We start from the raw sequence: 54627 nt of genomic DNA, 5'->3' as shown, positions 1-54627 counted from the left end.
AGCCTTTGTCAGCAAAGACAATGCATGCTCAAATTGAACATGTTGTGAGGCTCGATTGGCTAGGCTGCCGGGTGAAGGGCCAGGGCGTGGCATCGCAGTCACAAACCCGTACAATGCGGGCATTGTGGCGCTTCCCTCATTTCATCCAGCAATCGCCCAATGTTAAAAAGTAGATTCAACGACACTCGTTCATTTTTCAGCTGCTCGGATTGGGCAGTATTTGCAGTCATTCAACAGATGGACGCGCTAAAGGCGCAGGAAAAGACCCGTTTTGAAGAAATCCGCCGCAACACCTAAAGCAGCAGTCGTGCCGGCCTGGCGCCAGCACCTGCATTATCGCCTCAAGGAAGGTGCGCTGATCGCTATCGGCGCGCTGTGCCTGTTCCTGATGATGGCCTTGCTCACGTATGGCAAGGACGATCCCGGCTGGAGCCATAACAGCAAGATCGAAGACGTGCAGAACTTCGGCGGCCCCGCCGGTTCCTACAGCGCCGATATCCTGTTTATGGTGCTGGGTTACTTCGCGTATATCTTCCCGTTGCTGCTGGCGATAAAGACCTGGCAGATCTTCCGCCAGCGTCACGAGCCATGGCAGTGGAGCGGTTGGCTGTTTTCGTGGCGCCTGATCGGCCTGGTGTTCCTGGTGCTGTCCGGCGCTGCCCTGGCCCATATCCATTTTCACGCGCCGACCGGACTGCCGGCGGGTGCGGGCGGTGCGCTGGGCGAAAGCCTCGGCGACCTGGCGCGCAAGAGCCTGAATATCCAGGGCAGCACCCTGATGTTTATTGCGCTGTTCCTGTTCGGTCTCACCGTGTTCACCGATCTGTCGTGGTTCAAGGTGATGGACGTGACTGGCAAGATCACCCTCGACCTGCTGGAGCTATTCCAGGGCGCGGCCAACCGCTGGTGGTCGGCCCGTGTGGACCGCAAACGCATGGTGGCGCAACTGCGTGAGGTGGACACCCGCGTCAACGAGGTGGTGGCCCCGAGCACGCCGGACCGACGCGAACAGGCCAAGGTCAAGGAACGCCTGATCGAACGCGAGCAAGCCCTGAGCAAGCACATGTCGGACCGCGAGAAGCAGGTGCCGCCAGTGATTGCCCCGGCGCCGCCCAAGGCCCCCGAGCCCAGCGCTCGCGTGCAAAAAGAGAAACAGGCGCCGTTGTTCGTCGACAGCGCCGTCGAAGGTACCTTGCCGCCGATCTCGATTCTCGACCCGGCCGAAAAGAAACAACTTAATTATTCCCCTGAATCCCTGGCGGCCGTCGGCCACCTGCTGGAAATCAAGCTCAAGGAATTCGGCGTCGAAGTGGCGGTGGACTCGATCCACCCCGGCCCGGTGATTACCCGTTACGAGATCCAGCCGGCTGCGGGCGTCAAGGTCAGCCGTATTTCCAACCTGGCGAAAGACTTGGCGCGTTCCCTGGCCGTGACCAGCGTGCGCGTGGTGGAAGTGATCCCCGGCAAAACCACCGTGGGTATCGAAATCCCCAACGAAGACCGCCAGATCGTGCGCTTCTCCGAAGTCCTGTCGACGCCGGAATACGATAGCTTCAAATCGCCGGTCACCCTGGCCCTGGGTCACGACATCGGCGGCAAGCCGGTAATCACTGACCTGGCGAAAATGCCTCATCTGCTGGTCGCGGGTACCACCGGTTCCGGTAAGTCGGTGGGTGTGAACGCGATGATCCTGTCGATCCTGTTCAAGTCCGGCCCGGATGACGCCAAGCTGATCATGATTGACCCGAAGATGTTGGAATTGTCGATCTACGAGGGCATCCCGCACCTGTTGTGCCCCGTGGTCACTGACATGAAGGACGCCGCCAACGCGCTGCGGTGGAGCGTTGCCGAGATGGAGCGCCGCTACAAGCTGATGGCGAAGATGGGCGTACGTAACCTGTCGGGCTTCAACGCCAAGGTCAAGGAGGCCCAGGACGCCGGCACACCGCTGGCCGACCCGCTGTACAAGCGCGAAAGCATTCACGACGAAGCGCCGCTGCTGACCAAGCTGCCGACCATCGTGGTGGTGGTCGACGAATTTGCCGACATGATGATGATCGTCGGCAAGAAGGTCGAAGAACTCATCGCACGTATCGCCCAGAAAGCTCGGGCGGCCGGTATCCACTTGATCCTCGCCACCCAGCGTCCGTCGGTGGACGTGATCACCGGTCTGATCAAGGCCAACATCCCGACGCGCATGGCGTTCCAAGTGTCGAGCAAGATCGACTCGCGGACCATCATCGATCAGGGCGGTGCCGAGCAACTGCTGGGTCACGGTGACATGCTCTACATGCCGCCAGGCACCAGCCTGCCAATCCGGGTGCACGGCGCGTTTGTTTCCGACGATGAAGTACACCGCGTGGTGGAAGCTTGGAAACTGCGCGGCGCGCCGGAATACAACGACGACATCCTCGCGGGCGTCGAAGAAGCCGGCAGTGGCTTTGACGGCGGCAGCAGTGGTGACGATGATGCCGAGACCGACGCGCTGTACGACGAAGCCGTCGCCTTCGTGCTGGAAAGCCGTCGCGCGTCGATTTCCGCCGTGCAACGCAAGCTCAAGATTGGCTACAACCGCGCCGCCCGCATGATCGAATCCATGGAAAATGCCGGCGTCGTGACCGCAATGAACACCAACGGCTCGCGCGAAGTCATTGCCCCTGGGCAGATGCGCGACTGACCCCGTGCCGCGTGGCAGCACGCGGCACGCTAACGACTCAATGAGGACTCCCATGCGTCTTATCCGCATGCTGTTGTTGCCGGCACTGGCCCTGACCGCTGTTTCGGCTCACGCTGACCCGGCTTCCGTCGCCAGCCTGAAGAACCTGTTGGATAAATCCCAAACGCTGACTGCGCGCTTTTCCCAGATGACCCTGGATGCCGGCGGCACCCAGTTGCAGGAAACCGCAGGCGAAATGGCTGTAAAGCGCCCTGGCCTGTTCTACTGGCATACGGAAGGCAAGGCTGAGCAGACCATCGTTTCCGATGGCCAGAAGGTCACCCTGTGGGACCCGGACCTGGAACAGGCGACCATCAAGAAGCTCGACCCGCGCCTGAACCAGACCCCGGCGCTTTTGCTGTCGGGCGATGTGTCGAAAATCAACGACAGCTTCGACATCACGTCCAAGCAAACCAGCAACGTCATTGAGTTCACCCTCAAGCCGAAATCCAAGGACACCCTGTTTGACACACTGTCCCTGTCGTTTGGTAACGGCGTGATCAATAATATGCGACTGGTCGACAGCGTCGGCCAACGCACCGATATCCTGTTCTCCGGGGTCAAGGCCAACCAGCCTGTGCCGGCGTCCAAGTTCAAGTTCGACATCCCCAAGGGTGCCGACGTGATCCAGGAATAAATCCCCCAGAGGTTTCAAACGCTGCCCATGGATCTGTTTCGAAGTGACCCGATTGCTCAACCACTGGCCGCACGCTTGCGTTCGACCAATCTGGATGAGTACATCGGTCAGGAACACCTGCTCGCGCGCGGCAAGCCCCTGCGTGAAGCCTTGGAGCAGGGCGCGCTGCATTCGATGATCTTCTGGGGGCCGCCGGGCGTGGGTAAAACCACCCTGGCGCGGCTGCTGGCAAAGGTCTCGGATGCACACTTCGAAACGGTCTCGGCGGTGCTCGCCGGGGTCAAGGAGATCCGCCAGGCGGTGGAAGTCGCCAAGCAGCAGGCCGGGCAATACGGCAAGCGCACCATCCTGTTTGTCGATGAAGTGCATCGCTTCAACAAATCGCAGCAGGATGCGTTCCTGCCCTATGTTGAAGACGGCACGCTGATCTTTATCGGTGCCACCACCGAGAACCCTTCTTTTGAATTGAACAACGCCTTGCTTTCGCGGGCGCGCGTCTATGTGCTGAAAAGCCTGGACGAAGCGGCGATGCGAAAGCTGTTGCAGCGTGCGTTAAGCGAAGACAAGGGCCTGGGCAAGCGCCAGTTGAGTCTCAGCGATGAAGGCTTCAAGATTCTGATGAGCGCCGCAGACGGTGACGGGCGCCGCTTTCTCAACTTGCTGGAAAACGCCTCGGACCTCGCCGAAGACGGCAATGAAATTGGCGTCGAGCTCCTGCAAAGCCTGCTCGGCGATACGCGTCGGCGCTTCGACAAGGGCGGCGAAGCCTTCTACGACCAGATCTCGGCGCTGCACAAATCCGTACGCGGTTCCAACCCGGACGGCGCGCTGTACTGGTTCGCGCGCATGATCGACGGCGGCTGCGACCCGCTTTACCTTGCCCGCCGCGTGGTGCGTATGGCCAGCGAAGACATCGGCAACGCTGACCCTCGTGCGCTGAGCCTGTGCCTGGCGGCGTGGGAAGTTCAGGAGCGCCTGGGCAGCCCGGAAGGCGAGTTGGCAGTGGCCCAGGCCATTACCTATTTGGCCTGCGCACCTAAAAGCAACGCGGTGTATATGGGCTTCAAGTCCGCCCTGCGCGCAGCTGCCGAACACGGCTCCCTGGAGGTGCCGCTGCACCTGCGCAACGCGCCGACCAAGCTGATGAAACAACTGGGCTACGGCGATGAATACCGTTATGCCCACGATGAACCGGACGCCTATGCTGCCGGTGAAGATTACTTCCCCGACGACCTTGAGCCACAGCCGTTCTACCAGCCGGTGCCCCGTGGCCTGGAGCTGAAGATCGGTGAAAAGCTCAATCACCTCGCCCAACTCGATCAACTCAGCCCAAAACAGCGGAGAAAGTAGTGCTCAAGACGATTCTTGCCGTGTCCGCAGCCGGCATCGCTGGTACATTATTGCGTTTCGCCACTAGCACCTGGGTCAGCGCCAACTGGCCGAAGCATTTTTATGCGGCGACCCTGGCGGTCAACCTGGTGGGCTGCCTTATCATCGGGCTGTTGTACGGCTGGCTCTTGCTGCGCCCGGAAGTACCGATTGAAATTCGGGCTGGCTTGATTGTCGGCTTTGTAGGCGGTCTGACGACCTTTTCATCCTTTTCACTGGATACGCTGCGCCTGCTGGAAAGCGGGCAGGCCCTGGTCGCCTTCGGGTACCTGGGCATCAGCGTGTTCGGCGGGCTGCTCGCCACCTGGGCTGGCCTGTCCTTGACCAAACTTTGATAAACGAGAGACCGACATGCTCGATTCCAAACTGTTACGTAGCAACCTTCAGGACGTAGCGGACCGCCTGGCATCCCGTGGCTTTGCCTTGGATGTCGCGCGCATCGAAGCGCTGGAAGAACAGCGCAAGACCGTCCAGACCCGCACCGAAGCACTGCAGGCTGAGCGTAATGCGCGTTCCAAATCCATCGGTCAGGCCAAGCAGCGCGGCGAAGACATCGCGCCGCTGATGGCGGATGTCGAGCGCATGGGCACCGAGCTCTCTGACGGCAAAATCGAGCTGGAAGGCATTCAGACCGAGCTGGATTCCATCCTGCTGGGCATCCCCAACTTACCGCATGAGTCTGTGCCTATGGGCGAAGACGAAGACGGCAACGTCGAAGTGCGCCGGTGGGGCACGCCAAAAGCCTTTGATTTCGAGATCAAGGACCACGTTGCCCTGGGCGAATTGACCGGCGGCCTGGATTTTGAGACTGCCGCCAAGATGTCTGGCGCACGCTTTGCCTTGCTGCGCGGCCCGATCGCACGCATGCACCGTGCCCTGGCGCAGTTCATGATCAACCTGCACACCGCCGAGCACGGTTACGAAGAAGCCTACACCCCTTATCTGGTGCAGGCGCCGGCGCTGATGGGCACCAGCCAGCTGCCGAAGTTCGAGGAAGAGCTGTTCAAGATCAGCCGCGACGGTGACGCCGATCTGTACCTGATCCCGACCGCCGAAGTGTCGCTGACCAACATCGTGGCGGGCGAGATCCTCGACGCCAAGCAACTGCCGTTGAAGTTCGTGGCTCACAGCCCGTGCTTCCGCAGCGAAGCCGGTGCATCGGGTCGTGACACTCGCGGCATGATCCGCCAGCACCAGTTCGACAAGGTCGAGATGGTGCAGGTCGTCGAGCCGTCGACGTCCATGGAAGCCCTGGAAGGCCTGACCGCCAACGCCGAACGCGTCCTGCAACTGCTGGAGCTGCCGTACCGCGTGCTGGCGCTGTGCACGGGTGACATGGGTTTCAGCGCCGTGAAGACTTACGACCTCGAAGTATGGGTGCCGAGCCAGGACAAATACCGCGAGATTTCGTCGTGCTCCAACTGCGGTGATTTCCAGGCGCGTCGTATGCAAGCGCGTTTCCGTAACCCGGAAACCGGCAAGCCGGAGCTGGTCCACACCCTCAACGGTTCCGGCCTGGCCGTAGGCCGTACGCTGGTGGCGGTGCTGGAAAACTACCAACAGGCTGACGGCTCGATCCGTGTGCCTGAAGTGCTCAAGCCTTACATGGCTGGCGTTGAGGTCATCCGCTAAATGGAATTTCTGCCGCTGTTTCATAACCTGCGCGGCAGTCGTGTGTTGGTCGTCGGTGGTGGGGAGATTGCCTTGCGCAAATCCCGGCTGCTGGCCGACGCCGGTGCGGTGCTGCGGGTGGTTGCTCCCCAGATCGAAGACCAGTTGCGTGAGCTGGTGCAGGGCAGTGGCGGGGAACTGATGTTGCGCGGTTATCAGGAGGCCGACCTCGACGGTTGCACCCTGATCATCGCGGCAACGGACGACGAGCCGCTGAACGCGCAAGTGTCCAGCGATGCCAAGCGTCGTTGTGTGCCGGTCAATGTGGTGGATGCGCCGGCCTTGTGCAGCGTGATCTTCCCGGCGATTGTCGACCGTTCGCCCCTGGTGATCGCGGTGTCCAGCGGCGGCGATGCGCCAGTGCTGGCGCGCCTGATCCGCGCCAAGCTGGAAACCTGGATTCCGTCCACCTACGGTCAGTTGGCCGGGTTGGCGGCGCGGTTTCGTGCCCAGGTCAAAGGCTTGTACCCGGATGTGCAGCAACGTCGCGCGTTCTGGGAGGAAGTATTCCAGGGCCCGATTGCCGATCGGCAACTGGCCGGGCAGGGCGCTGAAGCTGAGCGGCTATTGATTGAAAAGGTCAACGGTGCACCGCCAAATGCCCCGGGTGAGGTTTACCTGGTCGGCGCAGGCCCTGGCGATCCGGACCTGCTGACCTTTCGTGCCTTGCGCCTGATGCAGCAAGCCGATGTGGTGCTGTACGACCGCTTGGTAGCGCCGGCGATTCTCGAGTTGTGCCGCCGTGATGCCGAGCGCGTGTACGTCGGCAAGCGTCGCGCCGACCATGCTGTGCCGCAAGATCAGATCAACCAGCAACTGGTTGACTTGGCCAAGCAAGGCAAACGCGTGCTGCGCCTCAAGGGTGGCGATCCATTCATCTTTGGGCGAGGTGGTGAAGAGATTGAGGAACTGGCAGCCCACGGCATCCCGTTCCAAGTGGTGCCGGGAATCACGGCGGCCAGCGGTTGCGCAGCGTATGCGGGCATTCCGCTGACCCACCGCGACTACGCGCAGTCAGTGCGATTTATCACCGGGCATTTAAAGAACGGTACGTCGGAACTGCCTTGGGATGACTTGGTGGGCCCCTCGCAGACCTTGGTGTTCTACATGGGCTTGATTGGTTTGCCGATCATCTGCGAACAGCTGATCAAGCATGGGCGGGCAGCTGATACCCCGGCGGCATTGATCCAGCAGGGCACCACGTCCAACCAGCGTGTGTTTACTGGCACGCTGGCCGACTTGCCGCGCATGGTGGCGGAGCATGAAGTGCATGCGCCGACATTGGTGATCGTTGGTGAAGTCGTGGTGTTGCGCGAGAAGCTCAAGTGGTTCGAAGGCGCTCAGTCGCAAGTCTGAACACCTGATGTAGTGAGCGGGGCAAGCTCGCTCACTACGAACCCACTACCGATTGGCCGGTCAATTTGTACCGATCATGTCCGGCATCAAACGCTTGCAACGGCCCCTTCGGTACAATCCCCGTCGGATTGATTGTCCGGTGGCTGGCGTAGTAATGCCCCTTGATGTGTTCAAAATCCACCGTCTCGGCCACACCTGGCCACTGATATATCTCCCTCAGCCAATTCGACAGATTTGGGCAGTCCGCAATCCGCCGCAAATTGCATTTGAAGTGGCTGTAATACACCGCATCGAAGCGAATCAGCGTGGTGAACAGGCGCACATCGGCTTCGGTCAGGTACTCCCCGGCCAGGTAGCGATGATCGCCCAGATGCTGTTCCAGGTGATCCAGTTCGGCAAACACATCATCAAACGCACTTTCATACGCCTGCTGCGAAGTGGCAAAGCCTGCGCGGTACACACCATTGTTCACGGCGGGATAAATGCGCTCGTTCAGCGCGTCGATGGTAGGGCGCAGCGCTTCTGGGTAAAAGTCCAGGGTGTTGCCGGTCATCCCGTTGAACGCACTGTTGAACATGCGGATGATTTCCGCCGATTCATTGCTCACGATGCGCTTCAGTTTTTTGTCCCACAGCACCGGCACAGTGACGCGCCCGGTGTAGTCGGCGGTATCGGCAGTGTAGCGCTGGTGCATGAAGGCGAAATCGTCGAGCGTGTCGCCGGTCGAGCCGTGGGCCTTGTCGAAGGTCCAGCCGTTTTCCAGCATCAGCCAACTGACCACGGACACGTCGATCAAGCTTTCAAGGCCCTTGAGCTTGCGCAGGATCAGGGTGCGATGGGCCCACGGGCAGGCGAGGGACACGTAGAGGTGGTAGCGACCGGCCTCGGCCTTGAAGCCGCCTTCGCCGCTCGGGCCTGGCGAACCGTCGGCGGTCACCCAGTTGCGGCGTTGCGCCTGTTCCCGTTGGAATGCGCCGTCTGCGCTACTTTCGTACCACTGGTCTTTCCAGCGTCCTTCAATCAGCAAACCCATGACTGGCTCCTCTGCTATTAAGCGTTGGAGGCCAGTCTAAAGGGCTGAGTTCGATTTAAAAGCGCAAAGACTGAAGGTGAATGATCGATTAAATCGATTTGTCCCGCGCGTCCCAGTATTGCTGGGCCAACACGAACGCCTGTTCCTGTGACTGATCCAAGCCGCGCAAGGCCAGGGCCATGGTGGCGATCAGGGCCAGTTGTGGGTAGCTGTCTTCGACATCCCCGCGCCACACGGCCTTCAAGCGCTCGGGTTCCAACGTGGCAGGTTTGACGTGGCGCTGGGCGGAGAGGGCGGGCCATTCTTCGTCCCAGCTTTCGCCACCGGTGGTGCCGTACAAGTGGCTGGCCGAGTCGGGGTTGATCTCGATTTCGCCGCCATCGCCCTTCACGACAATCACATTGTCGCCGAGCAGGCCGCTGGCATCGCGGTGCACGCCTTGGTAACCGGGGTGGAAAATGCTTTGCAGGCCCAGGCGTGCACTCATCGGGTTAAGCAAGCGCGCCAGAGAGTGAATCGGCGAGCGCAGGCCCAGGGTGTTGCGCAGGTCGATCATGCGCTGCAACTGCGGCGCCCAATCGCCCAGTGGGATAAACGCCAGGTTGCCTCGTTGATAGGCGACCTCGACCTGCTGCCAGTTACGGCACAGCGGGATCTGCAAGGCTTCCAGCAATTGCTCGGTGTACAGCCGCCCCGCCGTATGCGCGCCACCGCCGTGCATCAGGATGCGCACGCCATTTTGTGCCAGGCACTTGGCGGCAAGCAGGTACCACGGCAGGTGACGCTTCTTGCCGGCGTAGGTGGGCCAGTCGACATCCACGTTCAACGCCGGGGCGTTGAGGCGTTCGCGCACGGCTTCGGTGAAGCCGGCGAGTTCTTCCGGGCTCTCTTCCTTGTGGCGCAACAGCATCAAGAAGGCGCCGAGCTGGGTGTCTTCGACTTTTTCGTCGAGCAGCATGCCCATGGCTTCGCGGGCTTCCTCGCGGGTGAGGTTGCGCGCGCCGCGCTTGCCTTTGCCCAGGATGCGCACGAACTGCGCAAACGGGTGCTCTGCAGGGGTTTCAAAAGTCAGCGGGGCAAAGTCGGTCATAAGCAATTCGTCGGCCTGGGCAGGCCCGCCAGCTTGGCGGCGAGTTTGGCGGGAGTGCCGTTGAACAGTTTGTTCAGGTGCAGGCTGTTGCCCTTTTCCGGGCCCAGCTTCAAGGCGGTGTACTTGATCAGCGGGCGGGTGGCGGGCGACAGTTGGAATTCGGCGTAGAACTGGCGCAGCAGTTGGAGGATCTCCCAATGGTCCGGGGTCAGCTCCAGCGTCTCAGTGGCGGCCAGGGCGATTGCCACCTCATCGGACCACTCGTTCAGGTCAACCAGGTAACCGTCCTTGTCCAGTTCCAGGGTGCGTGCGCCGACGGTCAGGGTGTTCATAGCCAGGTGTTGACCTTGTCGTAGTCGATCGACAGCTGCACGAAACCTGGGTAGTCCACGCTGTCGGCCCAGTCCGGCAGAGGCAAATGGCGCGCCTGCATGTCTTCGGCCAGCACAAAGACCTTCACGGCCTTGGTGTGCAGCGCCGGGTTGTGCAGCGCGTAGGCGCCATCGCCGCAGAGCAGGATGGCGTCCTTGGCGCCACAGATGCGCAGGCAGCTGTCGAGGCGGCTATCGGTAAACGGGGAGTGGGAAACCACATGGAGAGTCGACATCAGAGGGTCATCACCTGGTCGTAACGGTCAATCAACTGGGAGATCGCTTCGCTGTCCAGCGGCTGGGCGCTGGCGGGCGGCGCGAGGCCGCGCTCGGCCAGGCTGTGGCGGCAGGCAAATACGTCATCGATGCCAAAAAGGCCCAGTGCCTGCAAGTTGGCGCTGAGGTCTTTTTGCTGCACGGCCTTGGCGTCCTGGTGCGGCGCCAGTTGGAACACGCCGTCATCGAGGAACAGCAGGCCAATCGGTAGATCGAAGGCGCCACCGGCCAGGACGATATCCAAGGCTTCCCGGGCACTCGGCCCGGACCATGGCGCCTGGCGGCTGATCACCAACAAGGATTTGGACATGTCACGGCCCTCCAAAGCAGATCAGGCGGTCAGCGGCCTGGGCGGCGTCATGCAACTGGCCCAGCCCCGACAGCGCCCACGGCGCGTCCAGGTTCACCGCGCTGCGTTGATAGCGCGTGGCTTCCTCCTGGTTGAGCACGCCACGCCGCAGGGCGGCGGCGATGCACACCACGCCGTCGAGCTGGTGCTGGCTGACAAACTCACGCCATTGGCGGGCGATGTCTTGCTCATCCTGGGGCGCAACGATGTTATTGGACGCGCTGTACACGCCGTCCTGATAGAAAAACAGCCGCACAATCTCATGCCCGCCGGCCAACGCCGCTTGGGCGAATAGCAGGGCACGGCGCGAAGAGGGCGCATGGGCGGCGGAAAACAGTGCAATTGCGAACTTCATGGAACACTCTGCAAGCAAACGTGGGGCAATGATAAAGCCGCTGCCACGAAAAAGCCCGCCGTGATCAAAACGGTCACTGTTGGTGACTGTTCCGGCGATTGCCGGTCAGCGCAAGGCTGCCTAGTCTGTGTGCATTCAAAACAAAAATGGAGTGCCCATGTCAGGTCCCTTGGCGTCCCTCAAAGTGTTGGATTTTTCCACCTTGCTGCCTGGCCCGTTTGCATCGTTGCTGCTGGCGGACATGGGCGCCGAGGTGCTGCGTATCGAATCGCCCACGCGCCTGGACCTGCTGCGGGTATTGCCGCCCCATGATCAGGGTGTTTCGGCGAGCCATGCCTACCTCAATCGCAATAAACGCAGCCTCGCGCTTGATCTCAAGCAGCCTGAAGCGCTGGAAGTCGTGCGGGCGTTGGTCAAGGCGTACGACATCGTGCTCGAACAGTTCCGGCCAGGGGTGATGGAACGCCTGGGCTTGGGGTATGAGGCGTTGAAGGCGATCAACCCAAAACTGATTTACGTGTCGATCACCGGTTACGGCCAGACCGGGCCCTATAAGGACCGCGCCGGGCACGATATCAATTACCTGGCACTGGCCGGCGTGGCCAGCTACACCGGCCGTGCCGACAGCGGGCCGCTGCCGTTGGGCGTGCAACTGGCGGACGTGGGCGGTGGTTCGCTGCATGCGGTGGTGGGTTTGTTGGCGGCTGTTATCGCCCGACAGCAGAGCGGGGTCGGCCAATACCTGGATGTGAGCATGACCGATTGCTCGTTCAGCCTGAATGCCATGGCCGGTGCGGGTTACCTAGCGTGTGGGATGGAGCCGGAGTGGGAGAGCCATGTGCTCAACGGCGGTAGTTTCTACGACTATTACCGCTCGCGGGATGGGCGCTGGATGTCGGTGGGCAGTTTGGAGCCAGGGTTCATGCAGCAACTCTGTGAAACGCTGGGACGGCCGGAGTTGGCGGCACAAGGCTTTTTGCCCAAGCCGGAGCAGCAAAAAGACCTTAAGCAGGCGCTGAAAGTCGAGTTTGAAAAGCGTAGCTTCGAAGAGTTGTGTGAGTTGTTTGCCGGGGTCGACGCTTGTGTCGAACCGGTGCTGAGCCTGAGCGAGGCAGTGGAGCATCCGCAGTTAAAAGCGCGCGAACTGATCACTCAGGTGCCTCGGGGTGACGGTTCGACCCAGGCGCAACTGGCCTGCCCGTTGAAGTTTTCCGAGGGGGTGCCAGTGCCTCGGCATATCGGGGTTGCAGTGGGGGCGCACAGTGATGAGGTCTTGGCGGAGTTGGGGTTCAGTGCTCAGCGAATAGAGGAATTGCGCAGTGCCAAAGTCGTTGTGTAGCGCCTGAACCGGCGTCTTCGAGCAAGCCCGCACACATTCGACTGTATTCCAAGGTCAGAACACGGTCGAATGTGGGAGCTGGCTTGCCTGCGAAGAGGCCCTCACTCCACCCGGGTTTGCCCGGTAAACACCAACGTCTGCCGACACCGCCGACACAAATACCGCCGCCCCTGCGCCACCATGCCATGTCGCTGCGACGAAAACGGAAAGTCGCTATCGGCACACGGGCATCGGTAAATATAGCGAGTCACCTGACGACGCTTCACCTCATACGTGTGGCAACGGTCAGGCGGCAGTTCGTAAACCCCGCGCATGATCAATTGCCATTCCTCGCCATGGGGCTGAATGCGCTCGCCGAACAGTTGGTGGGCGATCAGGTGCGCCACTTCATGGGCCACGGTCTGTTTCAGGAAATGCTGGCTGTTTTCACGGTACAACTGTGGGTTGAAGCGCAGCAGGTTCTCGTGCAAATGCGCGACACCGGCCTTCTGGCCCCGCAGCTTGAGGCTGACCTGGGGGCGTTTGAAGCTTCGTTTGAAAAAGGATTCAGCTTGTTGGAAACAATCTTCGACGCGGGTATTGAGTTGCTCGGGCATGCTGTACATATCTCCAGAGGCCCCCAGTATGCCGCAAAGCTGAGTGTTTCCGAATCTGTCAGGCGCCGAATGGTCATGCATAACGCACAAAGCCACCTTGCGGTGGCCTTGCCTACGGTTTAAACGGATCAGTTGGTATAAATCGGACCTACGCCGAGGCCCCAGACAATCACGGTAAACGCCATGATCGCCACCAGTACCACCAGGCCTACGGCCAGCACCGAGCTGGAAAACAGGAAACCCTCATCCGGGTCGATGTTCATGAAGGTCGGCAACCCCACGTACAGCAGGTACACCGTGTAGCAAATCGCCGCCGTGCCCACGACCATGCCCAGCCACATATGCGGGTAGAGCGCCGCCAGCCCGCCGATGAACAGCGGCGTGGCGGTGTAGGTGGCAAACGCCACGCAGCGCGCCATGCTGGGGTTGGCGTCGTAGGTACGGGCCATCCAGTGGATGAACGCGCCCATCACCGCCACACCGCCAAGCATGGCGGCGTAGGACATGAGGGTCATCCACAGCGCGCTGTCCTGGGTCAGCATCACCGGCGAGCGGTTGCCGATGACCCAGCCAACCTGGGTGGTACCGATAAAGGCTGATACGGCGGGGATCGCCGCGAGAATCAGTGTGTGAGTGAGGTACATGTGGCTGATGCTTTCTTCTTTATCGCCACGAATTTCCCGCCATTCCTGGTCGGGATGGGTAAAAAGCCCCACGACGTGATGGATCATGCGAGTCACTCCTGTCGTTATTGCCATCGCCCCCCATCGGAGCGCCCACGGGCCAAATGGCCTCAAAGGTCCTGGATAGCTGTGCGACCTCTAGTCGCAGTATAGGAAGGGATGCCCGGAATAACTGTAGGGCCTTTAGAGCAAATTGCGCTGTAAACATTGGGCTTAATCGCGGCTAGGTCTGTCGGTGCCACAGGGTCAACTGTGGCCGATGGCTTGCATGTGATCGCAACCTGTCAGAACTCGATAAGTTGACGGGCCCACCGCTATCGCAGGCAAGCCAGTTCCCACATTGGATCGGCGTCGCCCATTGAAGTATTTTTGCGTAAAATGCAGCGTTTTTCGTCACACACCTCCAGCGGATCCAAGCGCCATGGGCACACTTACGGTCAACCAGAACAAACTGCAAAAACGCCTGCGTCGCCTGGCCGGTGAAGCGGTCGCCGATTTCAACATGATCGAGGACGGCGACAAGGTCATGGTCTGCCTCTCCGGCGGCAAAGACAGCTACACCCTGCTTGATGTGCTGCTGCACCTGCAAAAGGTCGCGCCGATCACGTTTGAGATCGTTGCCGTCAACATGGATCAGAAACAACCGGGCTTCCCCGAGCATGTGCTGCCGGCCTACCTCAAAGCGTTGGGCGTCGATTACCACATCGTCGAAAAAGACACCTATTCGGTGGTCAAGGAACTGATCCCGGAAGGCAAGACCACCTGCTCGCTGTGTTCGCGCCTGCGCCGCGGCACGCTTTATACCTTCGCCGATGAGATCGGCGCGACCAAGATGGCCCTGGGTCATCATCGCGATGACATCGTCGAAACCTTTTTCCTCAATATGTTCTTCAATGGCTCGCTCAAAGCCATGCCGCCCAAGCTGCGCGCCGATGACGGGCGCAACGTGGTAATCCGCCCGCTGGCGTATTGCAACGAGAAGGACATCCAGGCCTACTCCGACCTCAAGCAATTTCCGATCATCCCGTGCAACCTGTGCGGCTCCCAGGAAAACCTGCAGCGCCAAGTGGTCAAGGAGATGCTGCTGGACTGGGAGCGCAAGACGCCCGGTCGCACCGAAAGTATCTTCCGCAGCCTGCAGAACGTGCAGCCGTCGCAGTTGGCCGACCGCAACCTGTTTGACTTCACCAGCCTGAAAATTGATGAGAGCGCCGCTTCGCGCTTCGTTAATGTTGTGAACCTCTGAGCCTATTCAATGCTCTGACACACGGCGCTCGCGAGCGCCGTTTTCAATTCGAATCCCAGGAGAGGGCATGCGCGATTACAAGTGGCTGCACGAATATTGTCTGAACCGCTTCGGTTCGGCGGCCGAGCTGGAAGCCCACCTGCCTGTACCCAAGACCCCGGCGCAGTTACGCAAGATCAGTGATGACCGCTACCTGTCGACATTGGCGTTGCGGGTATTTCGCGCGGGTTTGAAGCACAGTGTGGTGGACGCCAAGTGGCCAGCGTTCGAGCAAGTGTTCTTTGGCTTCGATCCGGAAAAAGTTGTGCTGATGGGCGCCGAACACCTGGAGCGGTTGATGCAGGACACGCGGATCATCCGCCACCTGGGCAAGCTCAAGAGCGTGCCGCGCAATGCGCAGATGATCCTCGACATTGAGCAGGAGAAAGGCAGCTTTGGTGCGTTTGTCGCCGATTGGCCGGTGACCGATATCGTTGGGCTGTGGAAGTACCTGAGCAAGCACGGCCACCAACTGGGCGGGCTGTCAGCGCCGCGTTTTTTGCGCATGGTGGGCAAGGACACGTTTGTGCCGAGTTATGACGTGGTCGCGGCGTTGAACGCGCAGAAGATCGTCGACAAGGCGCCGACCAGCCTGCGCGACTTGGCGTCGGTGCAGGGCGCTTTCAACCAGTGGCATGCCGAGAGTGGCCGGCCGATGTGTCAGTTGTCGATGATGTTGGCCTATACGGTGAATCACTAACCTGTAGCGAGGCGGCGATTCAGCTGGTGCCGCCACCGCACATAAAGCAACGCCGTACAAAACACCGCCAGACTTGCCAGCATCTCCAACACCCCGAACCACTGCCGGTTCGGGTCGTATGCCGCCAGCGCGCCTTTGATGAAATACAGGTTCACCACAAAACACATCCACGAATGCCCGCGCGCGCTGCCCAGCAGCATGCCGGGTGCCAGCACCAGCAGCGGCACCAGTTCGATCAGCAGGATCACCCACGGCCGGGCACCGTGCAGGTCGGCGACGAACAGGTAGTAAACGCAGAGCAACCCCACCAAGCCCAAAAACGCCAGCAGGCTCAGCGTGCGCGCCACCTTGACCCGTGGCTCCAGCCACGCCTGGGGGGGCAGGACCTTAGGCTTCCTGGCCACGGCCGTTCTCCAGCAACGTAGCGGTTTTAGCCAGGCGCAGGCCCAAGGCGCGGCACAGGGTGATTTCGTGTTGATCGAGCATGCGCTTGCCGTCAGGCCCGGCATGGTGGCTGGCGCCATAAGGCGTACCGCCGCCCTGGGTGTCGAGCAATGCCTGTTCGCTGTAGGGCAGGCCGGTGATCAACATGCCGTGGTGCAACAGCGGCAACAGCATCGACATCAGCGTGGTTTCCTGGCCGCCGTGCAGGCTGGCGGTAGAGGTAAACACCCCGGCTGGCTTGCCGACGAGGGCACCGGTGAGCCACAGGTTGCTGGTGCCGTCGATAAAGTACTTGAGCGGCGCAGCCATGTTGCCGAAGCGGGTTGGGCTACCCAAGGCCAGGCCCGAGCAATTTTTCAGGTCATCGAGGCTGGCATACAGCGCGCCTTCGTCCGGAATGCTCGGCGCGACGGCTTCGCACTCGGTGGAGATCGCCGGCACGGTGCGCAGTCGGGCCTCCATTCCGGCTTGTTCGATGCCCCGGGCAATGTGTCGGGCCATTTCGCTGACCGAACCGTTACGGCTGTAGTACAAGATCAGCACATACGGCGCGCTCACGGCAGGATCTCCAGCACGTTCTCTGGCGGACGGCCAATGATGGCTTTATCGGTGGTTTCGAGGATCGGGCGTTCCATCAGCTTCGGGTGCTCGGCGATGGCGGCGATCAACTGTGCTTCGCTGAGGCTGGCATCCGCCAGGTTGAGGGTCTTGTATTCCTCTTCACCGGTGCGCAGCAGTTGGCGCGCGCTGATGCCCAGCTTGCCGAGCAGCGCCTTTAATTGCGCGGCGTTCAGCGGGATCTCCAGGTAGCGCACCACGGTCGGGGTAAGGCCGCGGGCTTCCAGCAATTGCAGCGCACCGCGGGATTTCGAGCAGCGCGGGTTGTGATAAAGCGTCAGATCGGTCATGTGCGGGTCGCATCTTGCGTAAGGTGGCGGGTATTCTACCCGCGCTACGGCCCGTCCTTAAACCGTAAGAGGCGATAGGTCGCAGTCAACGTTCATTTTTGCGAAGGATTACCCCATGACTAAGCGACTGATCGGTGCATTGGCGATCATCACAACCCTGCTGCTCAGCGGCTGCAGTAATGACTACGGCGTTGACCAGTATGGCCAGAAAGTGGCGGCCGAACGCTTGGACAAGCAGTGGCTGGTGGTCAATTACTGGGCCGAATGGTGTGGCCCGTGCCGCACGGAAATTCCTGAACTCAATGCCTTGGCCGAACAGCTGAAGGCGCAGAACGTAGGGGTGTTCGGGGTCAATTTTGACAACGTGCAGGGTGAAGAGCTGAAAGCCGCCAGTGACAAGCTGGGCATCAAGTTCACCGTGCTGGCGCAGAACCCGGAGGGAATTTTTGATATCCCGCGCAGCGAAGCGTTGCCGGTGACCTACATCATTGATGACAAGGGCAAGGTGCGCGAGCAACTGATGGGTGAGCAGACGGCGGAAGGGGTGTTGGCTAAGCTGAAGGCTCTACGTGGCTGATTCTGTGGGAGCTGGCTTGCCTGCGATCGCATCGACTCGGTACCACAGACACACCGAGTCGCCTGCATCGCAGGCAAGCTCCCACAGGAAAGCCAGTGCGCAGTGAAATTAGCCTTCTTCCAGCCACAGGCGAATCGGCTTGCCCTCGGCCGGCCAGAAACGCGTTTGCTCGACCGGCGAGACATCCCAGCGCTGCACCCCTTGCAGGGCCTGGAAGAAGCGCTGTTCCTGCTCCATTAACGCCTCGGCGCACAACTTGCGGGTGCTGCCGATCTTGCCAAAGCTGAGCTTGTTGCCCTCGACCGTGTACGGCGCAAACCAGTGGTTGCAACCGCCATTGCCGTAGGCGCGGCCATCGGTGCCGAGGGTGACGGTCAGGTGCGCGTAATCCATCAACGGCCGCTCACCAATCCATTCCACCACGTAGCTATGATCCCGCTTGAGCTTGACCGCGTCCCCGGCGCAACCCGTCAGGGCCGCCCCGAGGGCGGCGAGCAAGAGCAGGCCTCTCATTGCGCGGCCTTCTGGCATTTCGGGCAGCGGTGCTTGTCGCCTTCGCTGGCCCAGCCCAATTCGGCAATGCGCGCGTTGGCCGCCGTTTGCAGGGGTTCTTTGGTCAGCTTGGTTTCCACCGCGAATTCGAACGCCAACACCGCATCGCAGCTGTCGCAGTTGACCTTCCAGGTGTGAATCTCCAACTCGCCGAATTTCGGCCCCTGGGCCATGGCGACCCATTGGCCGGCCGGGCGGATGGAGTAGCGTGCGTCACCTTCGACTGTAAGGCGCATCGACAGGGTTTTACTGCCACGCAGGGTGACGATCAGCACGTCGCCATGCTTGATCGAACCACCGTTGCCAGTCACCTGATAACGGCCCGGCACCAGGGCGCGGCATTCGATCAGGGTGTGTTGCGGGCTCAGCAAACTGAAGCGGAAATCGTGTTCGGCCATGGATCCTCCAAATAGGCGCGGCATCCTATCACGGGTGCCTGCCTATCATGAGCCTGGTATGTGACCGCTGATCATCCTTCGACAAGGTTCTGTGCTCGGCCATCGGCCCATGCGGCAATGTTGGCCAAGGTGGTGCCGGCGATGGCCGCCAGGGCTTCGCGAGTGAGAAACGCCTGGTGGGCGGTGATGATCACATTGGGAAAGGTCAGCAGGCGCGCGAGTACGTCGTCCTGCAGCGGCAGGTCGGAGCGGTCCTCGAAAAACAGCTGCGCTTCTTCCTCATACACATCCAGCCCGAGGTAGCCGAGTTGGCCGTCCTTGAGTGCCTCGATCAGCGCCGGGGTGTCGACCAACCCGCCGCGACCGGTGTTGATCAGCATCGCACCCGGCTGCATCTGTGCCAGGGAGCGGGCGTTGATCAAGTGTTTACTGTCGGCGGTCAGCGGGCAGTGCAGGCTGATGATCTGCGCCTGGGCCAGCAACTCAGGCAGGCTCACGTAGCGCGCCCCCAATGCCAGGACCTGCGGGTTGGGGAAGGGGTCGTAGGCGAGCAGTTGGCAACCGAAGCCGGCCATTATCCTGGCGAACGTCGCGCCGATCTGCCCGGTGCCGACCACGCCGACGGTCTTGCCCACCAGGTCGAAACCGGTAAGGCCATGCAGGCTGAAATCGCCATCGCGGGTGCGATTGTAGGCGCGATGCAGGCGGCGGTTGAGGGCGAGGATCAGTGCGACCGCATGTTCGGCCACCGCGTGGGGCGAATAGGCCGGCACGCGCACGATGGCCAGGCCCAGGCGCTTGGCGGCGGCCAGGTCCACATGGTTGTAGCCCGCCGAGCGCAGGGCGATCAGCCGCGTGCCGCCCTTGGCCAAGTGCTCCAGCACCGCGGCGCTGAGGTCGTCATTGATGAAGGCGCACACCACTTCGTGCTGTTCGGCCAGGGCCACGGTGTCGAGGTTGAGCCGTGCAGGCTGGAATTGCAGCTCCAGGCCTGGTGGCGGCGGTTCACCGAGAAAACTGTCGCGGTCGTAGGTCTGGCTGCTGTAAAGAATAACGCGCATTGGAATGCTCCCTGCACTAACTGACTGACTGAATAAATACATAAACCCTGTGGGAGCTGGCTTGCCTGCGATTGCGGCCTGTCAGGCGACAGGGGGTATGGGGTGTAAACCCGCTTAAAATGTGGGAGCGGGCTTGCTCGCGAAGGTGGTCTGGCTGGCGGCTAGGATCGGGTGTATATCCGTTATTTAGGTAACGGCGACTTAGGTTCCGCCTTTACGGCGGCTCACTTTGGAAAAGCCGGAATGCCGGCCCAGCCCAAAGTAAGCAAAGGGCTCTTGCCCCACCACTTGGCACCTCGCTTCGGCCAGCGTGGTTGACGGGGCGCCTGAGATCAAGATCAAAAGCGGCGCATCAGGCATTGACCCTTGCTTCACTCGCAAGCCGTGCAATCGCCATGTCCAGTTCGTCCAGCGCGTGCAAGGCCTTGGCGTCGTCCTGTTTGAGCAGGGTCTCGGCGCGGTGGCAGGCGGCACGCAGTTGCGGTACGCCGCAATAACGGGTCGCGCCATGCAGACGGTGCACGCGTTCGATCAGGGCGTTGTTGTCATTGGCATCGCGGGCGATGGTGATGGCCAGGCGGTCGGCTTCCAGGGAGGCCAGTAACATGGCGAGCATGTCCGCCGCCAGGTCAGCCTTGCCGGCGGCCAGGCGCAGGCCCTCTTCATGGTCGAGCACCGGCAATTGCACGCCAGGGCCGAGGCCGTCCGTTGGGCGTTCCGGGCTTTGGTTACGCAGGGCCAGGCCGGTCCATTTCAACACCACTTGGGCCAGTTGCCGTTCGCTGATGGGTTTGGTCAGGTAGTCGTCCATGCCGCTTTGCAGCAAGGCGCGTTTTTCGTTGGCCATGGCGTGGGCGGTGAGGGCGACCACCGGCAACGGCGTGCCGCTGCGCTCGCTTTCCCACTGGCGGATCGCCTCGGTGCTCTGGCGGCCGTCCATGCCAGGCATTTGCACGTCCATCAGCACCAGGTCGAAAGTGTCCTGTTTCACGGCGTCGACAGCCGCATACCCGCTTTCCACTGCACGCACCCGGGCGCCCATGTCTTCCAGCAGGGTTTGGACCAGCAGCAGGTTCGCCGGGTTGTCATCCACGCACAATACGCGCGGCGCCCGGCTGGACAGCGGCTCGCCCGGTTCGCTGCGCGATGGACGCGGGCTGATCAGATCGGACAGCGCGCGGCGCAGCTTACGCGTACACGCCGGCTTCGCCTGCAACTGGCTGTTGGGGTTGGGTACGGACTGGTTGAACAGCATCTGTTCAGTGGTGGGGCACAGCACCAGCACCTTGCAGCCCAGGTGTTCAAGGTCCCATAGATGCTGGTTGAGACGCTCGGGCGGGATGTCATTGGCCGTCACGCCAAGTACCGCCAGGTCAATCGCCTGGTCGGTCTGATGGGCACTGGTGATGCCGTTGGTCAAGCTTTCCAGGCTGTTGAACGGGGTGACTTCCAGGCCGCAGTCTTCCAACTGGTGTTGCAGCGCCTGGCGCGCCAGTTCGTGATTTTCCAGCACGGCCACGCGATGGCCCAGCAGTGGCGCGCAAGGCAGGTCTTCGACATCGTCACGGGTCTTGGGCAGGTTCAGGCTGATCCAGAACTCCGAACCTTCGCCCGGCGTACTGTCGACGCCGATTTCACCGCCCATCTGCTCGATCAGGCGCTTGGAGATCACCAGGCCCAACCCTGTACCGCCGGGCTGGCGCGACAGTGAGTTATCGGCCTGGCTGAACGCCTGGAACAGCGCGCGCACGTCCTGGCTGGAAAGGCCGATGCCGGTGTCCTGCACGCTGATGCGCAGTTGCACGCTGTCTTCTTGCTCGTCCTCGATCATCGCCCTGGCCACGATGGTGCCTTCGCGGGTGAACTTGATCGCGTTGCTGATCAGGTTGGTCAGGATCTGCTTGAGGCGCAGCGGGTCGCCGACCAGCGCCAGCGGCGTGTCGCGGTAGACCAGGCTGACCAGTTCCAGTTGCTTGGCATGGGCGGCAGGGGCGAGGATGGTCAGGGTGTCTTGCAGCAAGTCGCGCAGGTTGAACGGGATGCTGTCGAGCACCAGCTTGCCGGCTTCGATTTTCGAAAAATCGAGGATCTCGTTGATGATGCCCAGCAGGTTGTCGGCAGACTTTTCGATGGTGCCCAGGTAATCGAGCTGGCGTGGGGTCAGTTCGCTTTTTTGCAGCAGGTGAGTAAAGCCGAGGATACCGTTGAGCGGCGTGCGGATCTCATGGCTCATGTTGGCCAGGAACTCCGACTTGATGCGGCTGGCCTCCAGGGCCTCCTTGCGCGCCAGGTCCAGCTCGATGTTCTGGATCTCGATGGTTTCCAGGTTCTGGCGCACGTCTTCGGTGGCCTGGTCGATGCTGTGTTGCAGTTCTTCCTGGGCGTTCTGCAGGGTCTCGGCCATGCGGTTGATGCCCGAGGCGAGCTGGTCCAGCTCCTGGCTGCCCAACGCAGGCAAGCGGGTGTGCAAGTTGCCGTCCTTGAGTTGGGCGACCGCCTGCTTGATCTGGCCGATTGGTGAGTTGATCGTGCGGCTGATGCGCAGGGCCAATGCCGCGGTGCAGATCAAACCGATGGCAATCAGCAGCAGGCTGGCGAACAGGCTGCGGTAGCCGCGCAGCAACATGCCATTGTGGGACAGTTCCACCTCGACCCAGCCCAGCAGGCGGTCGGCTTCATCCGGGATCAGGTCGCCCGCGAGGTTGCGATGACGACCAAACACCGGCAGCAGGTAGCGGGTGGCGTCATTACCGGTGCGCTGCAACAAATGGGAACTGTTGCCGATGGGCGCCTGGTTGAGCATGGTTGGGCCCGCATGGGCCAGGGAGATGCGGTCCGGACTGAGGAACGCCACGGTGCGCACGTCCGGCTGTTCCAGGGATTGAGTGGCGATGCGCTCCAGCAGCTCGGTGTTGCGGGCGCTCAGGGCCGGCGCCACCAGCGGAGCCAATTGCTCGGCGATCATTTCGCCGCGTTGCAGCAATTGGGTCTGCAGTTCCGAGAGTTGCATCCAGGTGAAGTAGCCCCCCAACAACGAGGCCATCAGGCTGGTCGGTAATAAGGTCAGCAACAGTACGCGGCCTTTTATCCCCATTCTTGTCAGCACGCTACTCTCCTGCCACCACATTGATATCTATGATTCGCACGGGCATCCGGCCCGCGCCACCTGCGCAGTGTAGCCATTTGCGCGGCGTGGAATCTTGCAAATTAATGACATACGGCAATCTTGAGGTCATTTGGCGCCCGGTGGCGATTGCCTGCGGCAAGGTAATCTTGAATAATCGGCCATTGAGAATTACTTGCAGATACTAATGAATCCCGCATCAATCGGCCTGCCCAGTATCCTGACCATCGAAGATGACCCCGTGCTGGGCGCCTATGTCCATGAGCACCTGGGGCGCTGTGGTTTCCATGTGACCTGGTGCCAGAACGGCCAGCAGGGCCTGCAGATGGCGCGCGACCGGGCCTTCGACCTGGTGTTGATGGATATCCTTCTGCCGGGGCTTGATGGGTTGTCGATCCTGACCCATTTGCGCCAGAGCCATTCGATCCCGGTGATCCTGATGTCTGCACTGGGCGCCGAAGCCGATCGCGTCAGTGGGTTTCGCCTTGGCGCCGATGATTACCTGCCCAAGCCGTTCAGCATGATCGAGTTGCGTGTGCGCATTGAAGCCATCCTGCGTCGTGTGGCACTGGACCGTGGTCCGCTGCCAGCGCCTGCACCCGTGCGCGAGGATGCGCGAACCCTGCGCTTCGACGACGAACTGTGCGATGTCTTCCACTTGGCGCACCGCGCCGGCCTGACCCGCAGCGAATACCGCTTGCTTGAAACCCTGCATCGAAACAGCGAAGAGGTCCTCAGCAAAGCCTTCCTTTATCAGCATGTGTTGCAACGTGGTTACGCCCCTCATGACCGCAGCCTCGACATGCATATCAGCCAGATCCGTCGCAAGCTCAAGGCCATCGGCTACTCCGAGCGCGAAGTGCGCACGGTGTGGGGCAAGGGCTATGTGCTGAGCGGTCACGATGACGGCCTCTGAACGGTCCTTGAAACGACTGCCGGGCAAGCACTCATTATTCTGGAAACTGGCCTGCCTGCTGATCGCTTTCTGCTTGCTGATGATCTGGCTCAGTTGGTCATGGGGCCGTTACATGGAACAGAAGAACGCCTACCTGTCCGACGAGGCGCGGAGCACCTTGAGTGGTTACGCGGTGGAGGCTGAGCAGGCGTGGAGTCGTGGAGGGAGTGCGGGCGTCGACGCTTGGCTGCACGCGATGGGCAAGCGTGAAACCATCTGGATGGGAGTGATCGGGAATGACCTGCAATCGCTGAGCAGCTACCCGCTGACCGACAAGGAAAGCCAGCGCCTGACGTTTCTGCGTGGCCTGGATTGGCCGGTGAGCCGGCATGTCATCGGCCTGCCATGGCTGAAAATCCCGTTTCCCGCCGACCCCGGCGCGGGTTCGCTGGTGATCGAGTTGCCGCAACGCTTCTTGCCGGGGCGCTACCAACTGTTCTGGCGCGTGGTGACCAACGGGGTGATCCCTGGCCTGTTTACCCTGTTGCTGTGCATTGGTTTGTATCGGCTGCTGATCATGCCCCTTAACCAACTGCGCGAGCAGGCCAATGCCTGGCGCGCCGATCAATTGAATACGCGGCTTTCCCACGATGCCACCAGCCGGCAGGATGAACTGGGCGAACTGGGCCGCGCGTTCGACCACATGTCCGAGCGTTTGCAGGGCACTGTGGTGTTGCAGCAGCAGTTGTTGCGTGACATGTCCCATGAACTGCGTACGCCGCTGAGCCGCTTGCGGGTGGCCTGTGACAGTGAGCAAGACCTGGCGCAACTGCGCGAGCGGCTGGGGCGTGAGATCGACGCCATGCAGCGCCTGGTCGAAGACAGCCTGCAACTGGCCTGGCTGGACACCGAGCGCGCGCCGCTGCCCCAGGAAGATATCCAGCTTCAGGCGTTGTGGGACATGTTGCGCGAAAACGCGTGCTTTGAGAGCGATTGGCCGGCGTCGCGCCTGCCTTGCCTGCTAGGCGCGGATTGCTGGGTACGGGGCAACCTGAATGCGTTGGCCCAGGCCCTGGAAAACATTCTGCGCAACGCCATCCGCCATTCGCCTGTGGGCGGCGTGGCCAGCCTGGATGGCCGGCGTGAGGGGGATTATTGGCATGTGTGGCTGGAGGATCAGGGCGGCGGGATCGATGACGCAGACCTGGAACGGATCTTCGCGCCCTTTACCCGCCTGGACGGTTCACGCCCCGGCGACGGTGGCTTCGGCCTGGGCTTGAGCATTGCCCGCAACGCCGTGCAACGCCAGGACGGCAGCCTGTGGGCGGAAAACACCGGGCAGGGCCTGCGGGTGCACCTGCGCCTGCGCGCTTGCTGAGCACGACAGACTAGGCGCGACGCTGTTTGCGCTGTTTCCATTGGTGCGCCACCCACCAGCGCCAATAGCCCATCGTCAGGCAATAGGCGAGTGCGCCCAGCACCAACCCCAAAACGACTGAGCCCAGCAGGAACGGCTGCCACAACGTACTCAGTTGCCCGCTGATCCATTCCCAGGTCAGGTCGTCGGGCAGGCTGCGGGGGGGCACGTTCATCAGCCAGGCGCCGGTCATGTAGGTGCAGATAAATACCACCGGCATGGTGATCGGGTTGGTCAGCCACACCAGGCTGACCGCGATGGGCATGTTGCCGCGCACGGTAATCGCCAGGACGGCCGCCAGCAGCATCTGCAAGGGAATCGGGATAAAGGCCGCGAACAAACCTACGGCCATCGCGCGCGCGACCGAGTGCCGGTTGAGGTGCCAGAGGTTCGGGTCATGCAGCAATGTGCCGAGAAACTGTAATGACTTGTGTTCCCTGATACTGCTGGGGTCAGGCATGTACCGTTTGAATAAGCGCCGTGGCATAAGGGGTCCAGGTCAGTTCGAGGGGCAAGTATGCTCGCATTCTATAAACAGAAAATTCAGACTTTGTGACAAAACATCATAGGCAATGTCGGACGCCCGGCTAAGACTGAGTGGATCACTTTAAAGGGATGATCCATGAGGACAGGGATGTTCGCGTTGGCGCTGGGGTTGCTGGCCCTGCGTTTTTTACCTGCATTGCCGCCCACGGGATGGCTGATCGCCTTGCTGGTGCTGGCGTTGATGCTGTTGCCGTTTCGCACTTACCCATTGGCGTTTTTCCTGGTGGGGCTGAGCTGGGCATGCATCAGTGCGCAGTGGGCGCTGGATGATCGCCTGAAGCCGACTCTGGACGGCCAGACACGTTGGGTGGAGGGGCGAGTCATTGGGCTGCCGCAGCAGACGGGCGAGGGGGTGCGTTTCGAATTGGCCGACAGCTGGTCGCGAAAGGCCAGCTTGCCCAAACGCATCCGAGTGTCCTGGCGTGGCGGGCCGCCTGTGCGCAGTGGTGAGCGCTGGCGCCTGGCAATCAACCTGAAGCGGCCGGCCGGTTTGCTGAATTTTCACGGATTTGACCGGGAAGCCTGGCTGCTCGCCCAGCGTATTGGTGCTACGGGCACGGTGAAGGACGGCGAACGTCTGGCTGCGGCGCACAGCGCCTGGCGGGACGGCGTGCGCCAGCGCTTGATGGCGGTGGATGGCTTTGGTCGGGAAGCAGGCCTGATCGCCCTGGTGCTGGGAGACGGCTCTGGATTGGCCGCCGCTGATTGGCAGGTGTTAAAGGACACCGGCACTGTGCATCTGCTGGTTATATCCGGCCAGCACATCGGCATGCTGGCGGGCTTGATCTACGGGTTGATCGCCGGGTTGGCACGTTATGGGCTCTGGCCCCGAACCTGGCCGTGGCTGCCGTGGGCGTGTGGCCTGGCGTTCACGGCTGCACTGAGTTACGGCTTGCTGGCCGGGTTTGGCGTGCCGGTGCAGCGCGCCTGTGTGATGGTGGGGCTGGTGTTGTTATGGCGGCTGCGCTTCCGGCACCTGGGGCTGTGGTGGCCGTTACTGTTGGCGCTCAATGGGGTGTTGGTGCTGGAGCCGTTGGCCAGTTTGCAGCCGGGGTTCTGGTTGTCGTTTGCGGCGGTGGCAGTGCTGATCCTGGCGTTTGGTGGGCGGTTGGGACCGTGGAGCGTGTGGCAGGCGTGGACCCGCCCCCAGTGGTTGATTGCCGTTGGATTGTTTCCTGTTTTGCTGGTGCTGGGGTTGCCCATCAGCCTGAGTGCGCCCCTGGCCAATCTGGTCGCGGTGCCCTGGATCAGCCTGGTGGTGTTGCCGCTGGCGTTGCTGGGGACAGCGTTGCTGGCGTTGCCGTTTATGGGGGAGGGATTGCTGTGGCTGGCGGGCGGGGCGTTGGATGGGTTGTTCAAGGGCTTGGCGTGGCTTGCCGGACAACTGCCTGCCTGGATTCCGGCCGACGTACCGCAGGGGTATTGGCTGCTGAGCCTGCTCGGTGCGCTGCTATTACTGTTGCCCAAGGGCGTGCCATTTCGGGTGCTGGGCTTGCCGATGCTGTTGCTGGCGGTGTTTCCCCCGCGTGAACTGGTGCCCCATGGGCAAGTGGAGGTGGTGCAGTTGGACGTTGGCCAGGGGCAGTCGCTGATCTTGCGCACTCGCCATCACACCTTGCTCTACGATGCCGGCCCGCGCTCCGGAACCTTTGACCTGGGTGCGCGCGTGGTGTTGCCGTCGCTGCAAAAACTTGGGGTAAAGACGTTAGACATGATGTTGATCAGCCATGCCGACGCGGATCATGCCGGCGGCGCGGGGGCGATTGCCAAGGGGATGCCAATCAAACGCGTGGTGGGCGGGGAAACCGAGGGCCTGCCGGCGTTTCTCCGTACGCAGCCGTGCAACAGTGGCGAACGGTGGACCTGGGACGATGTGACGTTCGAGCTGTGGCAGTGGCCGGACGCTATCAGCGGCAACCCGAAGTCCTGCGTGTTGCAGGTGCAGGCCAATGGCGAGCGCTTACTGTTGACCGGCGATATCGACCGCGCGGCGGAACAGGCAATGCTCGCCTCACCTCTGGCAGTGCCCACCCATTGGTTGCAGGCGCCACACCATGGCAGTCGCAGCTCTTCGTCCTGGGCGTTTGTGGAACGCCTTGCCCCTCGTTCTGTGCTCATTTCACGAGGGCGCAGTAATGCGTTCGGCCATCCGCATCCGCAGGTGATGGCGCGCTACCAGCGGTTGGGCAGCGAGGTCTATGACAGCGCCGAGCAGGGCGCCGTGCGCCTGCAACTGGGGGCATTTGCACCACCGGTTGTTGCGCGCAGTCAACGCAGGTTCTGGCGTGAACGGTTACCTTAGGCGCTTGTGGCCGCAGCCGATGGGGTCTGTGGCCGACGAACCTATATGGTAAAGTGGCGCACTTTTTCGAGGGGGCATTCACTGTGTGGGAATTGGTCAAATCCGGCGGCTGGATGATGTTGCCGATCATCATAAGTTCTATCGCCGCACTCGGCATCGTCGCCGAACGCCTGTGGACCCTGCGCGCCAGTCGCGTCACCCCCGAGCATCTATTGGGGCAGGTCTGGGCTTGGATCAAGAACAAGCAACTGGACAAGGAAAAACTCAAGGAACTGCGCGCCAACTCCCCGTTGGGTGAAATCCTTGCCGCCGGCCTGGCCAACTCCAAGCATGGTCGCGAGATCATGAAAGAGTGCATCGAGGAGGCTGCCGCCCGCGTCATCCATGAACTGGAGCGCTACATCAATGCCCTCGGCACCATCGCTGCCATGGCGCCATTGCTCGGTTTGCTGGGGACGGTGCTGGGTATGATCGATATTTTCAGCTCGTTCATGGGCTCCGGCATGACCACCAACGCGGCCGTATTGGCAGGTGGTATCTCCAAGGCGCTGATCACCACGGCAGCGGGCCTGATGGTCGGTATTCCTTCGGTGTTCTTCCACCGTTTCCTGCAACGGCGCATCGATGAGCTGGTGGTCGGCATGGAGCAGGAAGCCATCAAACTGGTGGAAGTCGTGCAGGGCGACCGTGACGTTGACCTGGTTGGGGGCAAAGCGTGAAATTTCGCCGCAAGCACCGGGAAAATGTCGATATCAACCTCGCGTCGCTCATCGACGTGGTGTTTATCCTGCTGCTGTTTTTTGTCGTCACCACCTCCTTTACCCGGCAAACCGAGCTGCGCGTCGACCTGCCGGAAGCCGTGAGCGGTTCGCCGGCCGAAGACCAGGAGGTCAAGCAACTGGACATCGCCATCAGCGCCGACGGGGTGTTTTCAGTGAATAACCAGTTGCTCGAAAAGAACGATCTCAACAGCCTGATGGATGCCTTGCAGAAAGAGTCCGGCGGCGATACCAAGCTGCCGCTGTCGATCAGTGCCGATGGCAAGACCCAGCACCAGGCTGTGATCACTGCGATGGATGCCGCCGGCAAGCTCGGTTTCAGCCATCTGCGCATGACCACCGTCGAGGCAGCGAGCCAACCCTGATGGCCATGTCCGATCGTTTGCTCAAGGCCTGGTACGAGGGCCATCCGATGCTCACGTTGCTGCGGCCGCTTGAATCCTTGTACCGCCGAGTGGTGCAGCGCAAGCGCGCACGTTTCCTTGCGGGTGAGGGCGAGATCTATCAGTCGCCGGTGCCCGTGGTGGTGGTCGGTAATATCACGGTGGGTGGCACCGGCAAGACGCCGTTGATCCTGTGGTTGATTGAGCACTGCCGACGTAGCGGCTTGCGCGTGGGGGTGGTCAGCCGGGGGTATGGGGCCAAGCCGCCGCAGTTGCCGTGGCGGGTCGAAGCCAACCACAGTGCTGAAGTGGCGGGTGACGAACCCTTATTGATCGTGCAGCGCTGCGGCGTACCGTTAGTGATCGACCCCGATCGCAGCCGTGCGGTCAAGGCGCTGCTGGCCAGTGAAACCCTGGACCTGATCCTCTCCGACGATGGCCTGCAGCATTACCGCCTGGCCCGCGACCTTGAATTGGTGCTGATCGACGCCGCCCGTGGCCTGGGCAACCGCCGTTGCCTGCCGGCGGGGCCGTTGCGCGAACCGGTGGAGCGGCTGCAGAGTGTCGATGCGCTGTTGTATAACGGCGCCGCAAGCGACCGAGACGATGGTTTTGCCTTTCGCTTGCAGCCTTGCGCACTGGTCAATCTGAAGACCGGCGAGCGTCAGCCGGTCGATCACTTTGCGGCGGGCCAGCAGGTGCATGCGGTCGCCGGCATCGGCAACCCGCAGCGTTTCTTCAACACCCTTGAAACGCTACACTGGCAGCCGATACCCCATGCGTTTGCCGACCACGCGCCGTACAGCGCCGAAGTCCTGAATTTTACACCGTCATTGCCGCTGGTCATGACCGAAAAGGACGCGGTGAAGTGCCGCGCCTTTGCCCAGCCCGACTGGTGGTACCTTGCGGTGGATGCGCTGCCGTCGCCGGCGTTTGTCGCCTGGTTCGACACGCAGCTGATGCGCCTGTTGCCTGCCCGTCTCTTGCCTTAAACCGCTTCTATCCAGGAAACACTCATGGACACCAAACTGCTCGATATCCTCGCTTGCCCGATCTGCAAAGGCCCGCTCAAGCTCAGCGCCGACAAAACCGAGCTGATCAGCAAAGGCGCCGGCCTGGCTTACCCGATCCGTGATGGCATCCCGGTAATGCTGGAAAGCGAAGCCCGCACCCTGACTACCGATGAGCGCCTGGATAAATGACCACAGCCTTTACCGTTGTCATTCCTTCCCGCTACGCGTCGACCCGTTTGCCGGGCAAGCCGCTGCAACTGATCGGCGATAAGCCGATGATCCAGTTGGTGTGGGAACAGGCCTGCAAAAGCAGCGCCGAGCGCGTGGTGGTGGCCACCGATGATCCGCGCATCATCGAAGCCTGCAAAGGCTTCGGCGCTGAGGCCGTGCTGACTCGCGAAGACCATAACTCCGGCACCGATCGCCTGGCCGAAGTGGCCACAAAACTCGGCCTGGCACCTGATGTCATCGTGGTCAACGTGCAAGGTGACGAGCCGTTGATTCCGCCGAGCGTGATCGACCAAGTGGCGGCCAACCTGGCCGCTCATGGCGAAGCGCGCATGGCGACCCTGGCCGAACCGATCGAAGACATCGACACCCTGTTCAACCCGAACGTGGTGAAAGTGGTCAGCGACATCAATGGCCTGGCGCTGACGTTCAGCCGTTCGACCTTGCCGTGGGCGCGCGACGCCTTCGCCAAAAAACCCGACGTATTGCCGAGAGGCGTGCCGTATCGCCGTCATATCGGCATCTATGCGTACCGTGCCGGTTTCCTGCATGACTTCGTCAGTTGGGGCCCGTGCTGGCTTGAAAACACCGAATCGCTGGAGCAACTGCGTGCCTTGTGGCACGGCGTGCGCATTCATGTGGGCGATGCGCTGGAAGCGCCGCCGGCTGGTGTCGACACGCCGGAAGACCTTGAGCGCGTCCGTCGCCTGCTGGGGGCCTGATGGAGGTCTTGTTTGTCTGCCTGGGCAATATCTGTCGCTCGCCCACCGCAGAAGGCGTGCTGCGCCATAAATTGCGCGAAGCGGGTTTGGCAGGGCAGGTCGAGGTAGCGTCCGCCGGTACGGGTGAATGGCATATTGGCAACCCACCGGATAAGCGCAGCCAGCGTGCGGCGCTGGTGCGCGGCTATGACTTGTCGGCCCAGCGAGCCCAGCAGGTCTCCCGTGCCGACTTTGCGCGCTATGACCTGATCCTGGCCATGGACCACAGCAACCTGCGCAACCTCAAGGCCATGCAGCCGGGCCAAGGCACAGCGGAGCTGGACCTGTTCCTGCGCCGCTACGATGGCGAAGTGGACGAAGTGCCAGACCCGTATTACGAAGGTGAACAAGGCTTCGAGCGGGTCCTTGACCTGATTGAACGCGCCTGTGATTTATTGGTGATCGAATTGAAGGGGCGGTTATGACCTTGCAGGTGCTCTCGCAGGTATCGCTCAAGCCCTTCAATAGCTTTGGCATCGACGTACGCGCCCAGTTGTTCGCCGAGGCGCACAGCGACGATGACGTCCGCGAGGCCCTGGCTTATTCAGCCGCACATGCGGTGCCACTGTTGGTGATCGGCGGTGGCAGCAACTTGCTGCTGACCCAGGACATTCCTGCGCTGGTCTTGCGCATGGCGACCCACGGCGTCCGCGTGGTCCACGATGACGGCACGCAGGTGGTGGTCGAGGCGCAAGCGGGCGAAGCCTGGCACCCCTTCGTGTTGTGGACCCTGGAACAGGGGTTCTGTGGCCTGGAAAACCTCAGCCTCATCCCCGGTACCGTTGGCGCAGCACCGATGCAGAACATCGGCGCCTACGGCGTGGAGATCAAGGACGTATTCGCTGGCCTGACCGCCCTGGATCGCCACACCGGCGAACTGCGCGATTTCAGTCTGGAAGAATGCAACTTTGCCTACCGTGACAGCGTGTTCAAGCACGAAACCGGCCGCTGGCTGATCCTGCGGGTGCGCTTTGCCCTGAGCCGCACCGGCCACCTGAAACTCGACTATGGCCCGGTGCAGCAACGCCTGGCGGGGCAGGGGATCACCGAGGCGACGCCGAGCGACGTCAGCCGTGCGATCTGCAGCATCCGCCGGGAAAAACTGCCGGACCCGGCAGAGCTTGGCAATGCCGGGAGCTTCTTCAAGAACCCCTTGGTGTCCCAGGTGTTGGCTGCTGAGCTGCAGGCACTGTACCCGGACCTGGTGGCTTATCCGCAGCCCGATGGGCAGATGAAGCTCGCGGCCGGTTGGCTGATCGACAAGGCTGGCTGGAAAGGCTTTCGTGAGGGGGATGCAGGTGTGCACAAACTGCAGGCGCTGGTGTTGGTCAACTATGGCGGGGCCTCGGGGCACGATATTGCCAACCTGGCTCAGCGGATCCAGCAGGATATTGCGCAGCGCTTCAAGGTTGATCTGGAGATGGAACCCAACAAATACTGAAACCTGCTCTTAACGGCGTAAAAACAAAAATGCCCCGTATCTTTCGATACGGGGCATTTTTTATTGCGTTAACTAATCAGTCATCGCTGCTCATGATGCCGAAGATCTGCAACAGGCTGATAAACAGGTTGTAGATCGACACATACAGGCTCACGGTCGCCATGATGTAGTTACGCTCACCGCCGTGGATGATGGCGCTGGTCTGGAACAGGATGCACACCGAGGAGAACAGCACAAACCCCGCGCTGATCGCCAGTTGCAGGCCGCTGATCTGGAAGAACATACCTGCGACCACAGCCGCCAGCAGCACAAAGAAGCCTGCGGTGATGAAGCCACCCAGGAAGCTCATGTCCTTACGGGTGATCAGCACGTAGGCCGACAGGCCACCAAACACCAGGGCCGTCATGGCAAACGCCGAGCTGACCACTTCCGCACCGCCGGCCATGCCGAGGTAACGGTTGAGGATTGGGCCGAGGATGAAGCCCATGAAACCGGTCAAGGCAAACGCCGACACCAGACCCCAGGCCGAGTCCCGCAGCTTGTTGGTCAGGAAGAACAGCCCATAGAAGCCGATCAGCACGACAAAGATGTTCGGGTAGCCGACGCGCATCTGCTGAGCCACAAACGCCATTACGCCGCTGAATGCGAGGGTAAGGGCGAGCAAGCCATAGGTGTTGCGCAACACGCGGCTGACTTCAAGCTGCTCAGCCTGCGCGTTACCATTCACTGCGTAATTCTGTTCGCGCATGGCGACACTCCTTCGGTTTTGAAACGTTCAGTCGCAAAGATCATAACAGACGCTCTGTAACAAGCGATGCCGAGAGTTTGACAGTGTGTTTCATTCGGGTATTATGGCGCCCGCTGAGACAGGATAGGCTACTATAATCCTGTGATGCACAAGGGAAATTGGCAGAGTGGTTGAATGCACCGGTCTTGAAAACCGGCGAACGTTAATAGCGTTCCCAGGGTTCGAATCCCTGGTTTCCCGCCAAGATTCAAACGAAAGCCTCGCGAAAGCGGGGCTTTTGTGTTTCTGGCCTTCGGGTAGGGAGCAACGGTTTTTCTAGGCGTTCCGAAACTTTGCCTATTTTGAGGGCTTGGCGGTCGCTCCAATCCTTCTATACACCCTTTTGGTGATTTCCGGTTTACTGTGCCCCAGCAAAGTACGGTCAGTAGCAAGCGGGGCGCGCAGGTGGCAGTGTGGAAGCCCACAGGACGAAGACTAGGCGACGGCGATGCTTTAGGCGCACAGAGGCACCGGCCACATCATTGCTGCGTAAATCGTCAATCGCCATTTTGAACGGGGTGAAAAGCTTGGCTTATCTAGATTGGGTTCAATGGCCTGCGATGTTGGTGACGGTGCTTGCGGCTTGGCTTATCGGGTCTCAACTACCAGCAAGGCGCATGACAGGATTTGTATGCTTTAGCCTCAGCAATATATTGTGGGTGACTTGGGGGGTGTACGTAGAAGCCTATGCTCTCATCGTCCTGCAGGTTTGCCTCTTCATCATGAACCTTCGCGGATTCAAAAAGAACCTCGACGTACACTAGGTTTAACCGTAAACATCAGGTGCTTTCAGGTACTAATCCTTAACGCTGGAGTTCGGAAGGTGTGTTCGCCGACCCCTTACTCAGCGCGTTTTTGATGCTGGTCAAAACGGTTCATCGTCCTCGATGTCCTCCCGTCCCTGTGCTTTCTTTCACGTGATCTGATCTTTATCTGGACGACCAGCGTGCCGTATTGCATGCGGTAGGACACGTTGATCGTTTCAACGATGTGGCAGTGATGTGTCAGTTGATCCAGTTGCTGCGGTCACCTTAATGTCGCTGAACGCGCTCTACCATCCCGAGAGACTGAGGTTGGTCGTGATCACGATACTGGTGTGAGACAAGGCAGGATCGTCAAACACGTCGCTTGTAAGCGATCTTGCATTTTCCTGTCGCTGAACCCACGCAACAACCCCAACACTTTGGTGGCGGGATCCGTGCCACTCGCGTCCCGTCTTGGCCTGAGGACTTTAATCCAAGGGGGTCACAGATTAGCGGATGCTTAAATCAGCGTTGTACAAAACTTGTACATAAGTTACCGTTTGTACAGGTTTGAGACGATCCTGGCATTAAGAGTGATTGCGTCCGCTTAAACTTACGCGGACACAATCGCCCTTAATGCTGGAGTTCGGAAGATGTATTCGCCATCCGCTTACAGTCAAACCAGGTCATGATCCGTATGCTCACTTTAAGGGCGTGCTTACTTACCTGCCAACGCAGCGGGCAAATGAAATCGATCATTTATCGCCGCAAGTGCGGAGGAGCTTTCACGAAACAGGCAATTAAAGTCCTGCGGCCGGTCTACCAGCAAATGAACGAAACTTGGTTTTCCCCCAAACCAAACCGAGTATCGCAGCCAAGGACGAAGCGGCAAGCACACCCAGTTTAGCCGCCGCTAATAGGCCAGGGTCGTCAAACGCAAGGCCGGAAATGAAAATTGACATAGTGAAGCCTATACCCGCCAACAGCCCCACCAAGACGATACCCTCCCAACTGACTCCCTCGGGCAATTCGCAGACCTTTAGCTTGATCAGCAAGAAACTGGCGATCATCACCCCCAAAGGTTTACCAAGTACCAAGGCCGTAATTACCCCAATAAGCACGCCTTGGGCCATAATATCGTCCAAGTTGATACCCTTCAGACTGACACCGGCATTGGCCAGCGCAAATAGCGGCATGACTCCGTAGGCGACCCATGGGTGCAACCCTATTTGCACTCGCTGCACAGGAGATAACATTTCTCGCTCGGCATGACGTAACTGTTTCAGTGGTTTGGCTACTGCCTTTGGACTCTGCTCAGCCTGCGAGAAGCGTTCCATGAGCTCCTGAAACGTACGCCCAATCGTATCCAGAGGTCGCTCACGCAATGGCTTGGAATTGACGGGGGTCATTAGCCCTAGAACTACACCGGCAAGCGTTGGGTGAACGCCGGTCTTCAAAAGACCAAACCATACAATCGCGCCAGGTAAGACATAAGCGTAGGCTTTGCCAATACCCATGCGTTGAAATATCAGAACGAGTAGCAACCCTACCGCTGCAATGACCAAACCCAGGTAATTCAGGCTGGCTGTGTAGAAAATCGCGATAATCAGTATGGCAACGATGTCATCAATGATGGCCAGTGCAAGGAGGAGAACTCTCACCGAGCCGGGAATCGATTTACCTAATAGTGCAAGCACCCCTACGGCAAAGGCAATGTCGGTCGCGGTCGGCACAGCCCAACCGCTGTAGGCGGGGGTGCCGAAATTAAGCAGCGTATAGATAAGCGCAGGCACCATGACACCACCCATCGCAGCCCCAAGAGGTAACGTAGCGAGCTTGAAGCTGGACAGTGCACCGTCGCTGATCTCTTGACGGATTTCCGCCCCTACGACAAGAAAGAACACGGTCATCAATCCATCGTTGACCAGAAAATGCAATGAGCGCGAAACAGTGAAATGCCCTAGACCGATGGTCAATTCGGCGCTCCAGAAATGCTCATAAGACTCAGCTATCGCACTGTTGGCCCAAAGGAGCGCGACGATAGCAGCCACCAAAAGTGCGATGCCGCTCACTGCCTCGATATGGGAGAACCGTTCCAGCGCTGAAAGCGCGCGTTCGGTTAAAACTTGAGGACGGGGAATAGATGGAGATGATGGTTTTTTGCTAGCCACAGTCGGACTCCGCTGGCGGCCCGACCAGTGCTTGCTTTTAACCTGCGCATCGCGTCATGCAATGGCGCACCCGTCGCGATCATAGAAAGCTCAGGGCACAGATGCAATGCTCGGGCTTTATGTACTGAACCTTTCGTTTGTGAGTAAATTCCATAAATTTGGATCATCGGGGCTGACTCCGTTTATTCCCATTGCAGTTGTTCAAAAAGTTAAGACTATGATCGCGCGATGGCATTGGATACTGGCGCGACTGAAAAAGAAGCATTGCTCAGTGCTATCTTGTCTGTACTGCTCTGGGTATCAACCGCCTTGATATCCATCCTCTCAAGGATTCGATTCCTTTTTCTTTGTCGGCCCGTATACCCCAGAGGCCGGCACTCGCTTGAGACCAAAATCAAATAGTGGCTGCCTCATGGGAGCTTGCAGAGACACGCCAAGCCCAGTTTTATGTGGGCCGCGTTCTCGTCGATTGCCCCCAGGGCTGCCTCCAGTGCGAGCTGGTTTTGGTAAATCCTCTCTAGGACTGTTGGCGCTTAGTTATAGGTTTCGACCTGGAAGCATCCTCGTAAAAAACCTCTCCAAATCTACCGTCAGGCAGTATAAGTGGAGTCGGGCTTGCACTCCGGTAACTGGAAGGTTGTCAGGGTCGGAGTGATGTCAAAATGACACTATCGGTTGGCGGGTGTTATGCTCGATTCCCTAACCAACCATGCTCATGGGTAGCTTATGTTTTTACGTCATCCTATCTCGTCGATCCTCTTTTTGGCCTTGTTGTTTACAGGTTGCGCGAGCCAACCTGTGTCCCTGAAACCAACGGAGCCGATCCACGTGGAGCCCCTGGGCCAGAGTCTGCCTAAGACAAGTTTACGTACTGTGTTGATGAACCAGATTATCAGCAACGATCCCGTTATCATCTCGTCGCTCAAGCCGGTACTCAGCGCCAATACCGACAACGATGGGCGTATTGCCGCGCTACGAAAGAAAGACGGTGGCGTGCTGCCTGACGGTTACTGGACTCTCTACAAGCAAAACTTGGAAGCGCTCCAGTACGACCTAAATCACCAGCACGACGCCGCACGAACCCAGTACATCGAAACCTACCGCGACGAGTTGAGCCGAGTAGACGACGGTACACTTCAAGCCATGGCCACGTCACCAAAAGCCTTGGATGAAAAGATTCGGCGCCAATGGAGTGCACGCATGAGCGATAGAGCCGCGCGCTACATGGTCACCAGTGAGCAATCACTGAGCGCCGCCACTGATGCCCACCTCAACCGCATGGCGTTGATGGATCGGCAATACAACGTATGCTCGCTTAATCCCGAATGCTGGGATACACCGGTTAAAAAGTGATTTGATTCGATCGGGCCTTTTTCGTAGAAAACTACCGATCATCACGGGCAGCTTTTGGCCGAGGCTGTGTAAAAACGTTTTCGAGCACGTCAGGTACTCACCACGGGACTGGAAATCGCGCTTCTACGCGAAACCCACATCTGCTGACGTGTCGATACGTTTCAGATTTAACGTAGACCATGAAGTCTCCTCATTTTGCCCTGCGATCCGAACGCCGCACAATGAGGGTGCATGCTTAGCTTGGACCCACCGCAATTGTCCCATTAATCTGTGGCTTTTCTGACGAGCTTTTACTCGTCATCTCTTTGTTTTTTTACTATTATCACTCACCTGCGCACTCAAGGAAGAGAGGCTGAGCGCCTTGAGTCTGGTAGAAAATTTACACTTGATCATTGAGTGAGTTTTACTTTTACCCAGCACATAACGACTCAGCCAACCATAATTACTTCTTGGTGAAACCGATGTATAAACTGTGTGGCATCGCTGTAGTGGTAGGACTTGCCCTCTCTGGATGCGCTACGAAAACGCCAGAAAAATCCATAGTGACTCCACCTCCTGCCGTCGTCCAGGAAGCGCCCCATGAAGCCCCCCCTGAAGTCGCACCTTCGACACCACCCAATTGGACTGTGCGATATGAGGCTGCACCTGCGGGCGCCAGTGCTGACTCCCACGTCCCTGCCTCTACGGAAGCTGATCAGTCGGAATCAGAAACAAACTTAAACCAAAACCGCGCAGAGCAATGCCGTAAAGAGCTGGACGTTTTGAAGGTTTACAACAAAGCGTCTTACGTCAAGTACGAGGCGGAGTACCAAACCATCGCTGCCAAGACCGCTAAATATATGGAAATCAAAGACTCATTAGGTCCTGACTTAAACTACATGGTTATGCCCGCTTATCAATTTCAAATTCGTGAGTTCTGCTTCCGCGTTAAGACCCGTCTATCGGAGCTTGTGCTTCGCCAAGCCAAATAGCCTCGTGCATGATGGTCAGCAAGTGGTTCTTCACCCGTAAGGCTGAAAAGCCCTTTTGATTTATCCAGGACCATAAAAGCCAATGCCCCGACTCGTCGGGGCATTGGCTTTTTAACGACGCGGGTTGCCAGACCCTAGGCTACGGTCTACTTCATATCTTCACTCACCCGCAACCTCTTCACCCGATACATCTCCCCATCCGCATGACTCAACAGCGTATCCGCATCCTCTCCATCCTTCGGATAAAACGCCACGCCGACACTGCAAGACGGCATTTTCACTCCGCCAAACTCGGCCCCCAGTGGATCAGCAATGACCGCAAGTATCTGCGCCACCTTCCCGGCAACCGCATCCGGCGACTGGATATCCGTGATCAGTACCGTGAATTCATCACCGCCCATCCGGGCCACTAGATCGCCTTCGCGCACACAGCGCTCTAGCCGTCGTGCAATCACACAGAGCACGCGATCGCCCATGGCATGACCATGCACATCGTTGATGCACTTGAAGTCGTTGATGTCCAGAAACAGCAATGCCAAGCTCCGGTTATGGCGCTGTGCGCTTTGCAGCGCACTGTCGAGCCGATCGTTGAACAACGATCGGTTGGTGAGGGCCGTCAGCGGGTCATGATGGGCGAGGAAGCGTAACTCCTCCTCGGCCTGGGTGAGCGCCGTTATGTCCCGCGCGACTCCGATCCGCGCACCGACTTCTTTGGACCAGAAGGCCGCCCACAAAATGTGTACGACGCTGCCATCCTTGCGCAGATAACGGTTGCGGAAGTCGACGTGGGGTTGGCCACTCATGACCCGAGCTATGGAAGCGCGGGTACGCGCCAGGTCTTCAGGGTGCATGTAGTGGATGATCAGGGTGCCGATCAGCTCTTCGGCGTGGTAGCCCAGCAGGGACTCACAGGCGTCGCTCACGAAGACAATCCGGTTGTCGCTGTCGACGACGAATACCGTATCCAGCATCAAGTGGATCAGTTTTGGATAGAGCGCTTGTAGGTCAACGGGCATGGGGCATTGTGCGTCCGGTTAAGATGGCCTGATCATAGCCCGATCATGACGGGCGGCGGGGAGTTCTGCGAGTTTTTAATATCGCTCACACCCGTCGAGCCCGGTTATTCAGAACAGGTGCTCACACATATGATAAGGCCCAGCCCCTCACTTGTTCGCTAAGCTGACCCGCCACAAGGCGTCTGCATTTTTTGCACCTACTGCAAACACGAGCCATGGCTCATCAGTGGCGCTTGTTCTTATGCTTGTGCTTATTGTTGCCTTTGTGCTTTTTCCCGTCAGATCGATGATTGCTCTCATCATCCGCCAGGTTGTTGCCGAGCGCGCCACCTGCAGCGCCACCGAGACCCGCTCCGATCGTCGAACCCGTTGTGCCGCCCAGACGATTGCCTATAAGTGACCCACCAGCAGAGCCAACGCCGCCGCCTATCGCAGCTTCTGTCCTCTTACCCTTCTGGGCCCCGACTGCTCCACCGGCGGCACCACCTAAGCCTGCGCCTACTGCCGCGCCAGTTGACCCCCCCAGCTGTTGGCCGACGATATTGCCAAGTGCACCCCCAACGCCACCTCCAAGAGCGGCTGTACCATCACCGGCGGCTATCGCTCCTTGCGATATCAGAACACCCAAAGCCAGGGCGGGTAGTGTCATTTTCATTTTGTGAACCTCTATGGGCTGTCAGCAGGTGTTAATGTTTAAAGCACGCTTGGGATTAAACCCAAAGCTCATTTGTATGCTGGTAGACCTGACCCCACATGAATCCCGATTTATCAGGCGTACTCAGCTCCGAGTAAGTGTCTGCGCCAACACAGGTGCTGGAGAAAGTCAGCGAGATTGCAGCCATGCAAATGTGCTGCTGGTTAATTAGCAAGTGCTTTGCATTGTCGTCACTCATTTACCCCTCCTGATCTCGAAAAAACGAACGGCAAGCTTATACAAGCACGAAGAAATAAACAGTCCGTTTCGGCGGTTCCACGGCCAAGGTTGTTCCTAATACTCGCCGAAACGTATGATCAGGCCGAGCGCCTCATCTGGCCGCTAAGCCTCACCTTCTATAAAGGACATGAGCATGGAAAAGCACTTCGGTAATTCAGGCCTGTTCAAGGCTGCTTCGTATCACTGCAACGAAACTCTGGGCAGCGGCATTGCCCGCTGGGAGTTGAAAAATATTGCGTTGAATACGAAGGAGTTTTTGATATGTCCAAAGAACTACTCGGAGTTTCTGCTCTAGGGTTGATGATCATCGGTGAGTTTTGTGCAATCTACAGTGAGGTGGTGACCGCCAAGCTGGCTCAAGCGGGCGACGGCTCATGGCACGCTTTCATCATGCCTGTTGTGTTGATGTGCTTTGCCGGGCTTTGTCTGCTGGGGGCTTATTGGCTGGGGTATCTTGCGGTCGGTGACATCTGGGTAGTGACGGTTGTATCCGTTACCTCTTTATTACTGCTGGAGCCCATCGTGATCTGGGCGCTGTTTCAGGAGCTCCCCGGGCGAGGCGCACTGATCGGGTTTTGCCTGGGCGCCTTAGGCATGCTGTCCACGATCTTGCTATAGCTGCACGCTCTGGCCCGGCAATCGAATGTCGGGCCAGATTATGGCTTATAGCTGGCAATACCTCTCACTGCCGCAACTGCAACTGAATGTGAAGGCAGTCACACGCCGCTCAACAAAAAAGCTGAGCCACCGAAAGCAGGCAAATCAACTGAACAACCATTTGAGCTCGAATTGGATGTTTCATTGCCGTCTCCCTCAGGTACAGCTGCTGGGGAGTATGCCGGGGCGATATAGATAAACGCGCCAAGCCGTTCAAAGGTTGACATGCCACCCTGGGTCGCCAACAACACACGCAGCTGTTGCAAACAGTATAGAGCCTAAAAAAAATTCTTCACGTTTGAGCCCGTTCACCGGCCGGCCGGTAGCGGCCTACAACTATCTAGCGACGGCCATTGCACTTTTTTTGATTTCTCCGCTCTATCCTTGTCCCAGCCCCGCCGATTCCCGCGTGGGCAGATGAACCAGATCGGGTGCCGATGGATCGCACGTTTCCTCGTTTCAATAGTCGACCGCTACGCCAGCCCTTGCTGCTGGCTGCCGTGTTGATGCTCTTCGCCAGCGGTTGCAGCCAGCAACAGGGTCGGGATATCGCCAAGCAGTTCAGCAATGGCAAGCCTGATGAATTCTTCCAGACCAGTGTCGATCGCATGGCAACACTGGGCATGCGCGACAATTTGCAAAGCCTGTATTTGCTCATGAACAAGCTCTATCTGCGTAATCCCAGCCAGTGGCGTCAGTCGGGTTACCCGGATGCGGTGACTGCTGCGCGGGAGATTCGCCAGGCCATCGAGAAACGCCAATCCCTTCCTGCGCTGGGGGAACGCAGTGACTTGGCGGCCCTTAGCTACTCCTTGAGCCCGGAATTCAAAGGCGACCGCGTCGGCGCTTTTATCTATGCTATTGGCAGTATGATCGTGACTGCTCACGGTGGGCGCACGGAGTTTTACATCACCGATGCGATCAACCCTGAATTCGTCAGCAATGCTGCGCGCAATATCGAGAAGGCCACTTGGCTGCTGGGCAAGCGCCAGGATGTGAATGGGGTGTTGCTGCTGTTTTCCAACGAGATATCGGAGGAGGGCAGCAACCTCAGTTTCGCGGTGGAGTTCGGCAAGATTGTCGCGCGCCTCGATCTGCTGACCCAGATACTCGATGAGCGCTACCGGCGCATAGGTGTCAACTACGCGCAGAGCTTGTTGCTGATGAATTTTCTGCCGGTGCAGTAATCGTGCGGTAGCCGCCTGCCTCAAACCACTGGGCGAGGGCGTCTGCCCCCATAGGTTTGGAGATCAAGAACCCCTGGGCCTCCGAGCAGCCCCATTGAGTGATCAGTTCAAGGATATCCGCAGTTTCCACGCCCTCTGCGACCACCTTGTAGCTGAGCCCCCGTGCCAACTCGATCAGGCTCTTGACCAGACGCGCATCTTTTTCATGGGTTTTTATGTTGCTGATCAATGACTGGTCCAGCTTGACCGAATCAATGGGCAATTGGCGCAAGTACGTCCAATTGCTATAGCCGGTGCCGAAGTCGTCAATAGCAACGCCTATGCCGTATCCGCGGGCTCGTTCAAGTTGACGGCTGACCGTGTCTGCATCAGTCATCAACGCGCTTTCGGTAAACTCCAGCTCGAACGTGGCAGGGTCGAGTTGGAGCCTGTGGATGTCATGGATCATCTTGTCGATAAAACGCGGTGTTTCCAGGTCGCCCGCGGAGACATTCATAGCGATCCGAATCACCAGCCCTTGCTGTTTCCAGGACAGTGCCTGATGGAGGACTGCGTCGAGTACCCAAAAACTGATCGAATGCATCAGCTCGGTTGTTTCCGCCAAGGGAATAAATTCCGAAGGAGGGATCGGGCCGAATAGCGGATGCTCCCAACGCAGCAATGCCTCGACACTGCTGCATTCACCCTGCGGCAGTTGGATCTTCGGCTGGAATACCAGGCTTAATTGATGACGGGCACGCATAGCTTCCGGCAACGAACTCAAGAGCATAAAAGCACGCTGCTGCGCCGCATCGTTGTGCGGTTGATAAAGCGACCACCCCAGGTTTCTGTCCCTGGCGTCGTCCGCTGCGGCAACGACGAGCCTGATCCAATCCTGCGGCTCGCTACTGGTGACTGCCAGGACACCAATACCGGCATGCATGAGAATTGGGATCCCGTGGCACTCGACTGGGGTATGAAAATCTTCAAGAATCCTGGCGCACACGTGCTCCAGAGGCGCGCTGCCTTTTGACAAAAAGCCGAAGCGCGTCGGGCTGATTTTATACAACAGGCATTGGCTGGGCAGGAGCGCGTGCAAACGTGCTTTGATCGCCAGGATCAGGTCCTGGACGAAGTTGTAGCCGAGCGCTTTGACCACGTTGTTCAAGAAGGCCGGGGAGACAATATCAACGGCAAAAACGTGAAAGTTCTCGGAGGTCGCCGCTGCCTGGCGGATGTCTTCCTCAAACCGCAGGCGGTTGAACAGCCCGGTAGGCTGGTCGATGTAAAGGCGAGCGCGCGCGCCAGTAATGTGCATCATCACCAGCTCGGCGAAATACACCAGCATGGCAAAATCACGCTCGCTCATCGGCTCGCGGGGCACGGTATCGATGATACACAGACTGCCCAGCGAGAAGCCGTCAGCCGTCATCAGTGGCGCACTGGCGTAATACCGAATGTAGGGCGTGCCGGTGACCAGCGGGTTGTTTATAAAGCGCTCGTCGTTGTGCGAGTCGAGAATCTCAAGCGGTACCCGGTCGAACAGCGAATAGGCGCAAAATGAAATTTCGCGCGCGGTTTGCTCTTCTTCAATGCCAACGCGGGCTTTGAACCATTGCTGATGCTCATCGATGATTGAAATCAGCGCGATGGGCGCCCCGAAATAATTTGAGGTCATCGCGACGAGTTTTTCGAAGACGACGTCGTGTTCTGCATCGCGAGCGCACAAGGCTGCGACGCGCTGCAAGCGTTGTACTTCATAGTCTGAAGTCGGAGTTGCTTCGTCCATGTTGACCCCTGCGTATACGTAAACTCGCCTGAAACCTATCAGCTACGGTGTCCTACCGGATTACCTACTTAGCTATCAGGACAATAGCAAATCATTGCGCAGGGTTGCAGCCTTGTGCCGGCGGTGGAAGCGGGCGCTTGCCTCGTCGACACCGCTCGGAGCAATAGCGCACCTCGTCCCAGCAACGTGCCCATTTCTTGCGCCAGTTGAACGCCAGTCCACACACAGGGCAGGTCTTGGACGGGAGTTGGCCTTTTTTCATCGTATACGTCTCGACTTGGCGAGGCTGCTTCAGGCCACTGAACACAACCAAAGGTGATTGTGGCGGTAGGGCGCGCGCGTGAGGTGAACGTTGCAGACCAGATACAGCCCTCGCTCCTGCAACGCTTCGGTCAGTTGTACGAGTGTTTCTGCTTGAAGAGTCATGAGCTTTCACCTCGCCAGAATGTCTGCGTTCACACTCCCCGACCAAAAGTACAATCTACACATTCAATCTTTTACGGGGCATCGTTGTTTGCATTTCGTCGGTAAACGCTTATGCCTCGCAGCCAGCCGCCGATGCAGTGGTAAGCCCGGTTGAAACCGGATGCTGTGATTCAAGGAGGGTGTTATCAAATACCTAACTGTTGAGGAATTGGATGCCATCGCCGAGATCGAGACGAGATCCAGCATCTAGCGGCCCACGACGCGCTTGACCGGAATGCGGTTTTCGGCGATTTCCAAAATGACCGATCGCCATTGGGTCGCCTGCGCGGCTCATCAGCATTACGCTGGAGCTGCAACGCAACAAAACTGTGAAAGCGGCGCCTCGACGACGCCATCCCGTCAATCGTCCAGGCTGAAGGTCAACCATGCGGCGTGTTCAGTCTGACGGTTGATTTCCACGATCACACCCTTCACAACGCTACCATCAGGCAGCCTGACTTCCACGTGGTTAGCGTGTCCTGGCCACTGTACGGGCTGATCGACTTCCAGGCGTGCGATGGTCGGCGTGCCGCTTTCCGAAAGGCGCACGGTCACCTTTTCATTCAAGCACTCGTCTGGCTCAACGCCCAAGTGGCGAGAAGCCAACAACACACTGGCAGTGCCTTGATAAGTTTGAGACATGAGATTGCTTCCTTTAAATAGCGGGCGGATTCAGGCGGTAGACCTCCTGCCTGAGCCAGAGGTTTCCACGGATTGATGGCCGGTTATGCAAGGCCTTAGAGAAAACTGGATGGCCGGCCCTATCCGCCAGTAGGGGGTTCCCGTTTTGCATGTAGGAGGCGGCCTATCCTGCACCCCGTGGCTTGAAACACCAGTCTTCCGGCAATAGCCTCGGATTTTTCTGAAAGTGAAGCCTTCACGATGGGTAAGCGAAAAACGGTTTGGCCGACTGAACGCGAAATACGCCTGCGCTTTATCCTCTTCGCGGTGATCGACGCGGCAAGCGTTCAAGGTGTTTCCTCCGAGTTGTTACTGCCAGCGCACAAGTTGCTGCGTGAATCGCCCACTGAGGCGCAGGTAATGAAGACGTTGGGCGAAATTCTCGGCACTGATGAAATGGTTGGGTTCAGGTTTGCTCCAGGATCGGAAGCAGAAGAATTGATGCAGATGTTAGGAGAACCTGGCGGCTGAGTTCTTTGCGCCCGAAGTGACAGGATCTGCGAACCATCTGCAGTTGAACTGAGTGTGCTGCAGTTTGGCTTTCACAGTATTTCGATCAATGGACGCAGACGTTTCCAATAATAGGGAGTGACCTGGCGGGCGTCCCAGTCTTCCCACCTCGTGCCCCCGAATTACAAGGACTTGCCCGATGCTGTTGCGCCACCCTCCGTTCCTGTTTGCCGCCCTGACGTTAAGCTCACTGGTGCACGCCGAAGACCTGCAATTGGCCCCGGTCGAAGTCACCGGCAGCGAAGCCAGCGCCGGTGAAATGGCGCAGGCACAGCTCAGAAGCGTGCCCGGCGGCACTAACTACATCGACATGAACAGCGTGCAGCAGGGGCGGGTGAGCACCAACGAAGACGTGTTCAAGTACCAGGCCGGGGTGTACGCCAAGGCAGCGAACAATGAAGGGGTGAAACTTTCGATTCGCGGTTCGGGCTTGAACCGCAGCCCCGGTTCCCATGCCTCCGGCTTGTATGAAATGTTCGACGGTCTGCCTCTGACCGGGCCTGGTGGCACCCCCTATGAGTTGAAAGACCCCTTGTGGCACAGCCGCGTTGAAGTGCTGCGCGGCGCCAATGGTTTTGACCAGGGCGCCCTGGCCCTCGGTGGCGCGGTCAACTACGTGACCCACACGGGCTACGATGCGCCTAAGTTGCAGGTGCGATACGAGGCGGGCAGCAAGGGTTACGCCCAGCGCGAGATCAGTTCCGGCCAGGTCTTGGGAGATGCCGACTATTACATCAGCCTCACCGACGCCGAGTCTGACGGCTATCAGCGCCAGAGCGCCGCCACCGGCAAGGGCGTGGCCGCTAACTTCGGCTACCGTTTCAACCCGGACCTGGAGACGCGCTTCTATTTCCGCTACCGCGAAACCACCAACGACACCCCCGGCAAGCTCACTCGCGCGCAAATCAGCCATGACCCGCGCGCGGCCAACAGCCTCAACGCCGCCCGCGACTCCAAGCGCCTGCAACCGGGCTCCACTTGGATCGCCAACAAGTCCACCTTGCAGTTGGACGACAATTCCCGGGTCGAACTCGGGCTGGCTTACCACGACTACCCGATGGACCTACGCGAAGGCACCAACCGTCTTAAAGTTGCCTACACCGATGTCAGCGGCACCCTCAACTACATCCGCCAGGACACGCTGTTCGGCCACGACAGCAAAACTACGTTGGGCCTGCGCACCACCCAAGCGATGCCCAACAACGGCGCGTCGGAATATGTGCGCACACCGGCCGGCAATACCGCTGGCTACGCCCCCGGCACCAAGACCCGCGACTACAGTTATCTGGGGGCCGACACCGTGCTGCATATCGGCAACGATCTGGAGCTGGTCCCTGACCTGTGGCTGACGACCGGCCTGGCCGCGATCTACACCCGGCGCGAAACCCAGGTCACCTACCCCGAAGGCCAGGCGCCGCTGAGCCAGCACGACTGGGACTACGCGCCGCGCATCGGCCTGCGGTATGACTTCACACCGCAATTGCAGGTGTACGGCAACCTGAGCCGCTCGGTCGAGCCGCCGCACGCGTGGTCGATGATCTGGGGCTCCAACAAATACTTCACGAGTGGGCCGGCCAAAGGTTTGGCGCGCGAAGGCGTGAGCCTGGAAAACCAGACCGCCACCACCCTGGAAATCGGCGGGCGTGGCGAAGCGTGGCTCGGCCAATGGGACCTGGCGCTGTACCGCTCTGAAGTGCGCCACGAACTGCTCAGCGTGGAAACCCAGGCCCAAACGGCCACCCGCAATGCCATTGTCGCCGAAGCCAATGCCAGCCCCACTGTGCACCAAGGCCTGGAAGTGAGCCTGCTCAGCCCTTTGTGGGACGGCGGCCGCAACGGCCAGCTCTCCCTGCGCCAGGCCTATACCTTCAGCGACTTCCACTACCGCGACGACGACCGTTTCGGCGACAACACCTTGCCTGGCATCCCCAAGCACTACTACCAGGCGCAAGTGCGCTACAGCCACCCGACGGGTTTCTTTACCAGCCTCAATAGCGAATATTCCTCGCGCGTGGCGGTCGACTACGCCAACTCCTATTACGCTGCGTCCTACACCATCCTCGGCGCCACCTTCGGCTACAACGCGCCAAGGCAAGACTGGCAAGCCTGGGTCGACCTGCGCAACCTCACCAACCGCCGGTACGCCAATACGGTCACGCCGGGCTATGACGACAAGGGCCTGGATGTGGCGCGTTCGACGCCAGCGGATGGCCGCGGCCTCTACACCGGCGTCTCCTGGAGCTGGCGCTGACAGGCGCGCGACCTTCCAAACAATGCAATCAACGATGCTCTCAGAGGGGGGTGGCCCTTGCTCCTGCACCGATTTACTGGCATTGTTTGCGCAATTGGTAACACTTCCCATTTGAGATATTTTTGCGCATGCATGACATTCCCGCCGCGCTGGATGACTCCGTACGGCAGCAGACCCTCACGGCGATGTACAGCGAGCACCACGGCTGGTTGCACGGCTGGCTGCGCAAGAAACTCGGTTGCTCCCAGCATGCCGCCGACCTGGCGCATGACGCGTTCATCCGCGTATTGATGCTGGCCGAGCCGCAAAATATCAAGGAACCCCGTGCCTTCCTGGCCACCACGGCAGGGCGGTTGTTGATCGACGGCGCCCGTCGTCGCCGTATCGAAAAAGCCTACATGGAAGCGTTGGTGATCCAGTGCGAAGATGCCGGCATGCCGGACCCGGCCGCGATTCATGTGGCGCTGCAAGCCCTGGAACGTATCGCCGAGATGCTCGCGGGCTTGCCTGCCAACGTCCGCGAAGCGTTCCTGTTGAGTCGCCTCGATGGGCTGACCTACAGCGAAATCGCCACGCGCCTGGACGTCTCTTCCAGCACCGTCAAAAACTACATCTCCAGCGCCCTGGTGCATTGCTACCACAGCCTGCACCCGACAGACCCGCTGGAATGAGCGCCGAGCAGATCATCCAGCAAGCGGCGCAGTGGCTGACCCGCCTGCACGACGAGGACGTCAGCGACGCCGACCGTCACGCGTTTAATGCCTGGTGCCAGGCCGACCCGCGTCACGCCGTGGCCATTGAACGCATGCGCGCCTTGTGGGGCAGCCTCGACGCCTTGCCCGCCAAGCCCGCCCGTGTTGCCCTTAACCGCGCGTTTACCCCGCAACGTCCGCGTGGTGCGCAGGTGGCGGGCTTGCTCGGCGTGGTCTTGTGCGGCTGGCTGGGCTTGCAACACGTGCCGGTCTGGATGGCCGACCAGCGCACCGCCGTCGGCGAGCGCCGGCAGATTGCCCTCGAAGACGGCAGCCAGTTGCAGCTCAACAGCAACTCGGCAGTCGACGTGAAATTCGACGGGCATCAACGCGTGATCGAGCTGTTGCAAGGTGAACTCTGGGTCGAAGTGGCCAAGGATGCGCAACGGCCTTTTGTGGTCCGCACCGACCAAGGCACGGCCACCGCATTGGGTACACGCTATCTGGTCAAGCGGGCGGCAGACGGCACCACGGTCGTCACGGTGATCGAGTCCAGCGTGGCGGTCAAAGGTGAAGCCAGCGATGGGGTCAAGGTCACGGCCGGCCAGCGTTCGGTCCTTGACCACGGCCGCGCCCAGCCGCCGCAAGCCGTCGTCGATGCCGACCCGGATGCTTGGACCCGAGGCCTGCTCAAAGTCAACGACCAACCCCTGAGCGAGGTGCTGCAAACCCTCGCCAGCTATCGCCATGGCATGCTGCGCTTCGACCCTCAGGCCCTGCAGAACCTGCGGGTATCGGGCGTCTTCAAGCTGGATGACACGGCGGCGGCGCTGTCGTCACTGGCGGATAACCTGCCGATCCAGGTGGAGTACTTCACCGACCTGCTGGTGGTGGTCAAGCCGCGCTAGCCTTCGTTCTGGCGCAGGCGCTTGTACAAGGTATTGCGGCTCACCCCCAGCTCGCGTGCAAGGTGGGAAATATTCCCGCCGGCAGCCTTCAAGCGCTGGTTCAGGTCGAGGCTGTCATCCAGCTCGTCATTGGCGGGCCGTGGCGCCGCTACGTCCAAATCCACAAAAAAGTCATCCGGTAGATGCTCCGGGCGGATCGGCTGTTCCTCCGCCATGGCCAGTGCCACCCGCAGCACACTGCTGACCTGGCGCAAGTTCCCCGGCCATGGATGCTGATCGAACAGCGCCAGCACTTCGGCGCTCAGGCCCGCCCATTGGGTCGGCTCGCGGTGTTGCTGCCACAGTTGCTGGAACAGCGCCTGCTTGTCCGTACGCTCGCGCAACGGCGGCAGCTCCAGCGTCAGGCCGCCGATACGGTAGTACAAATCCTCACGAAACCGCCCGGCCTTCACGCGTTCGCGTAACGCGTGGTTGGTGGCCGAGATGATGCGTAAATCCACCGGGAACAACTCGCCGCTGCCCACCGGCTGTACGCAACGCTCCTGCAATACCCGCAGCAGGCGGGCCTGTGTCGGCAGCGGCATATCACCGATTTCATCCAGAAACAGCGTGCCCTTGTCGGCCTTGCGGATCAGCCCGATGCTGCCTTTTTGATTGGCGCCGGTGAACGCGCCTTTTTCGTAGCCGAACAGTTCCGATTCCACCAGTTCAGCGGGAATCGCCGCGCAGTTCACCGCAATGAACGCCTTCTGGCTGCGCGAGCTGGCCTGGTGCAGGGCTTTGACGAACACTTCCTTGCCCACGCCGGTTTCACCGTGGATCAGCAGGGGGATGTCCTTCTCCAGTAAGCGCTCGGCCTGACGCACGGCTTTCTCCACGCGTACATCACCAAAATGCAGGGTATTGAGGCCAATCGACGTGGGTTTCGCCGGCACCGGTTCAGTGAATATGCGGGCCTGCACGGGCCTCTGCTGAGGCCGCTTCAACAGGCACTGGAACCGGTTGCGTCCCGCCGCTTGCAGCGAGAAGGGCAACCCCTCCGGCTGGTTCAACAATTCCAGCAACGACACCTTGAACAAACTGTCGATCATCACCCGCGACAAACTGATGCCCAACAGGTTGTCGGCACGACGGTTGGCCGACAGCACTTGGCCGCTCTCATCAAAAATCAGCAGACCGGCCCACTGGCTATCCAGATTGCTCAAGCCAGTGTTAAAGGTCAGTTGGAAATGTTCACCGCGAAACAGGTTGAGGATGAGCCGGTTTTCCACGGTCTGGCTCATCATCTTAACCATGCCCAAGGTGTGGGAGGGCGGCAGGTAGCTGTCGCTGGACACATCCAGCACCGCGATGATCTCGCGCTGGGCATCAAAGATCGGCGCCGCTGAGCCCGTCATGAAGCGGTTGGCCTTGAGAAAGTGCTCGTCGTGTTCGATACGCACCGCCTGGGCACAGGCCAGTGCGGTGCCGATAGCGTTGGTGCCGCTGGAACGTTCCACCCAACTGGCGCCGGGGTTGAAGCCCCGAGCCAGCTTGGGCTCGATAAAACGCTGGGTGCCCCAGCGGGTCAGCACCTGGCCCTGGTTGTCAGCCAACATGATCAGGCAATTGGAGTTGCTGAGGATGTTCTCGTAGTAGGGCAGCACTTCTTGATGGGTGGTTTGCACCAGCGAGTGCTGGCTTTCGAGCAATTGGCTGATGCACTCGGCGGGCAGTTGGTCGAAGCTGGGCGTGCTCTGGTGGTCCAGGCCGAAGGCGCGGCAACGGCGCCAGGATTCCTGGATAAGGGTGTCGTGAGCCAAGGGTTCGGCCATGGGGTCGACCTTCGTTTTTATTATTATTGGGCTTGCACAATTTATCTGAAGAAACCGGCCACGTATGCCCTGTGTTGTTGATGAGAGTGTTGTTCATAACTGTTCATTGTCAAGGCGCTGATTGTTCAGTTGTTCAGCCTGCGTTGTTCATTTCTGTTCACGCCTGAACATCCCATTCAGCCCATTTCCTTGCGCATCAGACACTTGCGGTTTTGGCACGAAACTCGCTCTGACATCTCGCCAGATTCATTCCAATAATAAAAAAGGTCGTGTCATGTCATTGACCCTGGAAAATGTCTCCCGCGTTGTCGAAGGCCAAACCTGGATCGACGACGCCAACCTGCGTTTCGAAGCCGGCTCCTTCAACGTCCTGCTCGGTCGCACCCTGTCCGGCAAGACCAGTCTGATGCGCCTGATGGCCGGTTTGGACAAACCCAGCAGTGGCCGCATCCTGATGAACGGTGTGGATGTCACGCAAAAGCCGGTGCGCCTGCGCAACGTGTCGATGGTGTATCAGCAGTTCATCAACTACCCGACCATGACCGTGTTTGAGAACATCGCCTCGCCGTTGCGCCAGGCTGGTGTGTCCGACGAGGTGATCCAGGGCAAGGTGCTGGAAACCGCGAAGATGCTACGCATCGAGAAATTCCTCCAGCGCCACCCGCTGGAACTCTCCGGTGGCCAGCAGCAACGCACGGCCATGGCCCGCGCGTTGGTCAAGGACGCCGAATTGATCCTGTTCGATGAGCCGTTGGTGAACCTGGACTACAAACTGCGCGAAGAGCTGCGTCAGGAAATGCGCGAACTGTTCGCAGCACGTCACACCATTGCCATCTACGCCACCACCGAGCCCAATGAAGCGTTGGCCCTCGGTGGCACCACCACCATTCTTCACGAAGGCCGGGTGATCCAGAGCGGTAAAGCCGCCGAGGTGTATCACCAGCCGCAGACCGTGCTGGCCGCTGAGCTGTTTTCCGAACCGCCGATCAACCTGATGCCAGGGCGTATCAGTGGCAACGAAGTGAGCTTCGCCAATTTCGTGCACTTCCCGCTGAACGTCGACCTGCGCCCCATCGGCGAAGGCGATTTCCGTTTTGGCGCACGCCCTAGCCATATCAGCCTGGTACCGAGCAACGACGACGACCTGGAACTGGCGGTGACCGTGGAAGTCGCGGAGATCAGCGGCTCGGAAACCTTCCTGCACGTACGCAGCGAACACTTCCTGCTGGTGCTGCACCTGTCGGGGGTGCACGAATACGACGTCGACGCGCCGATTCGCGTGTATATCCCCACTCATAAACTGTTTGTGTTCGATGGCCAAGGCCGTTTGGTCCAGGCTCCCGGGCGCCGTGTCGCGAGGGTTGCCTGATGGCCGAGATCCATTTGCAGAACCTGGCGCATAGCTACAGCCCTACGCCGATTGGTCCTGAGGACTACGCGATTCGGGAAATGAACCACGTGTGGGAGCAGGGGGGAGCCTACGCCTTGCTCGGGCCGTCCGGCTGCGGCAAGTCGACCTTGCTCAATATCATCTCCGGCCTGCTCAGCCCGTCTGAAGGCCAGGTGCTCTTCGACGGCAAGGTGGTCAACGAACTCACTCCGGAAAAACGCAACATTGCCCAGGTGTTCCAGTTCCCGGTGGTGTACGACACCATGACGGTGTTCGACAACCTGGCATTTCCCCTGCGCAACCAGGGCATGGCTGAGGCGAAAATTCACAGCAAGGTGCAGGAAATTGCCGAAGTCCTCGACCTGCACAGCCTGTTGAGCAAAAAAGCACGCAACCTCACCGCCGACGAAAAGCAGAAAGTCTCCATGGGCCGTGGCCTGGTGCGCGACGACGTGTCGGCGATCCTGTTCGACGAACCGCTGACGGTGATCGACCCGCACCTAAAGTGGAAGCTGCGGCGCAAGCTCAAGCAGATCCACGAGCAATTCAACATCACCATGGTCTACGTGACCCACGACCAGTTGGAGGCCTCGACCTTCGCCGACAAGATCGCGGTGATGTACGGCGGCCAGATCGTGCAGTTCGGCACGCCCCGTGACTTGTTCGAACGTCCGAGCCACACCTTTGTCGGCTATTTCATCGGCAGCCCTGGGATGAATCTGATCGAGGTGCAGGCCGAGGCAGGTGGGGTACGGTTTGCCGGCACTCACCTGCCATTGTCCGAGGCTTTGCAGCAACGTATTGCCAGCATCGATTACAAGAAATTGCAGGTGGGTATTCGTCCGGAATTTATCCACGTGTGGGACGAGCACAACCCTGACGCCCTGCAGGCTGATGTCACACACCTTGAAGACCTCGGCACCTACAAGATCCTCACCCTCAACCTTGACGGCGCCACGCTCAAAGTGCGTCTGTCCGAAGATAAAGCGGTGCCCGAAGGCAAGGCTTCCATCAGTTTCCCGTCGCAATGGCTGATGGTGTATGCCGACGATTACCTGCAGGAGGTGCTGCCATGAACAAGGTGCAGAACAACAAGGCCTGGTGGCTGGTGTTGCCGGTGTTCCTGCTGGTGGCGTTCAGTGCGGTCATCCCGATGATGACCGTGGTCAACTACTCGGTGCAGGACATCTTTGACCAATCCAGCCGCTACTTCGTCGGTGTGGAGTGGTACAAGCAAGTGCTGCTCGACCCGCGTCTGCATGACTCGCTGCTGCGTCAGTTCATCTACTCGGCCTGCGTGCTGCTGATCGAAATCCCGCTGGGCATCGCCATCGCCCTGACCATGCCGACCAAGGGCCGCTGGTCGTCGCTGGTGTTGATCATCCTCGCCATTCCGCTGCTGATTCCATGGAACGTGGTGGGCACTATCTGGCAGATTTTCGGGCGCGCCGACATCGGTTTGTTGGGTTACAGCCTCAACGCCCTGGGCATCAGCTACAACTACGCGGCCAACACGGCGGACGCCTGGGTCACCGTGCTGGTAATGGACGTGTGGCACTGGACCTCGCTGGTAGCGCTGCTCTGTTATTCGGGACTGCGCGCCATTCCGGATGTGTACTACCAGGCTGCGCGGATTGATCGGGCATCCGCCTGG

At 59.6% G+C, this 54627-nt stretch carries 59 protein-coding genes, 1 tRNA gene and 1 pseudogene (1 of these 61 only partly in view); 34 read left to right on the top strand and 27 right to left on the bottom strand.

Annotation, left to right across the window (positions count from 1 at the left end; translation table 11 throughout):
* The first annotated feature begins 271 nt into the window (after window positions 1-271).
* From AACY08_RS01045 to cysG, 6 genes are read left to right on the top strand one after another with little or no spacing between them, the layout of a single operon-like run.
* On the top strand, window positions 272-2677 hold the full coding sequence (locus tag AACY08_RS01045; protein WP_339467423.1) for a DNA translocase FtsK: 2406 nt from the start codon (window positions 272-274) through the stop codon (window positions 2675-2677).
* A 52-nt stretch (window positions 2678-2729) separates the two neighbouring features.
* Window positions 2730-3353 (top strand): outer membrane lipoprotein chaperone LolA, encoded by a 624-nt coding sequence (lolA, locus tag AACY08_RS01040; protein WP_339421023.1) that lies wholly within the window; start codon window positions 2730-2732, stop codon window positions 3351-3353.
* Window positions 3354-3380: 27 nt separating this feature from the next.
* A complete protein-coding gene (locus AACY08_RS01035; protein ID WP_339467422.1) occupies window positions 3381-4703 on the top strand; it encodes a replication-associated recombination protein A in 1323 nt (440 codons plus the stop codon).
* Window positions 4703-5077, top strand: a complete 375-nt coding sequence (gene crcB / locus AACY08_RS01030; RefSeq protein ID WP_339467420.1) for a fluoride efflux transporter CrcB — start codon at window positions 4703-4705, stop codon at window positions 5075-5077. Before AACY08_RS01035 ends, crcB begins: the two co-directional genes overlap by 1 nt.
* Before the next feature lie 16 nt (window positions 5078-5093).
* A complete protein-coding gene (serS, locus tag AACY08_RS01025; RefSeq protein ID WP_339438311.1) occupies window positions 5094-6374 on the top strand; it encodes a serine--tRNA ligase in 1281 nt (426 codons plus the stop codon).
* Window positions 6375-7769, top strand: coding sequence for a siroheme synthase CysG (gene cysG / locus AACY08_RS01020; protein ID WP_339421031.1), 1395 nt, complete (start codon window positions 6375-6377; stop codon window positions 7767-7769).
* A 34-nt stretch (window positions 7770-7803) separates the two neighbouring features.
* On the opposite strand, the gene AACY08_RS01015 is transcribed toward cysG, so the two are convergent.
* The 6 genes from AACY08_RS01015 to tusD all read right to left on the bottom strand — a co-directional run bounded on the left by AACY08_RS01015 (window position 7804) and on the right by tusD (window position 11243).
* Entirely contained in the window at window positions 7804-8802 is a 999-nt protein-coding gene (locus AACY08_RS01015; protein WP_339467419.1) for a glutathione S-transferase family protein, read from the bottom strand.
* Between the two features lie 88 nt (window positions 8803-8890).
* A complete protein-coding gene (locus AACY08_RS01010; protein WP_339467418.1) occupies window positions 8891-9892 on the bottom strand; it encodes a glycosyl transferase family protein in 1002 nt (333 codons plus the stop codon).
* The gene (locus AACY08_RS01005; protein ID WP_065872081.1) at window positions 9889-10224 is read right to left on the bottom strand and encodes a TusE/DsrC/DsvC family sulfur relay protein; all 336 of its coding nucleotides are present in this window, start codon (window positions 10222-10224) and stop codon (window positions 9889-9891) included. The genes AACY08_RS01010 and AACY08_RS01005 overlap by 4 nt, the downstream gene beginning before the upstream one ends.
* Window positions 10221-10499, bottom strand: coding sequence for a sulfurtransferase complex subunit TusB (tusB, locus tag AACY08_RS01000; RefSeq protein WP_339467416.1), 279 nt, complete (start codon window positions 10497-10499; stop codon window positions 10221-10223). Before tusB ends, AACY08_RS01005 begins: the two co-directional genes overlap by 4 nt.
* Window positions 10499-10849, bottom strand: a complete 351-nt coding sequence (tusC, locus tag AACY08_RS00995) for a sulfurtransferase complex subunit TusC (RefSeq protein ID WP_065872083.1) — start codon at window positions 10847-10849, stop codon at window positions 10499-10501. Before tusC ends, tusB begins: the two co-directional genes overlap by 1 nt.
* Window position 10850: 1 nt before the next feature.
* Window positions 10851-11243 (bottom strand): sulfurtransferase complex subunit TusD, encoded by a 393-nt coding sequence (tusD, locus tag AACY08_RS00990; RefSeq protein WP_049712691.1) that lies wholly within the window; start codon window positions 11241-11243, stop codon window positions 10851-10853.
* A 157-nt stretch (window positions 11244-11400) separates the two neighbouring features.
* Here tusD and AACY08_RS00985 point away from each other — a divergent pair, with 157 nt between their 5' ends.
* Complete coding sequence (locus AACY08_RS00985) at window positions 11401-12582, top strand: CaiB/BaiF CoA transferase family protein (protein WP_339467413.1); 1182 nt, start codon at window positions 11401-11403, stop codon at window positions 12580-12582.
* A 101-nt stretch (window positions 12583-12683) separates the two neighbouring features.
* Here the strand turns inward: AACY08_RS00985 and AACY08_RS00980 are convergent, their stop codons facing one another.
* Window positions 12684-13178 (bottom strand): SprT family zinc-dependent metalloprotease, encoded by a 495-nt coding sequence (locus AACY08_RS00980; RefSeq protein ID WP_339467411.1) that lies wholly within the window; start codon window positions 13176-13178, stop codon window positions 12684-12686.
* A gap of 128 nt (window positions 13179-13306) precedes the next feature.
* Window positions 13307-13909 carry a Yip1 family protein gene (locus AACY08_RS00975; RefSeq protein WP_339467410.1) on the bottom strand — a complete coding sequence of 201 codons (603 nt, stop codon included), beginning with the start codon at window positions 13907-13909 and terminating at the stop codon, window positions 13307-13309.
* Window positions 13910-14282: 373 nt separating this feature from the next.
* Between AACY08_RS00975 and ttcA the strand changes: the two genes are divergently transcribed.
* Both ttcA and AACY08_RS00965 read left to right on the top strand, forming a co-directional pair.
* Window positions 14283-15107: a tRNA 2-thiocytidine(32) synthetase TtcA gene (gene ttcA / locus AACY08_RS00970; RefSeq protein WP_220074159.1), complete on the top strand. Its 825-nt coding sequence runs from the start codon at window positions 14283-14285 to the stop codon at window positions 15105-15107.
* 67 nt (window positions 15108-15174) lie between these two features.
* Window positions 15175-15846 (top strand): DNA-3-methyladenine glycosylase I, encoded by a 672-nt coding sequence (locus AACY08_RS00965; protein WP_339467409.1) that lies wholly within the window; start codon window positions 15175-15177, stop codon window positions 15844-15846.
* Here AACY08_RS00965 and AACY08_RS00960 read toward each other — a convergent pair.
* Genes AACY08_RS00960 through arsC form a run of 3 tightly spaced genes read right to left on the bottom strand, consistent with a single transcriptional unit; the run spans window position 15843 to window position 17198 of the window.
* On the bottom strand, window positions 15843-16250 hold the full coding sequence (locus AACY08_RS00960; RefSeq protein WP_339467407.1) for a DUF2069 domain-containing protein: 408 nt from the start codon (window positions 16248-16250) through the stop codon (window positions 15843-15845). The genes AACY08_RS00965 and AACY08_RS00960 overlap by 4 nt on opposite strands.
* Complete coding sequence (gene wrbA / locus AACY08_RS00955) at window positions 16234-16848, bottom strand: NAD(P)H:quinone oxidoreductase (protein ID WP_339467405.1); 615 nt, start codon at window positions 16846-16848, stop codon at window positions 16234-16236. Before wrbA ends, AACY08_RS00960 begins: the two co-directional genes overlap by 17 nt.
* Window positions 16845-17198 carry an arsenate reductase (glutaredoxin) gene (gene arsC / locus AACY08_RS00950; protein WP_339467404.1) on the bottom strand — a complete coding sequence of 118 codons (354 nt, stop codon included), beginning with the start codon at window positions 17196-17198 and terminating at the stop codon, window positions 16845-16847. Before arsC ends, wrbA begins: the two co-directional genes overlap by 4 nt.
* Window positions 17199-17313: 115 nt before the next feature.
* Between arsC and AACY08_RS00945 the strand changes: the two genes are divergently transcribed.
* Complete coding sequence (locus AACY08_RS00945) at window positions 17314-17775, top strand: TlpA disulfide reductase family protein (RefSeq protein ID WP_339467403.1); 462 nt, start codon at window positions 17314-17316, stop codon at window positions 17773-17775.
* A 108-nt stretch (window positions 17776-17883) separates the two neighbouring features.
* Here the strand turns inward: AACY08_RS00945 and AACY08_RS00940 are convergent, their stop codons facing one another.
* The 4 genes from AACY08_RS00940 to AACY08_RS00925 all read right to left on the bottom strand — a co-directional run bounded on the left by AACY08_RS00940 (window position 17884) and on the right by AACY08_RS00925 (window position 22892).
* Window positions 17884-18288, bottom strand: a complete 405-nt coding sequence (locus AACY08_RS00940) for an META domain-containing protein (protein ID WP_339467401.1) — start codon at window positions 18286-18288, stop codon at window positions 17884-17886.
* The gene (locus tag AACY08_RS00935; RefSeq protein ID WP_339467400.1) at window positions 18285-18725 is read right to left on the bottom strand and encodes a hypothetical protein; all 441 of its coding nucleotides are present in this window, start codon (window positions 18723-18725) and stop codon (window positions 18285-18287) included. Before AACY08_RS00935 ends, AACY08_RS00940 begins: the two co-directional genes overlap by 4 nt.
* A gap of 71 nt (window positions 18726-18796) precedes the next feature.
* The gene (locus AACY08_RS00930; RefSeq protein ID WP_339467397.1) at window positions 18797-19786 is read right to left on the bottom strand and encodes a 2-hydroxyacid dehydrogenase; all 990 of its coding nucleotides are present in this window, start codon (window positions 19784-19786) and stop codon (window positions 18797-18799) included.
* A gap of 352 nt (window positions 19787-20138) precedes the next feature.
* Complete coding sequence (locus AACY08_RS00925; protein ID WP_339467396.1) at window positions 20139-22892, bottom strand: response regulator; 2754 nt, start codon at window positions 22890-22892, stop codon at window positions 20139-20141.
* A 205-nt stretch (window positions 22893-23097) separates the two neighbouring features.
* On the opposite strand from AACY08_RS00925, the gene AACY08_RS00920 reads away from it, so the two are divergent.
* A complete protein-coding gene (locus AACY08_RS00920; protein WP_339436960.1) occupies window positions 23098-23826 on the top strand; it encodes a response regulator transcription factor in 729 nt (242 codons plus the stop codon).
* Window positions 23813-25183 carry a sensor histidine kinase gene (locus tag AACY08_RS00915; protein WP_339467394.1) on the top strand — a complete coding sequence of 457 codons (1371 nt, stop codon included), beginning with the start codon at window positions 23813-23815 and terminating at the stop codon, window positions 25181-25183. Before AACY08_RS00920 ends, AACY08_RS00915 begins: the two co-directional genes overlap by 14 nt.
* A gap of 10 nt (window positions 25184-25193) precedes the next feature.
* Here the strand turns inward: AACY08_RS00915 and AACY08_RS00910 are convergent, their stop codons facing one another.
* The gene (locus AACY08_RS00910) at window positions 25194-25709 is read right to left on the bottom strand and encodes a DUF2062 domain-containing protein (RefSeq protein ID WP_339467392.1); all 516 of its coding nucleotides are present in this window, start codon (window positions 25707-25709) and stop codon (window positions 25194-25196) included.
* Window positions 25710-25844: 135 nt separating this feature from the next.
* On the opposite strand from AACY08_RS00910, the gene AACY08_RS00905 reads away from it, so the two are divergent.
* The 8 genes from AACY08_RS00905 to murB all read left to right on the top strand — a co-directional run bounded on the left by AACY08_RS00905 (window position 25845) and on the right by murB (window position 32675).
* Entirely contained in the window at window positions 25845-28070 is a 2226-nt protein-coding gene (locus AACY08_RS00905) for a DNA internalization-related competence protein ComEC/Rec2 (protein ID WP_339467390.1), read from the top strand.
* A gap of 83 nt (window positions 28071-28153) precedes the next feature.
* On the top strand, window positions 28154-28789 hold the full coding sequence (locus AACY08_RS00900; RefSeq protein WP_339421067.1) for a MotA/TolQ/ExbB proton channel family protein: 636 nt from the start codon (window positions 28154-28156) through the stop codon (window positions 28787-28789).
* Entirely contained in the window at window positions 28786-29214 is a 429-nt protein-coding gene (locus AACY08_RS00895; RefSeq protein WP_339421069.1) for an ExbD/TolR family protein, read from the top strand. Before AACY08_RS00900 ends, AACY08_RS00895 begins: the two co-directional genes overlap by 4 nt.
* Entirely contained in the window at window positions 29214-30224 is a 1011-nt protein-coding gene (gene lpxK / locus AACY08_RS00890) for a tetraacyldisaccharide 4'-kinase (protein WP_339436958.1), read from the top strand. Before AACY08_RS00895 ends, lpxK begins: the two co-directional genes overlap by 1 nt.
* Window positions 30225-30248: 24 nt before the next feature.
* Entirely contained in the window at window positions 30249-30434 is a 186-nt protein-coding gene (locus AACY08_RS00885; protein WP_003174668.1) for a Trm112 family protein, read from the top strand.
* Complete coding sequence (kdsB, locus tag AACY08_RS00880; protein ID WP_339467388.1) at window positions 30431-31195, top strand: 3-deoxy-manno-octulosonate cytidylyltransferase; 765 nt, start codon at window positions 30431-30433, stop codon at window positions 31193-31195. Before AACY08_RS00885 ends, kdsB begins: the two co-directional genes overlap by 4 nt.
* Entirely contained in the window at window positions 31195-31659 is a 465-nt protein-coding gene (locus AACY08_RS00875; protein ID WP_065872101.1) for a low molecular weight protein-tyrosine-phosphatase, read from the top strand. The genes kdsB and AACY08_RS00875 overlap by 1 nt, the downstream gene beginning before the upstream one ends.
* Window positions 31656-32675: a UDP-N-acetylmuramate dehydrogenase gene (gene murB / locus AACY08_RS00870; RefSeq protein ID WP_339467386.1), complete on the top strand. Its 1020-nt coding sequence runs from the start codon at window positions 31656-31658 to the stop codon at window positions 32673-32675. Before AACY08_RS00875 ends, murB begins: the two co-directional genes overlap by 4 nt.
* A 76-nt stretch (window positions 32676-32751) precedes the next feature.
* Here the strand turns inward: murB and AACY08_RS00865 are convergent, their stop codons facing one another.
* Complete coding sequence (locus AACY08_RS00865; protein WP_339467384.1) at window positions 32752-33423, bottom strand: Bax inhibitor-1/YccA family protein; 672 nt, start codon at window positions 33421-33423, stop codon at window positions 32752-32754.
* Between the two features lie 152 nt (window positions 33424-33575).
* Between AACY08_RS00865 and AACY08_RS00860 the strand changes: the two genes are divergently transcribed.
* Window positions 33576-33666 (top strand) — tRNA-Ser (locus AACY08_RS00860).
* A 356-nt stretch (window positions 33667-34022) separates the two neighbouring features.
* Window positions 34023-34226, top strand: coding sequence for a hypothetical protein (locus AACY08_RS00855; protein ID WP_445261409.1), 204 nt, complete (start codon window positions 34023-34025; stop codon window positions 34224-34226).
* 101 nt (window positions 34227-34327) lie between these two features.
* Here the strand turns inward: AACY08_RS00855 and AACY08_RS00850 are convergent.
* Together AACY08_RS00850 and nhaA are read right to left on the bottom strand one after the other, a co-directional pair.
* Window positions 34328-34558 (bottom strand): annotated as a pseudogene (locus AACY08_RS00850) (ATP-binding protein); the annotation flags it as partial.
* Between the two features lie 447 nt (window positions 34559-35005).
* Entirely contained in the window at window positions 35006-36376 is a 1371-nt protein-coding gene (gene nhaA / locus AACY08_RS00845) for a Na+/H+ antiporter NhaA (RefSeq protein WP_339467381.1), read from the bottom strand.
* Window positions 36377-37255: 879 nt separating this feature from the next.
* On the opposite strand from nhaA, the gene AACY08_RS00840 reads away from it, so the two are divergent.
* Complete coding sequence (locus tag AACY08_RS00840) at window positions 37256-37729, top strand: hypothetical protein (RefSeq protein ID WP_339467379.1); 474 nt, start codon at window positions 37256-37258, stop codon at window positions 37727-37729.
* A 461-nt stretch (window positions 37730-38190) separates the two neighbouring features.
* The gene (locus AACY08_RS00835) at window positions 38191-38700 is read left to right on the top strand and encodes a hypothetical protein (protein WP_339467377.1); all 510 of its coding nucleotides are present in this window, start codon (window positions 38191-38193) and stop codon (window positions 38698-38700) included.
* Window positions 38701-38846: 146 nt separating this feature from the next.
* On the opposite strand, the gene AACY08_RS00830 is transcribed toward AACY08_RS00835, so the two are convergent.
* The 3 genes from AACY08_RS00830 to AACY08_RS00820 all read right to left on the bottom strand — a co-directional run bounded on the left by AACY08_RS00830 (window position 38847) and on the right by AACY08_RS00820 (window position 40609).
* Window positions 38847-39716 (bottom strand): sensor domain-containing diguanylate cyclase, encoded by an 870-nt coding sequence (locus AACY08_RS00830; RefSeq protein WP_339467375.1) that lies wholly within the window; start codon window positions 39714-39716, stop codon window positions 38847-38849.
* Between the two features lie 223 nt (window positions 39717-39939).
* Window positions 39940-40371, bottom strand: coding sequence for a glycine zipper domain-containing protein (locus AACY08_RS00825; protein ID WP_339467374.1), 432 nt, complete (start codon window positions 40369-40371; stop codon window positions 39940-39942).
* A 55-nt stretch (window positions 40372-40426) separates the two neighbouring features.
* Window positions 40427-40609 (bottom strand): hypothetical protein, encoded by a 183-nt coding sequence (locus tag AACY08_RS00820; RefSeq protein ID WP_339467373.1) that lies wholly within the window; start codon window positions 40607-40609, stop codon window positions 40427-40429.
* Window positions 40610-40783: 174 nt separating this feature from the next.
* On the opposite strand from AACY08_RS00820, the gene AACY08_RS00815 reads away from it, so the two are divergent.
* The 3 genes from AACY08_RS00815 to AACY08_RS00805 all read left to right on the top strand — a co-directional run bounded on the left by AACY08_RS00815 (window position 40784) and on the right by AACY08_RS00805 (window position 42494).
* A complete protein-coding gene (locus tag AACY08_RS00815; RefSeq protein ID WP_339420857.1) occupies window positions 40784-40945 on the top strand; it encodes a hypothetical protein in 162 nt (53 codons plus the stop codon).
* A 5-nt stretch (window positions 40946-40950) separates the two neighbouring features.
* Window positions 40951-41268, top strand: a complete 318-nt coding sequence (locus tag AACY08_RS00810; RefSeq protein WP_339420879.1) for a hypothetical protein — start codon at window positions 40951-40953, stop codon at window positions 41266-41268.
* A gap of 476 nt (window positions 41269-41744) precedes the next feature.
* On the top strand, window positions 41745-42494 hold the full coding sequence (locus AACY08_RS00805) for a hypothetical protein (RefSeq protein WP_339467372.1): 750 nt from the start codon (window positions 41745-41747) through the stop codon (window positions 42492-42494).
* Here AACY08_RS00805 and AACY08_RS00800 read toward each other — a convergent pair.
* The 4 genes from AACY08_RS00800 to AACY08_RS00785 form a co-directional block, all read right to left on the bottom strand.
* Window positions 42445-44262: a sensor domain-containing phosphodiesterase gene (locus tag AACY08_RS00800; protein WP_339467370.1), complete on the bottom strand. Its 1818-nt coding sequence runs from the start codon at window positions 44260-44262 to the stop codon at window positions 42445-42447. The genes AACY08_RS00805 and AACY08_RS00800 overlap by 50 nt on opposite strands.
* 91 nt (window positions 44263-44353) lie before the next feature.
* Window positions 44354-44524, bottom strand: coding sequence for a DUF2256 domain-containing protein (locus tag AACY08_RS00795; protein WP_339467368.1), 171 nt, complete (start codon window positions 44522-44524; stop codon window positions 44354-44356).
* Window positions 44525-44553: 29 nt separating this feature from the next.
* Window positions 44554-44688, bottom strand: coding sequence for a hypothetical protein (locus tag AACY08_RS00790; protein ID WP_339467366.1), 135 nt, complete (start codon window positions 44686-44688; stop codon window positions 44554-44556).
* Between the two features lie 399 nt (window positions 44689-45087).
* On the bottom strand, window positions 45088-45369 hold the full coding sequence (locus AACY08_RS00785) for a hypothetical protein (RefSeq protein WP_339420847.1): 282 nt from the start codon (window positions 45367-45369) through the stop codon (window positions 45088-45090).
* A gap of 240 nt (window positions 45370-45609) precedes the next feature.
* On the opposite strand from AACY08_RS00785, the gene AACY08_RS00780 reads away from it, so the two are divergent.
* The 4 genes from AACY08_RS00780 (at window position 45610) to AACY08_RS00765 (ending at window position 49769) form a co-directional block, all read left to right on the top strand.
* Window positions 45610-45879, top strand: coding sequence for a hypothetical protein (locus AACY08_RS00780; RefSeq protein WP_339467365.1), 270 nt, complete (start codon window positions 45610-45612; stop codon window positions 45877-45879).
* A gap of 178 nt (window positions 45880-46057) precedes the next feature.
* Window positions 46058-48169 carry a TonB-dependent receptor family protein gene (locus AACY08_RS00775; protein ID WP_339467364.1) on the top strand — a complete coding sequence of 704 codons (2112 nt, stop codon included), beginning with the start codon at window positions 46058-46060 and terminating at the stop codon, window positions 48167-48169.
* 128 nt (window positions 48170-48297) lie between these two features.
* Window positions 48298-48840, top strand: a complete 543-nt coding sequence (locus AACY08_RS00770; protein ID WP_339467363.1) for a sigma-70 family RNA polymerase sigma factor — start codon at window positions 48298-48300, stop codon at window positions 48838-48840.
* The gene (locus tag AACY08_RS00765) at window positions 48837-49769 is read left to right on the top strand and encodes a FecR family protein (RefSeq protein WP_339467360.1); all 933 of its coding nucleotides are present in this window, start codon (window positions 48837-48839) and stop codon (window positions 49767-49769) included. The genes AACY08_RS00770 and AACY08_RS00765 overlap by 4 nt, the downstream gene beginning before the upstream one ends.
* Here the strand turns inward: AACY08_RS00765 and AACY08_RS00760 are convergent.
* Window positions 49766-51583: a sigma-54-dependent Fis family transcriptional regulator gene (locus tag AACY08_RS00760; RefSeq protein WP_339467358.1), complete on the bottom strand. Its 1818-nt coding sequence runs from the start codon at window positions 51581-51583 to the stop codon at window positions 49766-49768. The genes AACY08_RS00765 and AACY08_RS00760 overlap by 4 nt on opposite strands.
* A gap of 274 nt (window positions 51584-51857) precedes the next feature.
* On the opposite strand from AACY08_RS00760, the gene AACY08_RS00755 reads away from it, so the two are divergent.
* The 3 genes in view from AACY08_RS00755 to AACY08_RS00745 are tightly spaced (each overlapping or abutting the next) and all read left to right on the top strand, a layout consistent with a single transcriptional unit that may run on beyond the window.
* Entirely contained in the window at window positions 51858-52952 is a 1095-nt protein-coding gene (locus tag AACY08_RS00755; protein WP_339420835.1) for an ABC transporter ATP-binding protein, read from the top strand.
* Window positions 52952-54049, top strand: a complete 1098-nt coding sequence (locus tag AACY08_RS00750) for an ABC transporter ATP-binding protein (protein WP_339467356.1) — start codon at window positions 52952-52954, stop codon at window positions 54047-54049. The genes AACY08_RS00755 and AACY08_RS00750 overlap by 1 nt, the downstream gene beginning before the upstream one ends.
* Window positions 54046-54627 carry the 5' portion of a carbohydrate ABC transporter permease gene (locus AACY08_RS00745; protein ID WP_339420831.1) on the top strand. The gene runs 285 nt beyond the window's last position, so the window shows 582 of its 867 coding nt (coding positions 1-582); its start codon is at window positions 54046-54048; its stop codon lies beyond the right edge, outside the window. The genes AACY08_RS00750 and AACY08_RS00745 overlap by 4 nt, the downstream gene beginning before the upstream one ends.

Source organism: Pseudomonas sp. EL_65y_Pfl1_R83 (assembly GCF_963970695.1).
GTDB classification, from domain to species: domain Bacteria; phylum Pseudomonadota; class Gammaproteobacteria; order Pseudomonadales; family Pseudomonadaceae; genus Aquipseudomonas; species Aquipseudomonas tritici.
Note: the sequence above shows the minus strand (reverse complement) of the source record. Positions and strands in the feature narration are given on the sequence as shown.

What these genes read in the sequence shown, in the direction of transcription:
- lolA (WP_339421023.1), top strand. Translation starts at nt 2,730, where the DNA reads ATGCGTCTTATCCGCATGCTGTTGTTGCCGGCACTGGCCCTGACCGCT.
- AACY08_RS01035 (WP_339467422.1), top strand. Translation starts at nt 3,381, where the DNA reads ATGGATCTGTTTCGAAGTGACCCGATTGCTCAACCACTGGCCGCACGC.
- serS (WP_339438311.1), top strand. Translation starts at nt 5,094, where the DNA reads ATGCTCGATTCCAAACTGTTACGTAGCAACCTTCAGGACGTAGCGGAC.
- cysG (WP_339421031.1), top strand. Translation starts at nt 6,375, where the DNA reads ATGGAATTTCTGCCGCTGTTTCATAACCTGCGCGGCAGTCGTGTGTTG.
- AACY08_RS01015 (WP_339467419.1), bottom strand. Translation starts at nt 8,802, where the DNA reads ATGGGTTTGCTGATTGAAGGACGCTGGAAAGACCAGTGGTACGAAAGT.
- AACY08_RS01010 (WP_339467418.1), bottom strand. Translation starts at nt 9,892, where the DNA reads ATGACCGACTTTGCCCCGCTGACTTTTGAAACCCCTGCAGAGCACCCG.
- AACY08_RS01005 (WP_065872081.1), bottom strand. Translation starts at nt 10,224, where the DNA reads ATGAACACCCTGACCGTCGGCGCACGCACCCTGGAACTGGACAAGGAC.
- tusB (WP_339467416.1), bottom strand. Translation starts at nt 10,499, where the DNA reads ATGTCGACTCTCCATGTGGTTTCCCACTCCCCGTTTACCGATAGCCGC.
- tusC (WP_065872083.1), bottom strand. Translation starts at nt 10,849, where the DNA reads ATGTCCAAATCCTTGTTGGTGATCAGCCGCCAGGCGCCATGGTCCGGG.
- tusD (WP_049712691.1), bottom strand. Translation starts at nt 11,243, where the DNA reads ATGAAGTTCGCAATTGCACTGTTTTCCGCCGCCCATGCGCCCTCTTCG.
- AACY08_RS00985 (WP_339467413.1), top strand. Translation starts at nt 11,401, where the DNA reads ATGTCAGGTCCCTTGGCGTCCCTCAAAGTGTTGGATTTTTCCACCTTG.
- AACY08_RS00980 (WP_339467411.1), bottom strand. Translation starts at nt 13,178, where the DNA reads ATGCCCGAGCAACTCAATACCCGCGTCGAAGATTGTTTCCAACAAGCT.
- AACY08_RS00975 (WP_339467410.1), bottom strand. Translation starts at nt 13,909, where the DNA reads ATGATCCATCACGTCGTGGGGCTTTTTACCCATCCCGACCAGGAATGG.
- ttcA (WP_220074159.1), top strand. Translation starts at nt 14,283, where the DNA reads ATGGGCACACTTACGGTCAACCAGAACAAACTGCAAAAACGCCTGCGT.
- AACY08_RS00965 (WP_339467409.1), top strand. Translation starts at nt 15,175, where the DNA reads ATGCGCGATTACAAGTGGCTGCACGAATATTGTCTGAACCGCTTCGGT.
- arsC (WP_339467404.1), bottom strand. Translation starts at nt 17,198, where the DNA reads ATGACCGATCTGACGCTTTATCACAACCCGCGCTGCTCGAAATCCCGC.
- AACY08_RS00945 (WP_339467403.1), top strand. Translation starts at nt 17,314, where the DNA reads ATGACTAAGCGACTGATCGGTGCATTGGCGATCATCACAACCCTGCTG.
- AACY08_RS00940 (WP_339467401.1), bottom strand. Translation starts at nt 18,288, where the DNA reads ATGAGAGGCCTGCTCTTGCTCGCCGCCCTCGGGGCGGCCCTGACGGGT.
- AACY08_RS00935 (WP_339467400.1), bottom strand. Translation starts at nt 18,725, where the DNA reads ATGGCCGAACACGATTTCCGCTTCAGTTTGCTGAGCCCGCAACACACC.
- AACY08_RS00930 (WP_339467397.1), bottom strand. Translation starts at nt 19,786, where the DNA reads ATGCGCGTTATTCTTTACAGCAGCCAGACCTACGACCGCGACAGTTTT.
- AACY08_RS00920 (WP_339436960.1), top strand. Translation starts at nt 23,098, where the DNA reads ATGAATCCCGCATCAATCGGCCTGCCCAGTATCCTGACCATCGAAGAT.
- AACY08_RS00915 (WP_339467394.1), top strand. Translation starts at nt 23,813, where the DNA reads ATGACGGCCTCTGAACGGTCCTTGAAACGACTGCCGGGCAAGCACTCA.
- AACY08_RS00910 (WP_339467392.1), bottom strand. Translation starts at nt 25,709, where the DNA reads ATGCCACGGCGCTTATTCAAACGGTACATGCCTGACCCCAGCAGTATC.
- AACY08_RS00905 (WP_339467390.1), top strand. Translation starts at nt 25,845, where the DNA reads ATGAGGACAGGGATGTTCGCGTTGGCGCTGGGGTTGCTGGCCCTGCGT.
- lpxK (WP_339436958.1), top strand. Translation starts at nt 29,214, where the DNA reads ATGGCCATGTCCGATCGTTTGCTCAAGGCCTGGTACGAGGGCCATCCG.
- AACY08_RS00885 (WP_003174668.1), top strand. Translation starts at nt 30,249, where the DNA reads ATGGACACCAAACTGCTCGATATCCTCGCTTGCCCGATCTGCAAAGGC.
- kdsB (WP_339467388.1), top strand. Translation starts at nt 30,431, where the DNA reads ATGACCACAGCCTTTACCGTTGTCATTCCTTCCCGCTACGCGTCGACC.
- AACY08_RS00875 (WP_065872101.1), top strand. Translation starts at nt 31,195, where the DNA reads ATGGAGGTCTTGTTTGTCTGCCTGGGCAATATCTGTCGCTCGCCCACC.
- murB (WP_339467386.1), top strand. Translation starts at nt 31,656, where the DNA reads ATGACCTTGCAGGTGCTCTCGCAGGTATCGCTCAAGCCCTTCAATAGC.
- AACY08_RS00865 (WP_339467384.1), bottom strand. Translation starts at nt 33,423, where the DNA reads ATGCGCGAACAGAATTACGCAGTGAATGGTAACGCGCAGGCTGAGCAG.
- AACY08_RS00855 (WP_445261409.1), top strand. Translation starts at nt 34,023, where the DNA reads ATGTTGGTGACGGTGCTTGCGGCTTGGCTTATCGGGTCTCAACTACCA.
- AACY08_RS00840 (WP_339467379.1), top strand. Translation starts at nt 37,256, where the DNA reads ATGAACCAGATTATCAGCAACGATCCCGTTATCATCTCGTCGCTCAAG.
- AACY08_RS00835 (WP_339467377.1), top strand. Translation starts at nt 38,191, where the DNA reads ATGTATAAACTGTGTGGCATCGCTGTAGTGGTAGGACTTGCCCTCTCT.
- AACY08_RS00830 (WP_339467375.1), bottom strand. Translation starts at nt 39,716, where the DNA reads ATGCCCGTTGACCTACAAGCGCTCTATCCAAAACTGATCCACTTGATG.
- AACY08_RS00825 (WP_339467374.1), bottom strand. Translation starts at nt 40,371, where the DNA reads ATGAAAATGACACTACCCGCCCTGGCTTTGGGTGTTCTGATATCGCAA.
- AACY08_RS00820 (WP_339467373.1), bottom strand. Translation starts at nt 40,609, where the DNA reads ATGAGTGACGACAATGCAAAGCACTTGCTAATTAACCAGCAGCACATT.
- AACY08_RS00815 (WP_339420857.1), top strand. Translation starts at nt 40,784, where the DNA reads ATGGAAAAGCACTTCGGTAATTCAGGCCTGTTCAAGGCTGCTTCGTAT.
- AACY08_RS00810 (WP_339420879.1), top strand. Translation starts at nt 40,951, where the DNA reads ATGATCATCGGTGAGTTTTGTGCAATCTACAGTGAGGTGGTGACCGCC.
- AACY08_RS00805 (WP_339467372.1), top strand. Translation starts at nt 41,745, where the DNA reads ATGGATCGCACGTTTCCTCGTTTCAATAGTCGACCGCTACGCCAGCCC.
- AACY08_RS00800 (WP_339467370.1), bottom strand. Translation starts at nt 44,262, where the DNA reads ATGGACGAAGCAACTCCGACTTCAGACTATGAAGTACAACGCTTGCAG.
- AACY08_RS00795 (WP_339467368.1), bottom strand. Translation starts at nt 44,524, where the DNA reads ATGAAAAAAGGCCAACTCCCGTCCAAGACCTGCCCTGTGTGTGGACTG.
- AACY08_RS00790 (WP_339467366.1), bottom strand. Translation starts at nt 44,688, where the DNA reads ATGACTCTTCAAGCAGAAACACTCGTACAACTGACCGAAGCGTTGCAG.
- AACY08_RS00785 (WP_339420847.1), bottom strand. Translation starts at nt 45,369, where the DNA reads ATGTCTCAAACTTATCAAGGCACTGCCAGTGTGTTGTTGGCTTCTCGC.
- AACY08_RS00780 (WP_339467365.1), top strand. Translation starts at nt 45,610, where the DNA reads ATGGGTAAGCGAAAAACGGTTTGGCCGACTGAACGCGAAATACGCCTG.
- AACY08_RS00775 (WP_339467364.1), top strand. Translation starts at nt 46,058, where the DNA reads ATGCTGTTGCGCCACCCTCCGTTCCTGTTTGCCGCCCTGACGTTAAGC.
- AACY08_RS00770 (WP_339467363.1), top strand. Translation starts at nt 48,298, where the DNA reads ATGCATGACATTCCCGCCGCGCTGGATGACTCCGTACGGCAGCAGACC.
- AACY08_RS00765 (WP_339467360.1), top strand. Translation starts at nt 48,837, where the DNA reads ATGAGCGCCGAGCAGATCATCCAGCAAGCGGCGCAGTGGCTGACCCGC.
- AACY08_RS00760 (WP_339467358.1), bottom strand. Translation starts at nt 51,583, where the DNA reads ATGGCCGAACCCTTGGCTCACGACACCCTTATCCAGGAATCCTGGCGC.
- AACY08_RS00755 (WP_339420835.1), top strand. Translation starts at nt 51,858, where the DNA reads ATGTCATTGACCCTGGAAAATGTCTCCCGCGTTGTCGAAGGCCAAACC.
- AACY08_RS00750 (WP_339467356.1), top strand. Translation starts at nt 52,952, where the DNA reads ATGGCCGAGATCCATTTGCAGAACCTGGCGCATAGCTACAGCCCTACG.